Origin of the sequence: Janthinobacterium sp. BJB426 (assembly GCF_002735705.1) — a bacterium.
Lineage (GTDB): Bacteria > Pseudomonadota > Gammaproteobacteria > Burkholderiales > Burkholderiaceae_D > Janthinobacterium.
In genome coordinates, this window is the sequence record NZ_PDZL01000005.1 from 343,209 (window position 1) to 383,940 (window position 40,732).

Genomic DNA, 40,732 nt, shown 5'->3' on the forward strand with positions numbered 1-40,732 from the left:
GTTCCAGCAAGTATTCGCACGCTTTGCCATAGGTCGACAAGGCCGTCAGCGGCTGGTTCAGCTCATGCGCGAGCGCGGCCGCCATCTCGCCGGCGGCCGCCAGGCGCATCGTGTGTTTCAGTTCGTCGGCCACCTGGCGCATTTCATCGACGACGATGCCGATAAAAAATCCCACCAGCGCCAGCACGGCATCGAGCAGCTGCAATTCATAAAACTGGATATCGACCGCATGCGTCCATTTCACCAGGGTGATGATGCACAGTTGCAATACAAACACGGCCAGCACGGCGCCATGCAAGCCCTGGCGCGAGGCGGCCCAGATCACGGGGAGAAACAGGAAATAGAAATGCTTGTATTCGGAACGCACGATGGAACCGAAAAGGCTCCACAGCACGAAACTGGCGAGGGCCAGATACGCCAAGGTTTCCCAGCGCCACACGGCGGCATGCAGGCGCTCACGCCCCCGTTCGCTGAACAGCACCCAGATCAGCGGCATCGATACCAGCATGCCGACCATGTCGCCGATGCCGAAGCGCCAGACTGCCGTCCCCCATTCGCCGGCCGGGATGCGTCCCGTCAGCGACAGCAGGGAAATGTAGCCGAGCGCATTGAGCACGGTGCCAAGCAGCACGATGGCAACCCAGGCGCTCAGGCGGCGCCGGTTGTCGAAGATGTCGCTGCTGCTGAAACTGCGGCGCAAGACTGCGCCCATACCGCCATAGCCGAGCACCAGCCACGCCGAACAGAGCAAGGTCAGGGGCAGGCCTGCCGGCATGCCGCGCACCAGCACCTCGCCGGCCACCAGGGCGATAAACCACGGCAGCGCCGCCTTGCGGCCGTGGATCAGCCAAAATACCAGGCCCAGCGCGGGATCCGGATTCCAGGGGGTAATGTTCAGCCCGTACATCGGATCGATATACGTGGCCCAGTCAAATAGCAGATACAGGCCGACAAAGGCGGGATACGGCAGGTAGCGGGACAGGAATGGGCGCATAACGGTGTTTTTTAACTGTCCCGCATTATGCATCGCAAGCGTGCGCCACGCCATGCCATCTTGCGTTATAAGCACATGAAATAATCTTCATGCAATGCCGCAAGGGCGCCAGCGCAGTCAGGCCTCGGCCAGCGGCAAGCGCACCTCCACCAGCAAGCCCAGACCGCCATTGCCTCTGTGCAACTGAATCGTGCCGCCGTGCTGGCGCACGACGGACGCGACAATGGACAAGCCCAGGCCGCTACCCGGCTGCGCCTGCTGCGGCGCGCGGAAAAAACGGTCGAATACGCGTTCATACAGCGCCGGCGCGATGCCCGGTCCCTGATCGGCCACATGCAACACGGCCTGGCCCCGCTCCGCATGCAGCGACACGGTCACGCTGCTGCCGCGCGGGCTGTACTTGATGGCGTTCTCCACCAGGTTGTCGATCAGCGAGACCAGGCTCTCGCGCTGTCCGGCTACGCTGAGCGAGACGCTGGCTTGCAATTCGAGCTCGATATCGCCCGCCTGGGCCAGGCCGGACAGAGCCGCCAGGCGGTCTTGCAGCAAAGTATCGAGCGCCTGCCGCCGCGGCAACTCGCCCCCGCCCGCCTGCACTTCGCTGCGCGTGAGCTGCAGCAGCTGGCCTACCAGACGGGTGGCGCGGTTGCCGCTGTTCAAGATACCGTCCAGCAGCTCTTGCTGGCGTGCATCGTGCGCCTGCCCCTGCAAGGCTTCGACATTCACGCGCATGGCCGCCAGCGGCGTGCGCAGCTCATGCGTGGCGTCGGCGATGAAGCTGCGTTCGCGCGCCGCACTGGCATCGACCCGCTGCAGCAGGGCATTGATATTGTCGACCAGCGCCGCCAGTTCGCCATGCGGCGGCTTGAAGGCCAGCGGCCGCAAATCCTGCGGTCCGCGCGCCGCCACTTCCTGCGCCACCTTGCGCCATGGGCGCATGGCCAGGCGAATCGACAGCCAGGCCGGCACCAGCAGGAACGGCAGGCTGATCAGCAGCGGCAACAGGTAGTAGCCGCGTGAATTGATCGTGATGAAAAATTGCCAGGCACCGCCCACCTCCAGCACCGTCACGCGCGTGGCCCCTTCGGACAGGCTGCGGCTGCGCCAGGCCTGGCCCTTGATATACACCACCTCCATCTGCTCGGGCCCGGCGCTGCGGATGCCGCTGGGCGCTGCGGGGGACTTGTAGACCAGCTTGCCTTCGCGCCAGACGAGGATGCGCGGCGCCAGCTCCGGCACCTGCCCCATTTCAAATTCCTCGCGCAAGGCTTCGTCGATGGCGCGCAAGCTTTGTTCCTGGCGCTGCGGCTGCTCCGCCAGGTTATCGGCCACGCTGATAATGGCGTGCAAGACGCCGCGGCTCACAGTACTCGCTTCGCTCGTTCCCTCGAACAGCACATACGCCACGGCCAGGCTCCACAGCACGGTCAGCATCAGCATTTGCGCCATCATCAGGCGGCGCACCAGGGTGGGCCGGCGCAGCATGGCCCAGAAACGCCCCATCATGCGCCGGCACCGGGCGAAGTGGATGTCTCGCCCTGCTGGTCGATGACATAGCCGACACCGCGCACGGTACGGATATATCCCTCGCCGATCTTGCGGCGCAGGTTGCCCATATGCACATCCAGGGTATTGCTGGCATTCGCCAGCCCGCCGGGCAAGATATGCTCTTCCAGCACGCGGCGCGTGATGACCCGGTTGGCGCGCATCAGCAAGGTCTTCAGCAGGGCATACTCACTGGCCGTCAACTCTACGGGACGGCCATGTACGCTGACCCTGCGCGTGGGCACCTGCAGCAGCAAGCCGCGCAATTCGATGGTGTCGCCATCGAAGCCATAGCTGCGGCGTGCCAAGGCGCGCACGCGCGACAGCAGCTCGGCCAGCACGAAGGGCTTCACCAGGTAATCGTCGGCGCCGCCGTCCAGGCCCCGCAAGCGCTGTTCCAGCGTATCGCGGGCGCTGAGGATCAGCACCGGCAGGCGCGCCGCGCGCAGCCGGGCCAGCAAATCAAGGCCATCGCCGTCGGGCAAGCCCAGGTCCAGCAACACCAGCTCACAACTGTCGTGCTCGATGCTGCGCGCCGCATCCTCCAGGCTGCGCACCCAGACCACTTGCATGCCCTGGTCGCGCAGGGCGATCCGCACGCCATTGCCCAGGTCCATATCGTCTTCAATCAGCAGTATCTTCATGGTGAGTATTAAACCACCGCAAGCTGAAGAATGGGTAAAGAAGCGCTCTTCATACAATCTTAATAAAAGGCTCATTTTTCCTTCATGGCAAGGATGGATACTGTCGGCAGTCAATCGAGCCACTCCGGCCTCGGTTCTCCACCTGACGGAAAACACCATGCACGCACCCACAACCCTGCTGACCGCGCTGGCACTCGCCAGCGGCATGATCCTCAACCCGCTGGCCGCCGCGGCGGCCGAACCCGCTGCGGAAAATGTCTTCACCATCGGCGGCGGCGTCGCTGCCGTGTCCAGCTATTCCGGTGCCGACAAGCTGTCGGCCTCGCCCCTGATCATCCTTGATTACGCCATGGCCAATGGCTTGTTCATCAGCACCTCGCGCGGCCTCGGTTATGGCGGCCAGGCCGGGCCCTTCAGCTACAGCGCCGCGCTGGGCTACCGCGGCAAGCGCGAAGACCACAAGCGCACGGGCATCAACGGCTTCGGCGGCAGCGATTATCTGAAGGGCATGGGCGAAGTCAAGGGCAACGCCAGCGCCCTGCTCAGCGCGGGCTATTCGCCCTTGCCGGGCCTGTCACTGAGCGTGTCGAGCGACATTCCCCTGTCGAATCGCGAAAATGGCGCGAATGTGCATTTCGGCGCGACAGGCCAGATCTATGGCCGGGCCGACGCCAAGGGCGTGCAGCAGGACAGCGTGAGCATCGGCGGCCAGCTGGGCTGGGGCGAGCGCAAGTACGTGCAGACCATGTATGGCGTGACGGCCTCCCAGGCTGCGAATACCTCGTTCAAGCAATACACGCCCAAGGGTGGTTTCTATGAAGCCCAGGCCACCGTCAACTGGGAGCACCGCTTCGATGCGCGCTGGGGCATCAATACCCTGGTCGGCGTCGAGAGCCGCCTGGGTGACGCGGCCAAGAGCCCCATCGTGCAGCGCAAGACCTCCCCGATCGGTGCCGTGTATGTCACCTACCGCTATTAAAACAAGCGCGGCATAAGGGGAACCCGTACGCTGTTTCGCCAATTTACAGGGCGCGGGGGCATGGATAAGATGAACTGGTTTTTCCACCACGGCCACTCCTTCCATGCATGCATCGCGCCTTGCCCCGCAACGCCACCGCGCCCCGGACAGCGCCGCGGGCGCCTGCGGCAAGCCGGGCCAGGATACCTTGCTGCTGCTCTTGCCCGTCAAGCGCGCCAGCGACATCATCTACGGTGCGCGCTACGCCAGGCGCCTGCAGGAATGGGGCATCCAGGTCAGCGTCAGCCTGCTGCACGTGACACCGGCGCCAGCGCGCCGGACAGATGGCTTGCCCCAGCACAGCGCCGGCGCATGCCATGCGCTGGACCTGGCCACGCAGCAGATGATGCACGAGGCGGGACTGTATCTGAGCCGCTCTCAACTCGCCTTCAGCACGCATATTTTTGCCGGCGAGCTGCTGTTTACGATCCTCGATACGGCCGAACTGCTCGGTTGCCACGAAATCGTCCTGCCAGCCCTGCGCCATAGTCCCTGGCAGCGCCGTTTTTCCGGTGCGCTGGCGCGCAAACTGGCGCGCGCCACGCGCAGCGCCACGGTATTGCTGGCCGACACCGACGGCATGAGCGGGCCGCCGCCGGCCTGAAGCGCAGCCAGCACCCTGCGCCAGGCCCATCCACATCCACATGAAAACTCTTTGATGACACAAGCTATTACCCTGCACGCGGGCCTGAGCAATATGCCACCAGGCATGTCCCGCGTACGCGAGCTGCTCAAGCTGCAATTGCGGGCACAGCTGCAGCGCAGGCAGACGCGCATCTGGCTGCAGTTGCTCAATTCCCACCCCGTGTTCCAGGACTTGCTGCAAGCCTACCCGCGCCTGATGCACAAGGTGTACCGCCCTTACCTGAGCACGAACCTGTCATGCCGCCAGCGCGTCGCCTTGCTGGTCGAGCACTATCATTTCATCCTGCAACAAGGCTGGGGCAAGTTGATGACGCAGGCGGCGCGCGCGCCCGTGCGGCTGGGTACCGTACCGGGAAAATCGGGCGCGCCCTACCACCTGCAGCTGTGTTCGCTACAACCGATGGACCGCGAAGGCGAGATGGTCCTGCAACTGGCGCATGGCGATGACGTGATCTACTCGGTCGCGTTTTCCTTTTTCGGTTCCCGCGCGCGCGCCAGCATGGGCGTGGGCATCGGTTGCATCCAGGGTCCGCGCGGCGCGGAAGGCTTGCGCCGCGTGCGCGAGGCAACCCGCGACCTGCATGGCATGCGCCCCAAGGCCCTGATGGTGCGCCTGGTGCGCCAGCTGGGACATGAACATGGCTGCCGCAATATGGTGCTTGTAGGCAACGCCAACCGCGCCGTCCACCATTCCGCAAAAAAGGGCCGGCTGTTCGCCGATTACAATTCCCTTTGGCAAGAACTTGGCGCGCAGGCACGCAAGGATGGCGATTTTGAGCTGCCATGCGAAAACCTGCCCCTGCCTGTCCTGGAAGACATACCCTCGAAAAAGCGCTCGGAAGCACGCAAACGCCACGAACTGACGCTGGCCATGATCAGCAGCCTGCGTAGCGGCCTCGATACCCATCGCAGCCCGGTGCAGGTCGCCTCGGCAGGCGCTGCGACAGCCGCCAACGAGGTACGGCAAGCGGTCGATCTGGATGACGACGACTACGCCTCCGCTGTCGCCTGAGTCCCCTGGCCACCGCGCGATGGCGCTCCTGCGGCACACGCTTCAACCCATGCGCGGCGCAATCCTGTTACGCTAGCACTATCGGCATGCCCTGCGGTGCGCCGGTTCCCCCAACGCTTACTAGGAGGCACTCATGCGCGTAGACATCTACCGCCGGGCCGAGCACGACGGCATTTTTTCCTATCTCGCCGTGCCGGAAGGAAAGCTCATTCCGGAAGAAGTTACCAATACTGACTGGCAGCTGGAAGTACGCGCCAGCGAAGTGGCCGACGATGCCGAGATCTTGCCCAGCTACCATATCGAACAGCCGCACCAGCAGATCGCCGCCAAAGGCTATGCGATCACAGGCCTGAAAGACATGTAAACGAAAAAAGCCAAACCAGCATGTCTGCGGTTTGGCTTTGTTGCCTGCGCCGGGCGGTGCCGGTCAGTATTCGACCGCCACTTCTTGCGCGCCCAGCATCTGCTCCAGCGCCATCTGCAATTCATCCGATGGCGCCACTTTCCATTCGTCCCCAAACTGCAGCACGCAGCTGACGCCTTGCGGGCTGACCTTGGCGGCGATCGGCAGTCCGTCTGCCGCCCGGTGCGGCATGATCACGTCGCTGATGCGTTTCATGTCCAGCGTCGTGGGCAAGGTCAAGCCCAGCTGGCGGCCATATTGCACGCGCGCGGAGATGATGTCGAAGGCGCTCTCGGCCGTGATGCGCAAGCCGCCCGAAAAACGGTCTTCCGAGACCTTGCCCACGACGGCCAGGAATTCATCTTCCTTGAAGATTTTCCGGTTCGAGTCGAACAGTTCGCCGTACACCGTCACCTCCACCGTGCCGCTCTTGTCGTCCAGCGTGACGATGAGGATCTTGCCGCGCTGCGTCATCTGCGTGCGCAAGCCCGTGATGACGCCAGCCATCATGCGCGGTTCGCGCGACGGCGACAGTTCCGACAGTTTCGTGCGCGCAAAACGGCGCGCCTCGGGCGCATACGAATCGAACAGGTGGCCGGACAGGTAAAAGCCCAGCGCGATCTTTTCTTCCGTCAATCGCTGCTTGTCGCTCCACACGGGCACCTTGACGTACTCGGGCGGCGCCACCATGTCGCTGTCGTCGCCGCCAAACAAGCTCACCTGGTTGGCGGCCTTGGCCGCCTGGTCGGCGCATTCCATGGCGAACGCCACGGACGCGAGCAGGATGGCGCGGTCGACCTTCAGGCAATCGAAGGCGCCGCTGCGGATCAGGGATTCGATGGTGCGGCGGTTGATCTGCTTTTTATCCACGCGCTTGCAGAAATCGAACAGGCTCGTAAATGGCCCGCCCGCCTCGCGCGCGGCGATGATGGCTTCGATGGCGTTCTGGCCCGAGCCTTTCACGGCGCCCAGACCATAGCGGATCTGCGTGACTTTCTTGCCGCTCACGGACGGCGCCGCGCCGCTCGGCATGAAGCGGTAATCGGATTCATTGATATCCGGCGGCAACAAGGTCAGCTTGCAGATTTCCAGCGAGTCTTCCACCAGTATCTTGATTTTGTCCGTGTCGTCCATGGCCAGCGACAAGTTGGCGGCCATGAAGGCGGCCGTGTGGTGCGCTTTCAGGTAAGCCGTGTGATACGACAGCAAGGCGTAGGCGGCGGCGTGCGATTTATTGAAACCGTAGCCGGCGAACTTTTCCATCAAGTCGAAGATCTCGTCGGCCTTTTCCGCCGTCAAGCCATCTTTCGCCGCACCGGCACGGAAGATTTCGCGGTGCTCGGCCATCTCTTCGGCCTTCTTTTTACCCATGGCGCGGCGCAGCATGTCGGCGCCGCCCAGCGAGTAGCCGCCGACGATCTGCGCCATCTGCATCACCTGCTCCTGATACACCATGATGCCGTAGGTTTCGGACAGAATCGATTCCGTGCGCGGATCGGGATAATCGAAACGCTCACCGTGCTTGCGCTTGCAGAAGTCGGGAATCAGGTCCATCGGACCCGGACGATACAAGGCCACGAGCGCGATAATGTCTTCGAAACGGTCGGGGCGCGCATCTTTCAGCATGCCCTGCATGCCGCGCGACTCGAGCTGGAACACGGCCACGGTCTTGGCCTTGGTCAGCAAGTCATACGATGGCTTGTCGTTCAGCGGCAACGTTGCCAGATCGAAATTGGCTTGCGCGGGATCAAGCTGCTTGATGTAGCGCACGGCGCGGTCGAGAATCGTCAGGGTCGTCAGACCCAAAAAGTCGAACTTCACGAGGCCGACGGCTTCCACGTCATCCTTGTCGTACTGCGACACGACGCCCGAATCGCCGCCCTGCGTGTACAGCGGGCAGAAATCCGTCAGCTTGCCCGGGGCAATCAGGACGCCCCCCGCGTGCATGCCGATATTGCGCGTGATGCCTTCGACCTGCTGCGCCAGGTCCAGCAGCTGCTTGACCTCTTCCTCGTTTTCCAGGCGCTCCTTGAGCAATGGTTCCTCTTCGATGGCATCGGCGATCGACACGGGCTTGCCCGGCTTGAACGGAATCAGCTTGGAGATGCCGTCGCAGAAGTTGTAGCCGAAGTCCATCACGCGGCCCACGTCGCGGATCGCGCCCTTGGCCGCCATGGTACCGAAGGTGGCGATCTGCGAGACCGCCTCCTTCCCATACAAATCCTTGACGTGCTGAATGACGCGGTCGCGCCCTTCCTGGCAAAAGTCAATATCGAAGTCGGGCATCGAGACGCGCTCGGGATTCAAAAAGCGCTCGAACAGCAGGTTGTACTGCAATGGGTCAAGGTCGGTAATCAGCAGCGAATACGCCACCAGCGAACCCGCACCCGAACCGCGGCCCGGACCGACAGGCACGCCGTTTTCCTTGGCCCACTGGATAAACTCGGCCACGATAAGGAAGTAGCCGGGGAACTTCATGTTGCAAATCGTGTCCGTCTCGAACTTCAGGCGCGACTCGTAGCGCGGGCGCTCCTTTTCACGGCGCTCGGCATCGGGATACAGCTGCAATAAGCGTTTTTCCAGGCCGGCCTGCGATTCGGCGACGAGGAACTGGTCGATCGTCATGCCGGGCGGGGTGGGGAAATTCGGCAACTGCGGCTTGCCCAGGGTCAGGGTCAAGTTGCAACGCTTGGCGATTTCCACGGAATTGGCCAGCGCGGCCGGCAAGTCGGCGAACAGTTCCGCCATGTCAGCCTGCGACAGGAAGCGCTGACTGTCGTTAAAGCGTTTCACGCGCTTGGCGTTGGCCAGCATTTCGCCTTCGGCGATACAGGTGCGGGCTTCGTGGGCAATAAATTCTTCTGGAGAAATAAATTGCACGGGATGCGTGGCCACCACGGGCAAACCCAGCTTGGCCGCCAGGGCCACCGCATGGCGCACCTGCGCTTCCTGGTTGGCCTGGCCGCCGCGCTGGATCTCGACATAGAAATGGCCAGGGAAAATCTCGGCCCAGCGCTGGGCGTTGCGCTCGGCCAGGGCCAGGTTGCCATTCTCGATAGCAATACCGACATCGCCAAAGTGCGCGCCCGACAGCACGATCAAGCCATTCGCCGCGCTTTCGCCCGGATACAGCTCGTAGGTATTCGTCGCCAGGGCCTGCAGCCACTCGATGCGCAGCTCGGCGCGCCCCTTGTACTGGTTCGTCAGCCAGGCCGTCGACAGCAGTTCGCACAGTTGCAGATAGCCCATGCGGTTCTTCGCCAGCAACAGCAGGCGCGATGGTTTTTCGCGGTTGTCGTCATTCGTGATCCACACGTCGACGCCGACGATGGGCTTGATGCCCTTGCCGCGCGCCTCCTTGTAGAACTTGACCATGCCGAACAGGTTCGACAGGTCGGTGACGGCCAGCGCCACCTGCTTGTCCTTCGCCGCCGCCTTGACCACGTCGTCGATGCGCACCAGGCCATCGACGATCGAGTACTCCGAGTGCACGCGCAAGTGGACGAAGGCAGGACCGGGCTGCATCGCTTGCTGTGAACCTGCCGGAGCGCCGGCCTCTTGCATTACCATTTCCATCCTGTGTACCGTTTCGTGCAAAATTCAATGGGGTCTATTCTACCGCGTCGCGGATGCGGACCGGGTATCCCGCCTGGCCTGTCGGGCTTATAATATCGGCTGTTCAGTCTAACCCGATCGCCATCATGCAAGCCATCACCCCAGCAACACCCGCCGTTTCCGCCGCCGTCAGCCCGCCCGCCGCCACGTTTGTCAATATTGCCGCGTATAAATTCATCACGCTAGCCGATACGGAAGCCATGCGTCCCTTGTATCAGGAGCAATGCCTGGCGCTGGACCTGAAGGGTACGATCCTGCTGACGCCGGAAGGCATCAACATGTTCCTGTCCGGCACGCGCGAGCATATCGATGCCTTTCTCGCCTGGGTGCGCAGCGACGAGCGTCTGGCCGACCTCGAGTGGAAAGAAAGCTTGTCGAACGAGCAATCGCACAAGCGCATGCTGGTCAAGCTGAAAAAAGAAATCATCACCATGCGCATGCCGCTGATCAAGCCGGAACTGGGCCGCGCCCCGTCCGTCGACGCGCACACGCTCAAGCGCTGGTTAGATGCCGGCGTCGACGATGCAGGCAAACCCGTGGTCATGATGGAAACGCGTAACGCCTTTGAAGTGGACGTGGGTACGTTCAACAATACGCTTGATTACCGCATCGACAAGTTCACGGAGTTTCCGGCCGTGGCGGCCGCCCACAAGGATGAACTGGAAGGCAAGACCGTCGTGACCTTCTGCACGGGCGGCATCCGCTGCGAAAAGGCCGCCATCCACATGAAGGAAATCGGCTACGACAGCGTGTACCAGCTCGACGGCGGCATCCTGAAGTATTTCGAAGAAGTGGGCGGCGAGCACTACACGGGCGACTGCTTCGTGTTCGACTACCGCACGGCGCTGAACCCGAAACTGGAACCGACGGAAACGGTGCAGTGCTTTGTCTGCCGCGCCGTCGTCACGCCGCGCCAGCAGCTGGCGCCGGAATATGTGTATGAGGTGTCATGCCCGCATTGCTACAACAAGCACGTCGAATAAATTACAGGTAATTTACCCGACGTCCCCTCAGAACCGGCTTACTTAGCCGGTTTTTTTGACTTGGTCGTCACCCATTGGCGCGCCAACACAAGTAATCCGGAAAGTAATACACCTCCCAGGAAGCTCATCATCAAAGCGGTCGAAAGTCTGGTCGACGGATGTTCCGGTAAGCTCGGTCCTGCAATGAAACGGCTTTTCTCAAGGTACACATTCATGGCACTTTGATTATCAATGGTGATCTGGTTGTACACCTCCTTCACCAACTCATCATTCAAATCCTTGCTCTTGAAGACCCCTTCTTTTATCTCCTCCAGCGCGCGCAACACTGCTTCACCGGATTTATTGTTGTCGATTAAAACTTTGGCCTTATCGTAATATTCACGCATCAGCAAGTTCTGCTTTTTTTCGCGTTGAAATTTGATAATCAACTCATTCGCCGACAGTGCTTCCAGTTCTGTCGACATAAGATGGGTTACTGGCGACAGGTAGCGGGAATTCTCTTCTGTAATTGTGACCACTTGCCTGTTCCCCTGGTTTATCGCATCCGGATAATGGCTGACGATCTGCTTCAACGCTCCACCTTTACGCTGGTAACTTTCAAGCTTGTCTTTAAGATCGATAATCTGATTATCCAAGCGAGTAATTCTTGTCGTAATTTCAGCGTGCTTAAACCGCAAGGCATCGGAATAAATCAGATACACGATACTATCCATTGCATACCGCCCCAGAAACGCAACCATCGCCTGTGCATCGGCAGGATTACGTGCCTCAAAATTGATGCGCAAGCCAATCACGTTGTTGTCGCTATCTTTCGGCGGCTCCATCAATTCTTTAGCATCGATTTTGGTAAATGGATATACCGGCTCAATAATCTTTCCAATGCCATCACGCGAGAAGAAAGCCTTGCGCAGCTCACTCAGTGCAGGATCGCCCTGCAGCTTGTTTTGCACTACAAAATCATTAAACCTGCTACCGGTGGTGTAAGCAGCAGCGTAACGTTTATAGTCCGCCAAGGAAATTCCATTCGCTGGCTCCTTGCTCTTGTTATCCACGTCAGTTTTGACAATCAATGGAATGGGGCCACCAAACTGCAAAAATCCATCGCTGCGGTATTTGGAGAAATACATCGTGCTCGATACGCCCAATATCATGATCAGCGCCGTGCCACCCACTAATGTCTTACGACCATCCCACAATATGGAAAACACTTCGCGCCACACGATAGGTTCATCGCTGCTATTTCTTTTCAATTCAGGCATATCATCTAATTTTTTCATAATTCTCTTCAAATATTTCATTAACCGCTACCAAGTCAATTAACACAGACACGTACCTTTTCTTACGGTCAACGTGCCAATGTAACCACCGGCTTGTAATCGCATGCAGTCCGGCTATATTGTACTGACCAAAGCAGGTCCTCAATACCGCACTGCGGCGCATATTCACGCACAATCCGCAACAACAAAACACGTATTTGTTCATGGTCAAAATTATTACAGGCCTGCGTCATTTCATTCAACATTGGCTCCAATTGTTGCCAAGGAATTTCCGACTCTTGCGCCCGCATAATCAGTGGATGTTCAGTCCCTTCGACATTCTCACCAATCAACAATTCCTCATACAGCTTTTCGCCCGGCCGCAAGCCCACATGGTGAATCTCAATCGTTCCGTCAGGGGTCGACTCGTTTTTCACTTCCAGTCCACTCAAGTGAACCATACGCTTGGCGAGATCAACAATCTTTACCGGATCACCCATGTCCAGCACAAATACATCTCCACCAGCCCCCATCGCTCCCGCCTGCAATACCAGTTGAGCCGCTTCAGGAATCGTCATGAAGTAACGGGTTATCTCCGGGTGCGTGATGGTAATGGGACCACCTGCCATAATTTGCTTGCGGAACAACGGCACGACAGATCCTGAAGAACCCAGCACATTCCCGAAACGCACCATACAAAAACAGGTATGCGTTTGCTTGCGCGAAAATGCCTGCAAAATCAATTCGGCCATCCGTTTTGTCGATCCCATAACATTCGTCGGACGCACTGCCTTGTCGGTCGAAATCAATACAAAACGCTTCACGCCAGCCGATACTGCCGCCTCTGCCAGGCTCCATGTGCCAAGCGCATTATTGCGAATACCATCGATCGGATTATGTTCGACCAGTGGCACATGCTTGTAGGCCGCAGCATGATAAACCGTTTCGACATTGAAGCTGCGCAAAATCTTCTCGCACTTCTCCGTTTCCAGCACCGACCCCAGGAACGGGAGCAATTCCACCTCAATGCGCAAGGACTTACGCAAGGCTTGCAGTTCCTGCTCAATGGAGTACAGCGCAAATTCCGACATCTCCAGCAAGATCAAGCGGGCTGGCTGCTGGCGCAATATTTGACGGCACAGTTCCGATCCTATCGACCCCCCAGCGCCACTCACCATCACGGATTTCCCAATAATGCACATGGCCATCAATTCATGGTCAGGCTCGACCGCATCCCGTCCCAGCAGATCCTCGATCTCGATTTCACGAATATCTTGTACCCTCGCAATACCACTCACCAGACTCTTGATTGGCGGCGTCACGAGTGTTTTGATCTTCAAGGGTTCCAACTGATCCAGGATGCGACGTTGCTGTGCCTTGGACAACGAGGGCATTGCGACCAGAATCTTGCTAATCTGTTTATCGACGATCAACTCCGGCAGCGCCTCTGGTGCATAAACACGAATACCGCCCAGAGTTGCTCCTTGCAATTCCTTTTTATCATCAATAAAAAACACTGGGCGATATTCACCGGCACCGTTCAGAGCTTGGGCCAATTGATTTCCGGAACTTCCCGCACCGTAGATGGCAACCCGCACACCACCGTCGGCTCTCGCTGTCCGCATAAAATAGGCACGCGCAAAGAATCGACTAGCCAACATGTACATGATGGCGTTCACCCAATAAATGCCAAACACACCCCGCGACAAGCCATTGAGACCGCTCACGAACGCCGCCAATGTCACCAGCACGGCGACAGAGAGAGTCACTCCTATCATAACCACATAGACAATCTTGTAGTCGATGAAACGGATGACGGCCCGGTATAAACCAAATCGGATAAAAATCGGAATGGCCACCAGTGGCGCTGCAATGATCAGCCACACATATGGCCGGAACAAAGCGAGGTTGAAGCCGTCAAAACGTAAAAAAATCGCCACGCAAAAAGTAAATGGCAGGAAAAACATATCCACCATCATCGCGACGATTTGTTTACGTAACCGCGAAAAACTTAATAACGGTTTCATTAATTATTACCCATCTAAATATAAACTATGGCGCGTTCACGGGCCAGAACGGCATCGCTAAAATTCACGCCAGCGCCGTCGCCGACACAGGCGCTGTACCAAATACGCTGCAAGCAGTTAACGCGATGCCTCGGCAAATACCGCTCGAACCACTTCACCGACCGCCCGCATGTACTCGGGCGCCAACGTAGGGTGAACCAAGAACATCAGGCTCGTCTCCCCCAGCTCATGTGCCACTGGCGTGTGGACGGCACGCTTAGGCAAGCTCTCGAATGCTTTTTCAAGATGTATTTCGCTGCAAGAACCGGAGAAGCAAGGTACACCTGCGGCATTGAGTTCAGCCATGAGACGGTCGCGGCTCCAACCCGACGCAAGACATTCCGGCTTTACGAACACATAATACTTATAGTAAGCATGGCCAATCTCAGGCGGCGGCAATGTCAGTCGCAGCGCGGGAATCTTGGAAAACACCTCGGTCAAGAAAGCGGCATGTTGTTTGCGTGTGATGATCCAGTCATTTAATTTGGCAAGTTGCAGACGACCTATCGCCGACTGTACCTCTGTCAATCGCCAATTCGTCCCGAAGGATTCTGTCAACCAGCGGAATCCTGGTGGGTGCTCGCGCCGGTAGACAGCATCGTAGCTTCGACCAATATCTTTGTAAGCCCAGGCCTTTTCCCACACAGCCTCGTCGTTGGTGGTCATCATCCCACCTTCGCCTCCGGTTGATATGATTTTGTCCTGGCAAAAAGAAAATGCCGCCGCATGACCGATCGACCCGACTTGACGTCCCTTGTAGGTGGCGCCATGCGCTTGTGCGCAGTCCTCGATCACCTTCAGATTAAATTCTTTGGCCAGGGCCATGATCGCATCCATGTCGCATGGCCAGCCAGCCAGATGCACAACCAGAATCGCTCTGGTTTTCGGCGTGATTGCAGCACGAATCGCAGCAGGCGAAATATTTTGCGTGTCGCGGTCAACGTCGACGATAACAGGCACGGCACCGCGCATTACTGCACAGCTTGCCGACGCGATATAAGTACGACTGGTAGTAATAACCTCATCACCGGAACCGATGTCCAGTGCATAAAGTGCAAGCTCCAGCGCTACGGTTCCATTGGCAACTGCAATGGCATGCTTGGTCCCGACATAGGAGGCATATTCACGCTCAAAAGCCCGGCCGGTATCGCCAGTCCAATAGTTAACTTTCCCTGATCGCAATATATCCGTTACGACAGCAATTTCGTCTTCCGGATAAACAGGCCATGCAGCAGGAGGAGGTAATATAGATTTCATCTTATAATCCATGATGCCAGCCAGGCTGGCGAGTTTTAATCACTTTGGCGGGAACGCCAACAACGGTAACGTCAGATGCGACGTCATGTATAACAACGGTTCCGGCGCCGATAATCGACCAGGGACCTATACTTTTCCCCTGGATAATGATGCTACCGATTCCCAAATCGCAGCCTTCACCAACTTGCACTGCGCCAGAAATATTGACTGACGGTGCAACAGTGACGTAGTCATGGATGTGTGCATCATGAAAAATCGCAGCACCAACATTCACGATAACATGCTTGCCAATCACAACATCCGTGGTCAAGCGCGCGCCTGCACAAATAATCGCACCATCACCGATCACTACGCGATTTCCGATCCAAGCCTGCGGGTGCACCAGTTTATGAAATTTCACGTCGCAGCTTTGTTCAATGCGCGCAATGATTTTTTTTCTTGCGATCGTATTGCCAATCGCAATTACAACATGTACATCGATATCACTGTGCTGCTCCAGCCATTCTAGTCCACCCAGTACAGGAAACCCATGCACATCGCATCCATGGTTCTCCCGCTTTTCGTCTAGAAAACCGAGAAAGTTGAACTCAGGTGCCACTACATTGATATCCTCGACAATCTGATGCGCCTCGCGTCCCATGCCGCCAATTCCCCAAATTACCAGGTTCTTATACATTAGCTTTTTTCCTTGATACCACCTTGAAAGCGTGGCATCGTCTCCACTCCTTCAGCGCTAATGCCTTCTTTGACCAGCACTTTCTTTACTGTAAGAAACAATATTTTCATATCCAAAAGAAATGACTGATGATCTACATACCAGACATCCAGTTCAAATTTTCGTTCCCAGCTAATAGCATTACGTCCATTTACCTGCGCCCAGCCTGTGATACCTGGCCGTACCAGATGCCGACGAGCCTGCTCTGAAGAATAGAGCGGCAAATATTCCATCAATAATGGCCTTGGACCTACTAGACTTACATCTCCTTTCAATACGTTGAACAATTGAGGCAGCTCATCGAGACTGCTGCGCCGCAGAAACTGGCCAAAACGCGTCAAACGTATCTCATCAGGCAACAATTCACCAATTGCATTTTTTTCATCCGTCATGCTACGAAATTTATAGACGGTAAACGACTGTCCATGCAACCCAGGACGTGTTTGCGAGAACAAGACAGGGCTGCCGAGAAATATGCGGACCAGCAATGCCAGTACGATGATCAGAGGCGACAGCACAATGATCGCGAACAAGGCCGCCATGAAATCAAAGGTTCTTTTCAACATATGCATCACTACTTTCCAGCATTTTTTTTGGAAAACAAAACATGCTCAAAAACCTTGATGAATGCGGCGACACCAACACTCAAGGAAAGCTTGTTCTTATAGAACTGAGCAGCCTTCTGACCCATCGTTTCGCGCACGGGCAACGGCAACCGGGCAAGTTGCAATACGCCTTGCGCAATCGACTCAGGGTCCTCTGGTATCGCCACGACACCGGCTTCCGCTTCACGCACCAAGTCAGCAGCGTCACCCCGCACTGCCATGATAATTGGCCGCCCAACAGCAAGATAAGCTTGTGTCTTGGATGGAATCGTGATGGAGAACAAAGGATCATCTTTCAAGTGCACCAGCAAGGCATCTGCACGGGCCAATACTTCGCCAACCTCGTTCATCGGCATGCGAGGTACAAAACGCAAGTTCTGCAAGTTAGATCGCGCGCATAAAGCCTTGAGGTTTTCCACCTCAACCCCGCCACCAACCAGTACAAATTGCACACGGCTCTCTTCCGCCGCCACCAGCTGCGCAGCAGCGATGACCGCTTCCAACGCCTGTGCCTTTCCCATATTCCCAGCGAACACCACATTAAAGCGGCCATCCATAAAGGACAGGTCAGCAACCCCGCCCACTGGCGCTTGCAACCCAGTCTCATCACACCAATTGTAGATGAGCGACATTTTCTTCTCGGGTACCCCACGCTCGGCCAACAGACTCCGAAAACCCGGCGATAACACAACAATATGGCTGGCTCGGCGATAAATCCAGTTACACACAGCCCCCGCGACACTCAATATGCGGGGATTACCGATCATGCCCGTCGCCTTCAGGGTGTCCGGCCACAGATCCTGGATATCATAGACAAAAGGTGTACGCCGGAACCAACCGATCAAGGCGCCGGCGACACCAACCGTCATTGGCGGATGATAAACGTAGATGATATCCGCCTTGCGCGCCATGAAAATTCCGTACAGGCTGGACGACAAAGCAAAGCTAAAGTAATTCAACAGACGTTTCAAGGCAGAGCTATCATGGCTTGCATAAAGCGGTACGCGTGCTATCCGCACACCGCCGATGCTTTCGCGATGGCACCACGACTGACGATAACCAGCATAGATCTTTCCCTCAGGATAATTGGGGAAACCAGTAACGACCTCGACTTCATGTCCGAGTTCCTGCAATTTTTGGGCAAATAAAAGCCCCTTGAAGGTTGGCTCTGGATCAAACCACTGGGTTAACAAAAGAATACGCAAGGGGTTCCTTTTCCGTGAACGGGCTTATGCCTTCTTCCACACCACGCGATTAACGTAGTCGGTATAGCTATGAATAATGCGCAGCACCTTTTCCGATACGTTTGGCATGCTGTAATCGGCAATCTGGCGCAAATTGCGCTGCGCGCCACGGGATTGCGTTTCCAGAATCGCCAATGCCTGTAAGATGCGCTCGCCATCCAGACCAGTCATCATCACAGACGCTTCTTCCATGCCTTCGGGACGCTCATGCGCCTCACGAATATTCAGCGCGGGAAAGTTCAGGATGGAAGACTCTTCGGTAATCGTGCCACTATCGGACAACACGGCACGCGCACGTGCCTGCAGATGTACATAGTCCTTGAAGCCCAGCGGCTTGAGCAAGCGCACCAGCGGATGAAAAACGAAACCCTTGGCATCAATGCGCTTTTGCGTGCGCGGATGCGTCGATACAATGACAGGCAACTGATAGGTTTCCGCCACCAGATTCAGTGCCTGCATCAGCTTGAGAAAATTGACATCCGAATCGATATTTTCCTCACGATGTGCGCTGACCACAAAATACTGTCCCTCCTCCAGGTCGAGGCGTGCCAACGCGTTCGAGGCATCAATGCCTGGCATATAATGGTGCAGGACCTCAAACATCGGGCTGCCAGTCTTGATAATGCGGTCGGGCGGCAAACCTTCGCGTAACAGGTACTCGCGTGCGATATCGCTATAGGTCATATTGATATCGGCAGTATGGTCGACAATCTTGCGATTCGTTTCTTCAGGTACCCGCTGATCGAAACAGCGATTACCCGCCTCCATATGAAAAATAGGGATCTTGCGACGCTTGGCGGGAATCGCAGCCAGACAACTATTCGTATCTCCTAAGATCAACACGGCATCCGGTCGTTCCTGCTCCAGCACCGCATCGACCGCGATGATGACTTTTCCGATGGTTTCTGCCGCGTTGCTTCCTGCAGCATTCAAGAAATGATCGGGCTTGCGCACTTCCAGATCCTGGAAAAAAATCTCATTTAGCTCGTAATCATAATTCTGTCCGGTATGGGCGATCACATGATCGCAATGCCGATCCAGCACGGCCATGACACGCGACAAGCGAATGATCTCCGGACGTGTGCCAACCACTGTCATTACTTTTAATTTTTTCATCTTTAAACCTTGTACGTGATAGTGTCTGGATGTGCCCGGTCAAATATCTCATTCGCCCACAGCATCACGATCATTTCCTCCTCACCGATATTGGTAATGTCGTGCGACCATCCAGGAATGGTTTCCACAACTTGCGGAGTCTCGCCGTCCGTGAGCAGCGTATAGGTTTCGCCAGTATCGATCTGACGGAATCCAAACCGTGCACGTCCTTTTATGACAAGAAATTTTTCTGTCTTGGTATGGTGATAATGTCCACCACGGGTAATCCCGGGATGTGCCGTGAAGTAGGAAAATTGCCCAGCATCGCGGGTTTTGAGCATCTCGACGAATACGCCGCGCGGATCTGCATGGCGGACCAAAGGATATGCAAACTGCCCCGGGGTGAAATAACTGATATAGGTGGAATACAAGGCGCGTATCAGACCTGTTCCCACAGCCTCGATGACCATGGACGTACGGCTGTCACGAAACGCCTGCAGCTGTTGAGCAAGTGCACCTACAGTAATTGCATAGACAGGTGCGACCTCGCGCTCTCCGGCCGCGGGCTGAGTATCGAGTACGCGCAAAAAGTCAGTAATCACATCATCGACATATACCAGCTGCAACGGCACGGCCGGGTCATTGATCTGAATCGGCAAACCATGCGCAATATTGTACGAAAATGTCGCGACAGCAGAGTTGTAATTAGGCCGGCACCATTTACCGAAGACATTCGGCAAGCGATATATATAGGTTCGCGCCAAGCCCTCAGACGACAGCGCCCGCAACGCATCTTCCGCGCTACGCTTGCTGATGCCATACGGATTGTCCCGGCTGGCCTGGGAAGACGAGGTATACAGGACAGGGACACCACGTCCATCAGCGCGTACGATTTCGCAAAGGCGCTGCGTCAGGTCGGCATTTCCCTCGACAAACTCGGCTTCATTTTGTGGCCGATTTACGCCAGCCAAGTGAAAAATGAAGTCGGCCTCGGCCACCTTCTCTGCCAAGGAAGACAGCACTTCCCCACGTACGAAAGTAAGAACATCAATGTCGCCGCGCTCGCGCAAGCGAATCAACAAATTCTTGCCGATAAAGCCATTTGCGCCAGTAACAAGTACTTTCATGGCCTCAGCTTTCTGCAACAGCATTTTCGCCGCGGACAATACTCTTGATGAATTCCAGTTTCATCAGGAGTGCCTGCATGCCCTTCACGTCAAGGCGGTGTGTATTGTGCGAGTTGTAGTCCTCTGCGGTCGAAATCTTCTGCTCGCCGTGCTCGACAAATTTTCCGTAATTCAAATCCCTTAAATCAGGGGGAACACGGAAATAATCACCCCGATCCTCCGCCGCAGCCATCTCTTCACGGCTGAGTAAAGTTTCGTAAAGCTTCTCTCCATGGCGCGTGCCGATGATATCCACCTGATGGGCAGCCATGTCCAGCAATCCCAACAATGCTTGCACGAGTGTATCAACTGTGGCAGCTGGTGCCTTTTGCACAAAAATGTCACCATTGCTACCATGCTCGAAAGCGTACAGCACCAAATCAACGGCATCTTCCAGGGTCATCATAAAACGCGTCATCGCCGGGTCGGTAATGGTGAGCGCGGCCCCAGCTCGTATCTGATCGACAAACAAAGGGATAACGGAACCGCGCGATGCCATCACATTGCCGTAGCGGGTACCGCAAATGACCGTCTTGGCATCATCCACATTGCGAGACTTGGCTACCATGACCTTTTCCATCATGGCTTTGGAGATGCCCATGGCATTAATCGGGTAGGCGGCCTTGTCCGTGCTAAGACAGACTACGCGGCGCACGCTATTCTGAATTGCCGCCTCCAGCAAGTTTTCAGTTCCGATGATATTCGTCTTGACGGCTTCCATTGGATGAAATTCACACGATGGAACCTGCTTTAATGCCGCAGCATGAAAAATAAAATCAACCCCACGCGTGGCATTGAGAACACTGGAATAGTCACGCACATCGCCAATATAAAATTTCAGCTTCGGATGATTGTACTTCTTACGCATGTCATCCTGCTTCTTTTCATCTCGACTGAAAATCCGAATTTCACCGATAGATGTATCCAAAAAACGCTTCAACACAGCGTTTCCGAATGAACCCGTTCCGCCAGTAATCAACAAAACCTTGTCTTTAAACATAATATTTTTCTCTATAAATAATTAACATGACACGTCAGGTACGGTTGCGCATACGCGCCACATATATCACCGACACCCATAAAATAATCGCAATCACTGGCTGGAAAAAATTCCCACTTGCAAAAAGCATATTCAGCATGGACATGAGGAAAATCAGCACTGTCGTTTTTCGATCTACATCAGCGCTGTTCAACGTGTCGAAGTAACAAGTTACTTTATAAATCAACGTGATGAAATAAATCAACAAGGCACTAAACAACGGCAATCCTGCAATTGAAATTATATCAAAATATGCATTATGCATCATTGGCAAATCGGGATAACCTAGAGAGCCAGAACCGCCAAATACACCCATGCCCCAGAACAGCCTGTTCAAGCCGTAAAAATCGAAGACAATACCAGGCAATTCAATGATCCGGTCAAATGCACTTTGCAAGAGGGATACATCGGATTGAACGTCCTCCCCCGCGGCACCTAGCGAACTCTTAAATCCTACTTCAGCAATATCATATAGTCCTGTGCTCCACAAAACAACTGCACCAATGACTAATACAATCAAGCCAATCTTAAACAGCTGCCTAAAGGAAACTTTTTCAATTATCGCAATACCTACCGCTGCGATGAAAATATTTGCAATTGCAGCCTTCTGCAGAGAAATAAAGCCGCCAGAAACGATTATGGATATCAGCAATATTCTTTTCCATCCCTGAAAATAAAAATAGCTTGAAATTATGGCCATCCCACAAATTACTCCGTACACGGTCAGGCTTCCTGCGAGTGATGCATATCGAGAAAAACCAGCTCGCTCACTTGACTCTGCAAACCAATCAATGGGACCGAAGATAAATTGAAAATATAATGACAGGGCGCATAATGCCATGAACTGACTAAAAACCATCCAAAACACATCGACTTTATCGCTCCGGACAATCATTAATGCACTCAAAAATGCCATAATCAAGCTTGAGAAACGGAATATACCGAGTGCAGCCCCACCATAATCATCATTGTAAATAACGGACAATAACAAAACATAAAAGAATACACAGCAAAGTGTCGCAATAGCAATGACATCACTCTTTGTCAGCTTATAACTCACATAAAACCAGGTACAAGTCGCAAGAAAAATAATTCCCTGTATTGCAACATATGCACTATTTACGTTCCTCAATAAATGAAGGAAAAATGACCATATAAGCAACGATATCAATACATTATAGACTTTAGTCATACCATCCCGCCCCAACACTAGCCTGCGTCAGGCGATCCTCACGCGACCTGACTCCGGCGAGATAATTGCATAACAACACATAACGATATGCTCGTGAGAAATAGAAATTTCTTTTTGCATCTGTTTTTTGCAAAAATAATTCTATGGTACGACAAAAATATCGATTAAACAGAATCGACAAAAGCGCTCTTGCCAATACAGTCGAAATTCCTTTTACAGAATAGATCGTCTCGATCAACCTCAGTTTTCGATGCGAATGCACGATTTCTGGAGCTAAGCATGAGAGCATGTACATTCCATCACGTGCCGTGCAAAATATTTTTCGTTTATATTTGACAATATCACCATTATATTCGTGATGATCAATACAAAACCTTCCCATCCTGATTTTCATCCCGGCCTTAAGTATACGCCATGGAAATTCATGATCCTCGCAACCGTAACCGATAAAACGCTCATCATAAAACAAACCTGCCTGTATCAAATCTGTCTTTTTTGCCACCATATTCATGGAAACAAAACTCCACTGATCCAACTCCCGAAATGGCCAAGATGAAAAAGTAGGATGTTTTGAATCCCGATAACGATAATAATTACTGCCTCCTACCAGACTGGCGGGGAATCGAATTTCGCCACACAATATGACGCCTGGATTGTTACCCACATCAAGAAAAACATTCTTCAAGTAGTCAGCTTGCGGAACACAGTCATCATCAAGAAAAATCAACAAATCATGACGAGCCTCGCGGATGCCGACATTTCTTTTTTGTGCAACAATATTTTCACATTGCAAATGACGGATATTCAAACACGGATGAACTTCCCGGGCGCGCATGATGATTTCTTCAATTTGTCCGCCACTATGGCTGTCACATACCAGGACTTCAGCCTCTACGCCGGACGGTATCTGTTCAGCCAGACTGGAAAACATCAGTTCTATCTGTTTTTCACGTTTCCAGTAAGGAATAATTATTGATATATTCATTTTCCTTGCTAATTCCTAATTTTTATAACTGCGTATGCGCAATGCCATACAGATGCCCACTACCAGTTCCACCGCAAGCAATGTCACAGCGCCACCCGTTTCTTTAAGATAGTATGCCGCCGGCGCCACAATTACCAAACTCACTGCTGCTCCAGAAAAAATCGATCCCAAATAACCTTTCATATCTCCGCGAGGTATCATGAACAACAATCCCATCACCGAATTTATCAGAATAAAAAGCGGTGCAAAGGCGAGCACTTTTAATGCCGGGATAGCAGCCAAATACTTCACTCCAAATGCTTTTTCAATGAGAATTTCCGATATGAAAAACAAAACCAAAGAAATCACAAGCAGCATCAATGCCATCCACTTTAATATCTTTGTCGCCAGCGCCCGAGACACCTCCGGCTGATCAATATATAAGGCGTTCACTTTGGGGAAATATGCTTGCAAAATAGGAGAAAATAATCCACACACCGCCTGTTTGACGGTATTTGCGACATTCAAGTAGCCGACCGATTCCGGTCCGGCAACAAATCCGACTACTACCGGCGTCATCAGCGTATACATACTGGTTAATAGTGTCGATGAAAATACCTGAATACCTTCCAAAAATGATTTCCGAATTTCCAGAAATGAAAATCTCACCCAAAAAACAAGACGTCCATGATATATCGTCAAGATCGCAAATATTCCGGCCAGTACATTAGGAACAGCCAGCAAGAACATCGCCATATTGATGTCGCCTTCGCCGTTCACCAAGAAATAAAATGATATTAATACGCATGCACGTGACAAGATAGAAAAGGCGGTGATCGAACCCATCTTTTCCAGCCCTTGAAATAACCAAATAGGGTATATTACTGTTCCAATTACCGCTATAAAATTTATAAATAACAACTCTTTGATTGCACCGTAAGCATCAAATACCATAATCAAAAACAGCATCACGAATAATGAAATGACACTTAATATTGCTTTCGCCCACATGGTGCGAAAAAAGACATCCGAAATAATACGTTTATCTTTTCCCGCTATTGAAATACTCTTTGTCGCGCTATAATTAAAACCAAAGTCGGTCAGCAAGATCAAGAACTGCATTGTTGCCAAAGAAAAACTAAGAATACCGAATTTCAATGGCCCCAACGTATGCATCAAAAATGGGAAAACTAAAAGCGGCATCAAATAATTAACGCCCTGATTCCCCATAAGGTATACAACATTCAACTTCTGCCGGGAAATCACATCCAATCCCCGTAAAAATAGGAAATCATTAATTTAATTTTTTTCAAAATGTAAAGCCCAATCATCAACACTAGAAAATTTCTCTATTTATAATGACTTGGTGTTGCGTAATATGTTACGGGCCCTTGATGAATTTGCGACACGAAACTCGTAATTGCCTTTGGGCATAAACCATTGCCGTTTTAGTGCATCCCATACCTGCAAACGCTCCCGCCCAATTTTCAACTCCACTGTTCGTTGCTGGCCGCTATGCAAATGCACCTTCTCCCACCCTACCAGACGTTGCGGCGGTTCACCATCGAATGGTATGGATGCATAAATTTGCATGACTTCAGCGCCGCTGCGGCTGCCAGTATTTTTCAGACTAAAGCTGATCTTCACGTCACCATTCTGAGTTAACTCAGTTTTCAGATCCGTATAATCAAAGCTGGTGTATGACAATCCGTAACCAAATTCGAATAATGGTTCGATCTTGTGATGATCGTACCATCGATACCCCATCATCAGCCCTTCGTTATATCTGACACTTAAATTGCTTGATGAAATATTTTTCTGAGGTAAATCTTGTTCCATCTTCGGGAAAGAGATAGGTAGCTTTCCCGAAGGGTTAACATCACCAAACAAGATATCAGCGATGGACTCTCCTCCGCTATCTCCTGGATACCACGAAGCCAGCACCGCAGAAACGGTATTCAGCCATGGCATAGTCACTGCGGTACCGTTTTCCAGTACGACCACAGTACGAGGATTCTTTTTCGCCACAGCCTCGATCAATGCACGTTGATCGTAAGATTGATTGGCGGGATCGGTATGCTGGTCAGGCAACGCCAACGAAACCAGATCTCGCCCTTCGCCGCTGAACTGTGAAGCAAAAATAATTGCCACGTCAGCAGTCGCTGCGGCATCCGAGGCCGCACGCGTATCATTGCCATCAAAATAACGAACTTGAGCAAGCCCAGCCTTGGCCTTGATTGCCTGCAATGGCGATGAGGACGAATATGGAGCACATTCCGAAAACATTTTTTCAGGCAGTAAACAGACCACAGGATTGTTCACTGAGGCGAAAGGACCACCAGAGCCACCTCCTGCCATTACGCCCACAGAAGCGTGCGCTCCGATGACGACGATAGATCTGATAGCCTTGCTATCAAGTGGAAGAAGTCTTTTGGCCTCACCATTTACGCCTTGGTTTTTTAATAAAACAATAGAAGCGTCGGCCACTTTTTTAGCGACTATACGTCCATCGGCGCGATTTATGATGCCACCAAGAACTGGTGGAGAGTCCATAATGCCGACCTGAAACAGCGTTCGCAGCTTCCGTGTCACCATATTATCCAGCCTGCTCATGGAGACGAGGTCAGCAGCAATTGCAGATTTCAGTTTCTGATTAAAGTACGTAGGCTCTCCACCAGCGCCTAGAGCATCATCCTGCGAGCCTGGTTGCTCTTCATCCAATCCAGCGTTAGCCGCCCTCACGGTATCACTGACAGCGAAACTCCAGTCGGACTGCACATATCCCTTAAATCCCCATTCATTTTTCAACACGGAATTCAGGAGATAAGAATTTTCACATGCCTTGACCCCGTTGACATAATTATAAGCACACATGACATTGCCAGGCTGACCATCCTTGATCGCTATTTCAAATCCGAGCAGGTATAGTTGCCGCATAGTCCGCTCATCGACCACCGAGTCCGAAGTAAACCGGTTTGTTTCCTGGTTATTCAATGCAAAATGCTTGACCGTAGCAATAACCTTCTGCTGCTGCGTACCTAGCGTGCGCTGAGCCAAAAGATACCCAGCCAGTACGGGATCCTCGCCCAAATATTCAAAAGTACGACCGTTCCTTGGCTCCCGGATCAAGTTAATGCCGCCCCCAAGCCCCTCAACGAAGCCCAGCGTCCGCAACTCTCGCCCGATTAAAGCGCCGTACTCAAATGCCATATCCCGATCCCAACTGGCAGCGAGAGCCAATGTCGATGGCATCACCGTCGCATTCACATTGGCAACCCGGACGCTGGTCGAAGAATCAGCTATGTTGATATCTGGAATACCAAGGCGCTTGATACCAGGAATATAGCCCGCGCCATTCAACGGCGAGGCGCCGGGCCCGACCCCATGCACCAATTGGATTTTCTCTTCAAGCGTCATTTTCTGTACCAGAGCGGTAGCCCGAGCATCAGGGTTCCCTTCCGCCACACGAGGAACTTCAGCATTATTGTTGCCACACCCCAGGAGAAAGGTAGCAATAAAAAAAACGGCTGACGAAGAAAAACCCGAGGACTGCATTGTTGTTTAACCCTTCTCTATTATTAGTATTGACAATACACATGAAAATTCAATCTCACGCTATGTCCTCCGATGACGGCATTTCAAGTACTCGTTGATCTCTCGAATTTCAATAAAAAATAGCTTCAAGCGGCAATAAATAGCAGGTCTCGAAGCGGGTAACGGAGGCGACATGAGGAACATAAGGGCATGCAAATGATTGAAACGTCGCTGCTCACCCTTGACAAGAAAACCTCAAAATTGAAGGGCTTGACATTTTATACGAAAATACAGACCCCGACCACAAGCGCTTTACATTATTGCATCATTTACAAAATAGCAATAAAAATACATAAACAATAAAAGCTTGGAAATAGAATCTCAATAATATCAATAAAATACTGGAATATAATGACAGGAATTATTGATAAAAGTTATCACAAATGAAACTACTGAGGTGCAAATCATACTACATGCATAATATCATGCAGGATAAACATGATTAGCAAACGCAAAGATAAATCTTACAATTGGATATATTTGTTACAAAGTGGGTTGGCACCGACGCAAACAATCCATACAGAAAATGCAGGCTCAAGTGGCGCATAGGTAGGCAAACTGAAAGTGGCTAGAACACCGATCAAACCGGCTGCGCGTCGTGCTTTGTAGCCAGCGATGCTCACTGTCTCGACGGCTGCGTACATTCGCACAGCTGCGCTTCTCTGCTACAGCTCACTGCCGCTTACCACGGTGCCATTAGGCGCTGCAAATCGATATGGCAGGAAAATATAGCAAATCCACTCTTTCCTGCCACTACCCACATAAAATGAGGACGAAAAGGAACTCAATGGAATAGCCGTATGGAAATACGGTTCCAAAAGATATCAGCTCTTCAACAGCCCCCCCAGCAACGCGGCCACCTTTTGCTTCGGCTTGGCCGCGGCAGGCGCCATGCTGGCGGCAGCCGGGGCTGCTGCCTTGGCGGGCTCATATGGCTTGAGGAACCAGGGATCGGCCTTTTCGCGGCGGGCGCCCGGACCAAAGGCGGGACGCGCACCGCGCTCGGCGGAGCGGCTGTCGCGGCTCTCGCCGGCATGGCGGCTCTCGGGAGCGCGCGCGGGACGCGCCTCGCCACCTTCGCTGCGGCGCGGCGGGCGGCGCTCGCTGTCGCTGCTGCGGGCAGGAGCCGGGTTGAAGCCCGTCAATTCACCGCGCTTGATGCTTTGCTTGATGAGTTTCTCGATATCGGCCAGCAAGCGCTCATCTTTATCCGAGTAGATCGAAATGGCGTCGCCCGAGGCGCCGGCGCGGCCCGTGCGGCCGATGCGGTGCACATAGTCTTCCGCGTTGTACGGCAAGTCGAAGTTGATGACGCAAGGCAAGTCGGAAATATCCAGGCCGCGCGCCGCCACGTCGGTGGCCACCAGCACGTCGATCTCGCCCTTCTTGAACGATTCCAGCGCCGCCATGCGTTCCTGCTGGCTCTTGTCGCCGTGAATCGCCGTGGCGCTCATGCCTTCCTGTTCCAGCACGCGGGCCAGGCGCGAGGCACCGATCTTGGTGTTCGAGAACACGATGACCTGCTTCAGGTCGCGCTGGCGCAGCAGATGGGCGACCAGGGCATGCTTCTGGTCTTCCGTCACCTTGTAGACCACTTGCGTGACCTTGTCGGCCGTCTGGTTGCTGCGCGCCACTTCGATCGTCAGCGGATCGTTGAGGAAGGTGGCGGCCAGCTTCTTGATTTCTGGCGAGAACGTGGCCGAGAACATCAGGTTCTGGCGTTGCTTAGGCAGCAAGTTGATGATGCGTTGCAAGTCTGGCAGGAAGCCCATGTCCAGCATGCGGTCGGCTTCATCCATGACCAGCATCTGTACCTGGCTCAGGCTGATGTTCTTTTGCTCGATATGGTCGAGCAAGCGGCCCGGCGTAGCGATGACGATTTCCACGCCACCACGCAGGATGACGGTTTGCGGCTTCATGTCCATGCCGCCAAAGACGACGGTCGAGCGCAACGGCGTGTGCTTGGCGTAGGCCTTGACGTTTTCGGCCACCTGCACCGCCAGTTCACGCGTCGGCGTCAGGATCAGTGCGCGCACCGGATGGCGTGCCGGCGACATGCTGCTGCTGGCATGCGCCATCAGCAACTGGATGATCGGCAAGGAAAAACCGGCCGTCTTGCCGGTGCCCGTTTGCGCGGCACCCATCACATCGCGGCCTTGCAGCACGACGGGAATCGCTTGTTCCTGGATCGGTGTCGGATGGGTGTAACCCTGGTCGGTCAATGCGCGCTGGATTTCAGGCGCGAGGCCAAAGTCGGCAAAAGTCAGGCTGGGGGTAGCGGGTGCGGCAGGTGCTGGTGCAGGCGCAGCGGCGACGGGCGCCGCGTCAGGGGCAATCGCCGGGCTGGGCGTAGGAGTCGATTCGGTTTCAGACATAAATTTTCTGGTGTGCCTCCGCACTGCGGAAGCCATGCTTTCTCAATAAACAACATTTCGGGGCACAGGCAGCTCCGTCTTGCAAGCCATGGATCATTGTTCTTGCGGCACCTCCGTGCTCCGGGACATGCTGTAGGGCGTATGCGGGAGCGTCGAAGAGATGTGCTGCGATGGCGGCGGAGATCGCGCCGGCGGAACATCGCGCGCAGAAGATACAATATCAGTGCTGTAAACGATACCCTAATTCACCGCAACTGTACACGGAAACCGTGATTTTTGAGCAAAAAGCGTTCCAGCAACGGCGCGCCGGGATGCCGTATCATGCGTGCTCCGATACCAGCTCCGCCATCCCCTGCCCTCACCATGCCCACCCCGCCCTTGCCCCACGATCCGCAACCGCAGCCGCCCAACAAACCGGGCAATGACGAGTGCTGCCACAGCGGCTGCACCTTTTGCGTGCTGGAGATGTACCAGGAAGACCTGGCCGCCTACGAAGACGCCCTGAGAGCCTGGCAACAGCGCCAGCAAGCCGCTGCTGCGCCCGTCACCCAGGGCGTCAAGAAACCGCGCAAGCGCGCCTAATTAAAAGCTTTCCCACTCATCCACTGGCGCTGCGCGACGCGCCGTGCCGGCCAGTTGACGTGGCGCAGCTACCGGCGTCACGGCTGCCGGCGCCTTGACCGCCTTGACAGGCGCACGCGGTGCGGCAGCGCTGGCCACATCGAGCTTGAAGATGCTGACCACTTCGCTCAGGCTAGCAGCCTGCTCTTGCATCGATTCGGCCGCCGCGGCCGCCTCTTCCACCAGGGCTGCATTTTGCTGCGTCACCTGGTCCATCTGGGCGATGGCCTGGTTAACTTGTTCGATACCGGCGCTCTGCTCGCTGCTGGCGGCCGTGATCTCGCTCATGATGTCCGTCACGCGGGTGATGCTGGCAACGATGTCATCCATCGTGCGGCCCGCCTGATCCACCAGTTTCGATCCCGCCTCGACTTTCTCGACCGAATCACCGATTAGGATCTTGATGTCCTTGGCCGCCGCGGCCGAACGTTGCGCCAGGTTGCGCACTTCCGTGGCCACCACGGCAAAGCCGCGTCCCTGTTCGCCTGCACGCGCGGCCTCGACGGCCGCATTCAGGGCCAGGATATTGGTCTGGAAGGCAATGCCGTCGATGACGGCGATGATGTCGACGATCTTGCGCGACGAGGCATTGATCGACGCCATCGTGCCCACCACCTCACCGACCACCTTGCCGCCCTCGATGGCGATGCTCGACGAGGTCAGCGCCATGGTGTTGGCCTGGCGCGCATTGTCCGCATTCTGCTTCACGGTCGACGTCAGCTCTTCCATTGACGAGGCCGTTTCTTCCAGCGAACTGGCCTGCTCTTCCGTGCGCGACGACAAGTCCTGGTTGCCGGCGGCAATCTGGCTCGACGCCGTGGCGATGGTATCGGTGCCGCTGCGCACCTGGCCCACCAGCGTCTGCAGGCTGGCATTCATGTCTTTCAGGGCCTGCATCAATTGCCCCGTTTCGTCTTGCGATTGCACAACAATATGCGCCGTCAAATCGCCGGCCGCCACCTGGCGCGCCACGCCGACGGCCGCGATCAGCGGACGCGCCACGCTGCGCGCCACCCACAGCGCCAGCAGCATGCCAACGACGACGATGCCCACCACCAAGCCGATCAGGCTGGCGCGCGAGGCCGCATACGTTGCGTCGGCGCTGGCGCTCGAGCGCACGCCGCCATCCGTATTAATCGACACCAGTTTATCGAGGAGCACCATCATGTCCGCCATGACCTTGGCGGACGGCCCCACGGCCAGTGCGCGCGCCTCTTCTTTTTTCATGTCGCGCGACAGGCTCAGCATGGCTGCATGCAGGCGCATGAATTCATCGTTGAGCGCCAGGAAGCGCTCGAACACTTCCTTTTCGCCCGGTTCGGAAATCAGGCTGCGATACTTGTCGCCGTCCACCTTCAGCTTGGCCTGGGTTTCCGTCATGCGCGTTTCATTCTGCGCCATGTCGGCATCCTGCGCGGCCAGCATGTGCGCCAGTTCCCAGCGGCGGAAATCGCTGACGTCGCTGCGCATGGACATGGCCGCCAGCACGCTAGGCATCCAATTGTCAGACAAGTCGGTCGACGCGGTATTGATGCGCGCCATGGAAAAGATCGCCGACACGCCCAGCGCGGCCGTCAACAGCAGCACGGCGCCAAACGACAAGATCAGCTTGGTGGCAATTTTCAGATCAAAAAACCATTTCATGCGTTGCTTTCCTTCATTAAACGGGTCAACGGGACAAGACAGCCACGCGCAGTCAAAGGTAAGGCGCGGGCAGTGGGGCGACCAAGGAAGGCATCGCAGGCAGCAGCGGAGGGAAGCAGTGAGGGAGAGCAAGGGCAACGGCTCATCCCGACACACGAGTCAAATTTCCGCAATGCAACATTTTATCACCGTCGTAAGACGACACAGAGTGGTTTGATCAAGGCATTCAGCCAAAGTTCGCGGGTAGCGGGCAGCGTGGCGTATTTTTTTGTTCAAGCATGGCTGTTTCCACTGGGAAAAATGAAGGAACAGGCGTAGGAGTCGGATGACACGAGGCAATGTTCCTAGCCTACATAAGCGCGTCGGCTCATCCGATGCCCGTCCGCGGCCCCTGGTTCTATAGTGGATACAAGATTCAGCACAACGCTAGCAAGCCAGAAAAGCAGCGCCATCCAACAAAATCAGAAGACGAGGCCCTACCATGTACAAAGCTTATAGCAACCTGACACCAGCCACGCATACCCACGCCTCCCAGCACAACTGGCAACCCGCTCCCGCCACGCCCATGATCAGCATCACGGGCGCGCAACAGAACGAATTGCTGCGCGCCTTGTCGCGCGCCGATCTGGAGCGCCTGTTCTGCCAACTGGAACTGGTCGCTTTGCCTGCCGGCAAGCACCTGTTCGATTGTGGCGGCAAGATTGAATACACGTACTTCCCCACCAACGCCATCGTTTCCCTGCTGTATGTGATGGAAGACGGCGCCACCACCGAGATCGCCGTCATCGGCCGCGAAGGCGTGGCCGGCGTGGTGCTGTACGAAGCCGAGCGCGCCACCTGCACGGCCATCGTGCAAACGGCTGGTTACGGCTACCGCCTGAAAACAGCCTTCCTGCGCGAAGTGTTCAGTGAAGGCGGCGCGCTGGCACAATTGCTGATGCGCTACACCAGCGCCATGTTTGCGCAAATGGCACAGAACGTGGTGGGCGGCCGCCATTGCAGCATCGAACAAAAGCTGTGCCGCTGGCTGCTTGACCGCCTCGACCGTTCGCTGTCGAACGAGCTGAAGGTGACGCAAGACACCATGGCCAACATGCTGGGCGTACGCCGCGAAAGTGTCACCGTCACGGCCCGCAAGCTGCAGGACGAAGGCTTGATCCAGTACCGCCGCGGCACCGTCGAAGTGCTCGACCGCGAAGGCCTGGAAGCGGCCGCCGGCAATTGCTACAAGGCAGCCCGCGCCGGTTTCGAACAGTTCCGCAGCGGCATCAGCGCACACAATTAAGTACTCAGCGCCAAGTCATCCGCGCAAGCACGCTTCGGCGTGCTTTTTTCATTCCGGGATGTTGGCTCCGCTGCAAACCGGACGCGCCGCCTCAACATCCGCACCGGCGGCCAGCCACCAGCCTGGCCTGCCATCTTCAAACGAGTGGTATTCGGGCGCAAAGGCCGCCTGGGTGGGATCATCAAAACTGCCGACCAGCAAAGCCACCGTGGGCGCATCGTCGATGGCGCCGATGGAACTGCCACAAGCGGCGCAAAAGGCCCGGCTGGAATACTCGGAAGAGCGGTAAGTGGCCGGCACACCGGCCGTGCCCGTCCAGCGCACTTGGTCGCGCGCAAATTCCACCCACGCCACCATCGGCGCGCCAGTGTGCTGCTGGCAATTCCGACAGGAACAACTGTGCGGATTGCCGCCCTCGCCTGTCACTTCAAAGCGCACCGCGCCACATAAACAGCCACCTGTTTGCACCACATTCTCCATTGCCGCTCCCCGTTTGCACTGTTGCGTGCCCTGCCAGCAGACACGTACCCGGTATAATATTGCCATAAACCCGTCCCTGGCACGGTGCGCATCGTATGGCGCCGGCACTATGAAAGAATGAATGGAAGACATCAATTGCGAAGGCTTGCCGCATATCCGCGTACTGGCAGGCGAAAACACCGACGGCCCCGTGTATGAAACCCTGCCCACGCGCCAGATCGACGAGCACGTCTACGAACTGCTGGCCTCGCCCGGCCTGACCCTGAACCTGGCGCGCGGCGACATCGTCAACATCGCCGACCCGCTGGCCCCCGCCGAAGTCTTAAAGCGCGGCGGCAATTTCTGCATCCAGATCTATGCCGACGACGTGCCGCAAGAAGCGGTGGACCAGCTCGAACGCGACGTGCAAAGCCAGCTGGGCGGCACCCTGGATGGCCAGTACAAGGGCAACCTCACCTTCAGCGTGCCGGGACACCACGGCATCTACAACGTCAACGGTCCCTTCGACGCCTTCCGCGCGGCGACGGGCGTGGAATGGTACTTCGCCAATATCTACGTCAACCTCGATGACGACGATGACGAAACCTTGCTCAACTGGTGGGTGGATATGTAAAGTTCCTCGTGTTCCAGACGGGGCCATGACGCGCGTCAATGCCCCGTATTGCCCTGGCGCACATCAAGATACCTGCCCACATCTTGCGTACGCTCTCTCTACCTTCAGCCACAGAGAGAAACGCCATGCCCTACATCGCGAGTACCGACTATGCAAAGCAAAAAGAAATCGTAGGAAATGGCGAGTGCGTCACTCTGGTCAGGCACCTTACCGGCGCCACTGACTCTTCGCTTTGATCGCTCCGAACTCTTTCGAATGAAGCCGCTCGCACTGCTGGCATTTTCCATCGCGGGCATGGCGATGCCGTACGCTGCCGCAGCCCCCGTTGTCTCCGTTTCTTGCCCACAAGCGGCTCCCTCTACCTGGAACCTGCCAGCCGCCAGGCTCGACAGCGTGCGCGTGCTGTCCTATCCGGCGAATCATCCGCCGGTGGACGGCGAGGCCTTGCCCATCCTGGCCCCGATCAGGGAGTGGACAAGTGCCGGTACCTTGTATCAACGCTGGGATATCAATTTCGATGCCCCACGCTATCTGTTTCAGGTGGATTGCCTGTATGCCACTACCGAGCGCTACCTGCGCATGGATTTGCCAGGAGTCAAACAGTGCGTCGCAACCGTTAAACAGCGAACGAAAATAGTCAGGTTTCAGTGCAAATAAGCAACGCGGCTGGCATTCATCCGTAGCGCTTATCGCCACAGGATGGGCGCATCCCGTTAAACAGGCTGCAAACCTTCCTCACCACCCGCCAGCGCCCCCTGTGGCGAGAAATAAGCGAACTTGCCCGTGGCAGGCTGGTACAGCAAGGGGCCCTCGTCAGAAATGGCCAGCAAGCAAGGCCAGCATGCGGCAAGCGCGGCCGGTGTCAGCGCATAGGCGCGCGCCCGGCTGGCCATGAAAAAGACGGGCGCCGCCTCGGCAGCGTGAAAATGGGAAGAGAGAAACCTTGCCACGCATCCATCCTGTGCCAAGTGTTCGCTGGAAACGGCATCGAACTCGGCCAGCCAGTCCGGCCCCGACACCGTAGTCTGCAGGCGGTGTCCCGCGCGCAGTTGCATGGGATGCGTCTCGTCGGGATGGGCCGACACATGGCGCGTCCACAGTTGCGCCGCCGCATCGGGCGTCAGCGCTTGCACCTGTGCCAGCGTCTGTGCCGTGACGGCAAAGTCGGCATCGAAGAAGGGCCAGTCCGGCTCAGGCTGCAGCGGCCGGCCAGCGGCGCCACCCAAGTCCCCTACGATTGACATATCTCAAGGTAGCGGCCCAGCACCTTGTCCATGCCCAGTTCGATGCATTCGACCACCAGCGCATGGCCGATCGACACTTCCAGGATGCCGGGAATGTCCAGGAAGCGCGCCAGGTTGTGCAAATCGAGGTCATGCCCCGCATTCACGCCCAGTCCCAGCGCCTGCGCCCGCCGCGCCGCCTGCAGATAGGTATCAAACACGGCATCGGCCTGCGCGCCGCCATAACTCTCCGCAAACCGCTCCGTGTACAGCTCAACCCGTGCCGCCCCCACCTCGCGCGCCCATTCCAGCGCCGGGTAATCGGCATCGACAAACAGGCTGACGCGGATGCCCAGGTCGTTCAATTCCGCAATGGCGGGACGCAGCAGCGCCGTGTGCTGTTCAATGTCCCAGCCGTGATCGGACGTCAATTGCCCCGGCATGTCGGGCACCAGGGTGCATTGCGCGGGGCGCGCGCTTTTTACGACTTGCAGAAATTCCGCCACCGGATAGCCCTCCACATTCAGCTCGCGTCCCCGCTCCGCACACAGGCGCTGCAACGGGGCAACATCATCGTAGCGCGCATGGCGCTGGTCCGGACGCGGGTGCAAGGTGATGCCGGCGGCGCCCAAGTCGAGAAAGCGCGCGGAAAATGCCAGCAAATCGGGGAAGTTGCGGCCGCGCGAATTGCGCAGCAGGGCGATTTTATTGACGTTGACGGAAAGCTGGGTCATGGGAAGGTGAAGTGAAAGTGACGAGTCTGGCAGCGATTGTAGCGGATCGCCCGCGCAGGGCACGGCCAACCGAACTCATCGCTACGTGCTACGATGCAAGACAAGTTCCTTTCAATACATACCATGACCTACCAGCTATTCCTGTTTGACCTGGACGATACCCTGCTCGACTTCCGGGCGTCCGAAAAACGCTCCTTCCTGCACACCATGCACGAACTGGGCTTGCGCGACGGCATCGACGCGCTGTTTTCCCAATACCAGGCGATTAACGTCGACCTGTGGAGACGTTTCGAGACGGGTGACGTAACCAAGGATTTCCTGAAAGTGGAACGCTTCCGCAAGACGTTTGCACTGAACGGCATCGCCATCGATCCGGAACTGGCCAGCCGTCTGTATCTGGAATCGCTGCCGGACACGGTCGTGCTCATCGATGGCGCCAAACAAGTGTGCGAAACGCTGTCGCGCATCGGCGAAGTGGGCATCATCACCAACGGCGTCGAGTCCATCCAGAAGCGCCGCATCGCCGCCTCCGGCCTGAGCGACTACATCTCCTTCGTCGCCACTTCCGAAGCGTGCGGCCACGCCAAGCCGGACGTGCGCTTCTTCGAATATGCCGCCAACATGGCGCGCGCATTCAGCAAGGACACGACCATCATCATCGGCGACCGCCTGGACGCCGACATCCTCGGCGCTAACCGCTACGGCATAGCCAGCTGCTGGTTCAACCCGGACAGCATGGCCAATACCTCGGCCGCCATCCCCACCTGTGAAGTGGCCAGCTTGCATGACATCGTGCCGGCGCTGGACGTGATGCAGGTGAACTTGAAACAGGCTTGATCTTCCACAAGCGCACCACCTGAAATACGCTGGCAGCGGCACGAAACATGCCGCTGTTCGCGTACCATCAAGACTCGTCCATTCTGATGCCAGCCCATGCCTCCCTTCATCGTCCTGCTCGCCATCGCGGCCTTGATCCTGTTCTTTGCCATGCTGGCCACGCGCCAGACGGCCAAGTCGCGCAGGCCGCTGCGCCTGCACAGAAAACCCGTGATGACGGCGCGCGAACAGCAGATGTACCACCTGCTGCAGACCGCATTACCGGAATGCACGGTGCTGGCGCAAGTGGCGTTTTCCGCGCTGGTGACGGCGAAAGGATGGGCCAACAGAAACCGTTTCGACCGCAAGGTGGCCGATTTTGTTCTGTGCAGCCAGCAACTGAACGTCATCGCCGTGATCGAGCTCGACGACCGCAGCCACGCCGGCCGCGAACGCGAGGACAGGGAGCGCGACGCCATGCTCAAGCTGGCCGGCTATGTCACCTTGCGCTATGCCAACTTCCCCACGCAGCAGGCGTTGCGCGCCGACATCGAGCAACTGTTGCTGCAAAGAGGCGACGTCGTTCCAGCCTGATTGCACCATCGCGTATCAATCGCGCGTCAGCACTTCCAGCAACTCAATCTCGAAGATCAAATTGGAATGTGGCGGTATCAAACCCACCTGCCGCTCGCCATACGCCAGATGCGCCGGCACCCACAACTTGCGCGTGCCACAGACCTGCATGCCGTGCAAACCCAGAATCCAGCCCTGGATGACCTTGTTATTGCTCAACACACAGCGAAAAGGCTCACCCCGCTTGTGCGACGAATCAAACTCCGTGCCATCTTCCAGCCAGCCCCGGTAGTGGGCCGTGATCAGCGCGCCGCGCACCACCGCCTTGCCATCACCCACGACGATATCGTCAATCTTCACTTCAGCCGTCATCTCGTTTCATCCTTCATCAATCTCGATGCCGTGATTGTACGGCAGCATGCAAAAAGCCCCGGCAGTTGCCCGCCAGGGCTTCAATCGATACTGCGAACTCTGGTGGCCTCCCTTGAGTCGAACACGGCACCAACGGATTATGAGTTTGCCAGAAAAACCATGTCCGTAGGTAAATCAAGATCAAGTAAGCGCAAGTTGGCAAAGGCAATAGCATCCAACGAATCAATGAGTTAGCGAAATTTAGATCAATCGAAAAATCGTTAGGAGTGTACTGCTGCTCTACCGAATTACCTCTTCTTATTAATTCAGCCCTCTTTCAGTGCGGCTGCATGATCAGCACTGGTTCATCTATTCAATACGTTCGACGGAAAGCAGACATTGCATCCTTCCTCGTATGGCCTAAGACCCATGATCCGTCAGACTTGAGCATCAAAGCCGCTCTGTAGTACCAAGGGAGACAATGAAAATAGTCGCGCCGAACAAGAAGTACAATAGTTGACAATATCAGTATACTATTCAATCATATCCATTGAGGTTAAGCAATTCGTGACCAACTGCAACTTGTGACTGCTGGTGTCACCGTTGCGCGCTAAGACAGGATGACCTGCCTAATCATCCATACCATTAAAATTTCATAATAAGAAAACGATGGCAACCAAAGTATCCACTAAAAAATCGACAACTACGATCTCGCCCAGCGTCTACCATGAAGCGACCGTAGACCTGTCGATCCGCCTCATGAGTCCTGGGGTCAAGCCAGCCGACGCCTTGAAAACTGCACATGGGCTGGTTAAACATAAATGTGACTATGGCACGCTGCTTTACGAGACGCCCAAAGCGGAGCCCCCCGATTGGGCCAATTTCCTCGAAGCCAGCGCCCCCGGCCTCAAAGCGAAACTGAGCGGCCAGCACTCGTCCGCAGTGCTGCTAATCGAGGCGGGGCCGATCGGCGCCAATCGTCTGTTCGCCATATGCTTCGGCCAAGGCCATCACGCCATCGAAACCGACCGTATGGAACGACAATTCGGTCTGCGTGTTGTCCTGAACAGCGTCGCACGCGACAAGCTTCGCGGACTTGATAGCGCAAGCCTCGACTCCACTGTGATCCAGCGCCGCACCCAAGCCAGCCGCGAGAGCGACCTTCTTGAATTCGGACTCGATACCAATCGCGACCTGCTCCGCCTTGCATCCGGCAAACCGAGTGATGTAGCGCTTGCAAAGGCGATGTCCGGCAAAGATGCGCTGCAAGTCCGTAAGAAGATGGCTATCTCAAGTTTGCCGCAGTTTTGTGGGGAACTGCTAACCCTGTACACCGCCACGGAATATGAAAAAGATTTCAAGTTTATTGACCAGGTCAAACCAGTGCACAGAGGCGCACTACTCGACACCCTCGACGCCCAACTGTTCGCCGAACTGGCCGGCTTGGTCGCCGGCAAGGCTTCCGACCTGCATCTGGCGGTGCCGGACTTCCTCGGACCGGACCAGGTGCCGGAACTCTGCTATTACGGTTCCAACCTACCGCACAAGAAAGAACGCTTTAATGCGTTGGTGATCGAAGATTATATTCAAGAACTGACGGGCAGTTTCGCGAAAAACAAAGACATTGCGGACATCCGCACCCATGAAGTCCGTGCGATGAGCGCAGACCCCAGCAAACCTTTTGGCAGCATGAAAGTTTACGACTGTTTTGTATACGAAACCATCCACAGCCACACCACATACGTGTTGTTCGATGGGCAGTGGTTCGGGGTCAGCGACGACTATTACAAAGAGGTGGAGCAGTCCTATCTCGACGTACTCAAGCCTGCTTTCCTGCTGTCGTCCACAGCGAAGAACGAACGCGCTTTGATTGACGACCTGTGCGATCCAAGCTACCCAGACCTGCTGTGCATGGACCAGACCAAGGTCTCCCCCACAGGGGCCAAAGGCTCGAATATGGAACCCTGCGACTTCTTTTCCAAACAACAGCAGCTGATCCACCTCAAGGATTCTGCAACATCGGCGCCGCTCAGCCATCTGTGGAACCAGGGTCTGGTTTCGGCACAGTCGTTTCGGCTCGACAAGAAATTCCGGAAAGATGCTCGCAAGGAGGCCGGGAGGCGCGAAACGAAGCACGCTCGTTCCGGTTTTGTCGCCTTGCTGCCTAAAGTGGCTAGCATCAACCCATCGGACTACACCATTGTGTATGGTATCTTGAAGAAAAAACACGCGCGCACAAAAAAACTCAACATCCCTTTCTTCAGTAAGGTAGCGCTGCGTGGCATCGTGGAGCAGCTGACCATGATGGGATACAAGACGGAACTACATTTGATCGAAAAGTGCTAGTTCTCCTGCGCAATAGGCGGGTCATGCGGTTGCAACCCTCTGCCAGAAATTGAAATAATTAGAGAACGGATAAACAAATGAAAGACGATACCATGCGATATCTGTCTTGCTAGGTCGATTGACAAAATTGCACATCTGACATCGATCAAGTTCAATTTCATGAAATCCCCTTGTGTCAGACTACTTATATGGACGCCTCCCGTTTGCTAGTTATTTTTGTGTGCTGTTGGACAGGATAGGCTACAGTCACGCGCATAAAAAAATCTATGGTCACCCTCCTTTTTGCAAGCTGATTTTGTATGATGTGAGTAGGCTTGCTTAAATCTATCCGGCGTCTGGTTGGAGATGGATCTCCGCGCCACGATGAGAGTCGCGCCTGTCGGTCCTTAAAAGCCGCTCGGCCTTTGACAGCCGATTTTTTAGCCAGGTTATCCGTCAGGCCGGTGTGCCGTTCACGTCATCCAATGTCAGCAGTCGCAAAACCAGGTAGGTGTGCTGTAAAGCAGTGAGTCTTGGGAGGCCCTCATGTTGTCATGGGCGCCTCTTTTATTTCAAATTCGGTATGGTGGGCCGCGATGGCCCATGCCGTGCGCGCCAGTTTGTTGGCCAATGCGCAGGC

35 protein-coding genes (1 of these 35 running past the window's edge) are annotated in these 40,732 nt (G+C 55.3%); 12 read left to right on the forward strand and 23 right to left on the reverse strand.

Annotation, left to right across the window (positions count from 1 at the left end; all coding sequences use genetic code 11):
• From CSQ93_RS11440 to CSQ93_RS11450, 3 genes are all read right to left on the reverse strand, one after another.
• Positions 1 to 994, reverse strand: partial view of an ATP-binding protein gene (locus CSQ93_RS11440; RefSeq protein WP_099378198.1) — the 5' portion only. The gene continues 602 nt to the left of window position 1, outside the view; the window shows 994 of its 1,596 coding nt (coding positions 1-994); the start codon lies at positions 992 to 994; the stop codon falls past the left edge of the window.
• A 117-nt stretch (positions 995 to 1,111) separates the two neighbouring features.
• Positions 1,112 to 2,500 carry an ATP-binding protein gene (locus tag CSQ93_RS11445; RefSeq protein WP_099378141.1) on the reverse strand — a complete coding sequence of 463 codons (1,389 nt, stop codon included), beginning with the start codon at positions 2,498 to 2,500 and terminating at the stop codon, positions 1,112 to 1,114.
• A complete protein-coding gene (locus CSQ93_RS11450; protein ID WP_099378199.1) occupies positions 2,497 to 3,183 on the reverse strand; it encodes a response regulator in 687 nt (228 codons plus the stop codon). Before CSQ93_RS11450 ends, CSQ93_RS11445 begins: the two co-directional genes overlap by 4 nt.
• 157 nt (positions 3,184 to 3,340) lie before the next feature.
• On the opposite strand from CSQ93_RS11450, the gene CSQ93_RS11455 reads away from it, so the two are divergent.
• The 4 genes from CSQ93_RS11455 (at position 3,341) to CSQ93_RS11470 (ending at position 6,222) form a co-directional block, all read left to right on the forward strand.
• Complete coding sequence (locus tag CSQ93_RS11455; RefSeq protein WP_158301200.1) at positions 3,341 to 4,162, forward strand: MipA/OmpV family protein; 822 nt, start codon at positions 3,341 to 3,343, stop codon at positions 4,160 to 4,162.
• Positions 4,163 to 4,265: 103 nt separating this feature from the next.
• The gene (locus CSQ93_RS11460; protein ID WP_099378143.1) at positions 4,266 to 4,805 is read left to right on the forward strand and encodes a universal stress protein; all 540 of its coding nucleotides are present in this window, start codon (positions 4,266 to 4,268) and stop codon (positions 4,803 to 4,805) included.
• 54 nt (positions 4,806 to 4,859) lie between these two features.
• Positions 4,860 to 5,858: a VirK/YbjX family protein gene (locus CSQ93_RS11465; protein ID WP_099378144.1), complete on the forward strand. Its 999-nt coding sequence runs from the start codon at positions 4,860 to 4,862 to the stop codon at positions 5,856 to 5,858.
• Between the two features lie 133 nt (positions 5,859 to 5,991).
• Entirely contained in the window at positions 5,992 to 6,222 is a 231-nt protein-coding gene (locus tag CSQ93_RS11470; protein WP_099378145.1) for a DUF6139 family protein, read from the forward strand.
• A gap of 63 nt (positions 6,223 to 6,285) precedes the next feature.
• On the opposite strand, the gene dnaE is transcribed toward CSQ93_RS11470, so the two are convergent.
• Positions 6,286 to 9,825, reverse strand: a complete 3,540-nt coding sequence (dnaE, locus tag CSQ93_RS11475; protein ID WP_099378146.1) for a DNA polymerase III subunit alpha — start codon at positions 9,823 to 9,825, stop codon at positions 6,286 to 6,288.
• 137 nt (positions 9,826 to 9,962) lie between these two features.
• On the opposite strand from dnaE, the gene CSQ93_RS11480 reads away from it, so the two are divergent.
• Entirely contained in the window at positions 9,963 to 10,859 is an 897-nt protein-coding gene (locus CSQ93_RS11480; RefSeq protein ID WP_099378147.1) for a sulfurtransferase, read from the forward strand.
• A gap of 38 nt (positions 10,860 to 10,897) precedes the next feature.
• On the opposite strand, the gene CSQ93_RS11485 is transcribed toward CSQ93_RS11480, so the two are convergent.
• The 14 genes from CSQ93_RS11485 to CSQ93_RS11550 form a co-directional block, all read right to left on the reverse strand.
• Positions 10,898 to 12,136, reverse strand: coding sequence for a lipopolysaccharide biosynthesis protein (locus tag CSQ93_RS11485; RefSeq protein WP_099378148.1), 1,239 nt, complete (start codon positions 12,134 to 12,136; stop codon positions 10,898 to 10,900).
• Positions 12,137 to 12,204: 68 nt separating this feature from the next.
• Positions 12,205 to 14,142, reverse strand: coding sequence for a polysaccharide biosynthesis protein (locus CSQ93_RS11490; protein WP_099378149.1), 1,938 nt, complete (start codon positions 14,140 to 14,142; stop codon positions 12,205 to 12,207).
• Positions 14,143 to 14,259: 117 nt separating this feature from the next.
• A complete protein-coding gene (locus CSQ93_RS11495; protein ID WP_233516140.1) occupies positions 14,260 to 15,450 on the reverse strand; it encodes a DegT/DnrJ/EryC1/StrS family aminotransferase in 1,191 nt (396 codons plus the stop codon).
• Positions 15,440 to 16,114: an acetyltransferase gene (locus tag CSQ93_RS11500; RefSeq protein ID WP_099378151.1), complete on the reverse strand. Its 675-nt coding sequence runs from the start codon at positions 16,112 to 16,114 to the stop codon at positions 15,440 to 15,442. The genes CSQ93_RS11495 and CSQ93_RS11500 overlap by 11 nt, the downstream gene beginning before the upstream one ends.
• On the reverse strand, positions 16,114 to 16,719 hold the full coding sequence (locus CSQ93_RS11505) for a sugar transferase (protein WP_158301204.1): 606 nt from the start codon (positions 16,717 to 16,719) through the stop codon (positions 16,114 to 16,116). The genes CSQ93_RS11500 and CSQ93_RS11505 overlap by 1 nt, the downstream gene beginning before the upstream one ends.
• Before the next feature lie 8 nt (positions 16,720 to 16,727).
• Positions 16,728 to 17,963 (reverse strand): glycosyltransferase family 4 protein, encoded by a 1,236-nt coding sequence (locus tag CSQ93_RS11510; RefSeq protein WP_099378152.1) that lies wholly within the window; start codon positions 17,961 to 17,963, stop codon positions 16,728 to 16,730.
• 24 nt (positions 17,964 to 17,987) lie between these two features.
• Positions 17,988 to 19,118: a non-hydrolyzing UDP-N-acetylglucosamine 2-epimerase gene (gene wecB / locus CSQ93_RS11515; RefSeq protein WP_099378153.1), complete on the reverse strand. Its 1,131-nt coding sequence runs from the start codon at positions 19,116 to 19,118 to the stop codon at positions 17,988 to 17,990.
• A 2-nt stretch (positions 19,119 to 19,120) separates the two neighbouring features.
• Positions 19,121 to 20,224 (reverse strand): UDP-2-acetamido-2,6-beta-L-arabino-hexul-4-ose reductase, encoded by a 1,104-nt coding sequence (gene wbjC / locus CSQ93_RS11520; RefSeq protein ID WP_099378201.1) that lies wholly within the window; start codon positions 20,222 to 20,224, stop codon positions 19,121 to 19,123.
• Between the two features lie 4 nt (positions 20,225 to 20,228).
• Positions 20,229 to 21,263, reverse strand: a complete 1,035-nt coding sequence (locus tag CSQ93_RS11525) for a polysaccharide biosynthesis protein (RefSeq protein WP_099378154.1) — start codon at positions 21,261 to 21,263, stop codon at positions 20,229 to 20,231.
• 34 nt (positions 21,264 to 21,297) lie between these two features.
• Positions 21,298 to 22,494, reverse strand: coding sequence for a hypothetical protein (locus CSQ93_RS28820; RefSeq protein WP_158301201.1), 1,197 nt, complete (start codon positions 22,492 to 22,494; stop codon positions 21,298 to 21,300).
• The gene (locus CSQ93_RS11535; RefSeq protein WP_099378156.1) at positions 22,487 to 23,479 is read right to left on the reverse strand and encodes a glycosyltransferase; all 993 of its coding nucleotides are present in this window, start codon (positions 23,477 to 23,479) and stop codon (positions 22,487 to 22,489) included. The genes CSQ93_RS28820 and CSQ93_RS11535 overlap by 8 nt, the downstream gene beginning before the upstream one ends.
• Positions 23,480 to 23,494: 15 nt before the next feature.
• Positions 23,495 to 24,724, reverse strand: coding sequence for an oligosaccharide flippase family protein (locus tag CSQ93_RS11540; protein ID WP_158301202.1), 1,230 nt, complete (start codon positions 24,722 to 24,724; stop codon positions 23,495 to 23,497).
• A gap of 87 nt (positions 24,725 to 24,811) precedes the next feature.
• Positions 24,812 to 26,875 (reverse strand): beta-glucosidase family protein, encoded by a 2,064-nt coding sequence (locus CSQ93_RS11545; protein ID WP_158301203.1) that lies wholly within the window; start codon positions 26,873 to 26,875, stop codon positions 24,812 to 24,814.
• Between the two features lie 1,001 nt (positions 26,876 to 27,876).
• A complete protein-coding gene (locus CSQ93_RS11550) occupies positions 27,877 to 29,427 on the reverse strand; it encodes a DEAD/DEAH box helicase (RefSeq protein WP_099378159.1) in 1,551 nt (516 codons plus the stop codon).
• Positions 29,428 to 29,748: 321 nt separating this feature from the next.
• Between CSQ93_RS11550 and CSQ93_RS11555 the strand changes: the two genes are divergently transcribed.
• Positions 29,749 to 30,009 carry an oxidoreductase-like domain-containing protein gene (locus CSQ93_RS11555; protein WP_233516141.1) on the forward strand — a complete coding sequence of 87 codons (261 nt, stop codon included), beginning with the start codon at positions 29,749 to 29,751 and terminating at the stop codon, positions 30,007 to 30,009.
• Here CSQ93_RS11555 and CSQ93_RS11560 read toward each other — a convergent pair whose 3' ends face one another.
• On the reverse strand, positions 30,010 to 31,692 hold the full coding sequence (locus tag CSQ93_RS11560) for a methyl-accepting chemotaxis protein (protein WP_099378161.1): 1,683 nt from the start codon (positions 31,690 to 31,692) through the stop codon (positions 30,010 to 30,012).
• 565 nt (positions 31,693 to 32,257) lie between these two features.
• Between CSQ93_RS11560 and CSQ93_RS11565 the strand changes: the two genes are divergently transcribed.
• A complete protein-coding gene (locus CSQ93_RS11565) occupies positions 32,258 to 32,977 on the forward strand; it encodes a Crp/Fnr family transcriptional regulator (protein ID WP_099378162.1) in 720 nt (239 codons plus the stop codon).
• Positions 32,978 to 33,025: 48 nt separating this feature from the next.
• On the opposite strand, the gene CSQ93_RS11570 is transcribed toward CSQ93_RS11565, so the two are convergent.
• Positions 33,026 to 33,445 carry a GFA family protein gene (locus CSQ93_RS11570; protein WP_233516142.1) on the reverse strand — a complete coding sequence of 140 codons (420 nt, stop codon included), beginning with the start codon at positions 33,443 to 33,445 and terminating at the stop codon, positions 33,026 to 33,028.
• A gap of 133 nt (positions 33,446 to 33,578) precedes the next feature.
• Between CSQ93_RS11570 and CSQ93_RS11575 the strand changes: the two genes are divergently transcribed.
• On the forward strand, positions 33,579 to 34,070 hold the full coding sequence (locus CSQ93_RS11575) for a DUF4265 domain-containing protein (RefSeq protein WP_099378164.1): 492 nt from the start codon (positions 33,579 to 33,581) through the stop codon (positions 34,068 to 34,070).
• Positions 34,071 to 34,325: 255 nt separating this feature from the next.
• A complete protein-coding gene (locus tag CSQ93_RS11580; protein WP_099378165.1) occupies positions 34,326 to 34,727 on the forward strand; it encodes an STY0301 family protein in 402 nt (133 codons plus the stop codon).
• A 56-nt stretch (positions 34,728 to 34,783) separates the two neighbouring features.
• Here the strand turns inward: CSQ93_RS11580 and CSQ93_RS11585 are convergent, their stop codons facing one another.
• Together CSQ93_RS11585 and CSQ93_RS11590 are read right to left on the reverse strand one after the other, a co-directional pair.
• Positions 34,784 to 35,314, reverse strand: coding sequence for a DUF2947 family protein (locus tag CSQ93_RS11585; RefSeq protein ID WP_099378166.1), 531 nt, complete (start codon positions 35,312 to 35,314; stop codon positions 34,784 to 34,786).
• Complete coding sequence (locus tag CSQ93_RS11590) at positions 35,302 to 36,027, reverse strand: pyridoxine 5'-phosphate synthase (protein ID WP_099378167.1); 726 nt, start codon at positions 36,025 to 36,027, stop codon at positions 35,302 to 35,304. Before CSQ93_RS11590 ends, CSQ93_RS11585 begins: the two co-directional genes overlap by 13 nt.
• Positions 36,028 to 36,150: 123 nt before the next feature.
• Here CSQ93_RS11590 and CSQ93_RS11595 point away from each other — a divergent pair, with 123 nt between their 5' ends.
• Positions 36,151 to 36,864 (forward strand): YjjG family noncanonical pyrimidine nucleotidase, encoded by a 714-nt coding sequence (locus CSQ93_RS11595; RefSeq protein ID WP_099378168.1) that lies wholly within the window; start codon positions 36,151 to 36,153, stop codon positions 36,862 to 36,864.
• Positions 36,865 to 36,960: 96 nt separating this feature from the next.
• Positions 36,961 to 37,437: a DUF2726 domain-containing protein gene (locus CSQ93_RS11600; RefSeq protein ID WP_099378169.1), complete on the forward strand. Its 477-nt coding sequence runs from the start codon at positions 36,961 to 36,963 to the stop codon at positions 37,435 to 37,437.
• Positions 37,438 to 37,452: 15 nt separating this feature from the next.
• On the opposite strand, the gene CSQ93_RS11605 is transcribed toward CSQ93_RS11600, so the two are convergent.
• Positions 37,453 to 37,788, reverse strand: coding sequence for an FKBP-type peptidyl-prolyl cis-trans isomerase (locus CSQ93_RS11605; protein WP_099378170.1), 336 nt, complete (start codon positions 37,786 to 37,788; stop codon positions 37,453 to 37,455).
• A 648-nt stretch (positions 37,789 to 38,436) separates the two neighbouring features.
• Between CSQ93_RS11605 and CSQ93_RS11610 the strand changes: the two genes are divergently transcribed.
• A complete protein-coding gene (locus tag CSQ93_RS11610) occupies positions 38,437 to 40,113 on the forward strand; it encodes a DUF6119 family protein (RefSeq protein ID WP_099378171.1) in 1,677 nt (558 codons plus the stop codon).
• The last annotated feature ends 619 nt before the right edge of the window (positions 40,114 to 40,732 follow it).

Excerpts from the sequence above, each read along its gene's own strand:
- CSQ93_RS11610 (WP_099378171.1), top strand. The coding sequence starts at position 38,437 with ATGGCAACCAAAGTATCCACTAAAAAATCGACAACTACGATCTCGCCC.
- CSQ93_RS11485 (WP_099378148.1), bottom strand. The coding sequence starts at position 12,136 with ATGAAAAAATTAGATGATATGCCTGAATTGAAAAGAAATAGCAGCGAT.
- CSQ93_RS11580 (WP_099378165.1), top strand. The coding sequence starts at position 34,326 with ATGAAGCCGCTCGCACTGCTGGCATTTTCCATCGCGGGCATGGCGATG.
- CSQ93_RS11550 (WP_099378159.1), bottom strand. The coding sequence starts at position 29,427 with ATGTCTGAAACCGAATCGACTCCTACGCCCAGCCCGGCGATTGCCCCT.
- wecB (WP_099378153.1), bottom strand. The coding sequence starts at position 19,118 with ATGAAAAAATTAAAAGTAATGACAGTGGTTGGCACACGTCCGGAGATC.
- CSQ93_RS11525 (WP_099378154.1), bottom strand. The coding sequence starts at position 21,263 with ATGTTTAAAGACAAGGTTTTGTTGATTACTGGCGGAACGGGTTCATTC.
- CSQ93_RS11595 (WP_099378168.1), top strand. The coding sequence starts at position 36,151 with ATGACCTACCAGCTATTCCTGTTTGACCTGGACGATACCCTGCTCGAC.
- CSQ93_RS11535 (WP_099378156.1), bottom strand. The coding sequence starts at position 23,479 with ATGAATATATCAATAATTATTCCTTACTGGAAACGTGAAAAACAGATA.
- CSQ93_RS11505 (WP_158301204.1), bottom strand. The coding sequence starts at position 16,719 with ATGTTGAAAAGAACCTTTGATTTCATGGCGGCCTTGTTCGCGATCATT.
- CSQ93_RS11565 (WP_099378162.1), top strand. The coding sequence starts at position 32,258 with ATGATCAGCATCACGGGCGCGCAACAGAACGAATTGCTGCGCGCCTTG.
- CSQ93_RS11445 (WP_099378141.1), bottom strand. The coding sequence starts at position 2,500 with ATGATGGGGCGTTTCTGGGCCATGCTGCGCCGGCCCACCCTGGTGCGC.
- CSQ93_RS28820 (WP_158301201.1), bottom strand. The coding sequence starts at position 22,494 with ATGACTAAAGTCTATAATGTATTGATATCGTTGCTTATATGGTCATTT.
- CSQ93_RS11480 (WP_099378147.1), top strand. The coding sequence starts at position 9,963 with ATGCAAGCCATCACCCCAGCAACACCCGCCGTTTCCGCCGCCGTCAGC.
- CSQ93_RS11545 (WP_158301203.1), bottom strand. The coding sequence starts at position 26,875 with ATGACGCTTGAAGAGAAAATCCAATTGGTGCATGGGGTCGGGCCCGGC.
- CSQ93_RS11495 (WP_233516140.1), bottom strand. The coding sequence starts at position 15,450 with ATGGATTATAAGATGAAATCTATATTACCTCCTCCTGCTGCATGGCCT.
- CSQ93_RS11500 (WP_099378151.1), bottom strand. The coding sequence starts at position 16,114 with ATGTATAAGAACCTGGTAATTTGGGGAATTGGCGGCATGGGACGCGAG.
- CSQ93_RS11590 (WP_099378167.1), bottom strand. The coding sequence starts at position 36,027 with ATGACCCAGCTTTCCGTCAACGTCAATAAAATCGCCCTGCTGCGCAAT.
- CSQ93_RS11455 (WP_158301200.1), top strand. The coding sequence starts at position 3,341 with ATGCACGCACCCACAACCCTGCTGACCGCGCTGGCACTCGCCAGCGGC.
- CSQ93_RS11575 (WP_099378164.1), top strand. The coding sequence starts at position 33,579 with ATGGAAGACATCAATTGCGAAGGCTTGCCGCATATCCGCGTACTGGCA.
- CSQ93_RS11605 (WP_099378170.1), bottom strand. The coding sequence starts at position 37,788 with ATGACGGCTGAAGTGAAGATTGACGATATCGTCGTGGGTGATGGCAAG.
- CSQ93_RS11450 (WP_099378199.1), bottom strand. The coding sequence starts at position 3,183 with ATGAAGATACTGCTGATTGAAGACGATATGGACCTGGGCAATGGCGTG.
- wbjC (WP_099378201.1), bottom strand. The coding sequence starts at position 20,224 with ATGAAAGTACTTGTTACTGGCGCAAATGGCTTTATCGGCAAGAATTTG.
- dnaE (WP_099378146.1), bottom strand. The coding sequence starts at position 9,825 with ATGCAAGAGGCCGGCGCTCCGGCAGGTTCACAGCAAGCGATGCAGCCC.
- CSQ93_RS11560 (WP_099378161.1), bottom strand. The coding sequence starts at position 31,692 with ATGAAATGGTTTTTTGATCTGAAAATTGCCACCAAGCTGATCTTGTCG.
- CSQ93_RS11600 (WP_099378169.1), top strand. The coding sequence starts at position 36,961 with ATGCCTCCCTTCATCGTCCTGCTCGCCATCGCGGCCTTGATCCTGTTC.
- CSQ93_RS11555 (WP_233516141.1), top strand. The coding sequence starts at position 29,749 with ATGCGTGCTCCGATACCAGCTCCGCCATCCCCTGCCCTCACCATGCCC.
- CSQ93_RS11470 (WP_099378145.1), top strand. The coding sequence starts at position 5,992 with ATGCGCGTAGACATCTACCGCCGGGCCGAGCACGACGGCATTTTTTCC.
- CSQ93_RS11465 (WP_099378144.1), top strand. The coding sequence starts at position 4,860 with ATGACACAAGCTATTACCCTGCACGCGGGCCTGAGCAATATGCCACCA.
- CSQ93_RS11460 (WP_099378143.1), top strand. The coding sequence starts at position 4,266 with ATGCATGCATCGCGCCTTGCCCCGCAACGCCACCGCGCCCCGGACAGC.
- CSQ93_RS11585 (WP_099378166.1), bottom strand. The coding sequence starts at position 35,314 with ATGTCAATCGTAGGGGACTTGGGTGGCGCCGCTGGCCGGCCGCTGCAG.
- CSQ93_RS11490 (WP_099378149.1), bottom strand. The coding sequence starts at position 14,142 with ATGAAACCGTTATTAAGTTTTTCGCGGTTACGTAAACAAATCGTCGCG.